Origin of the sequence: Ensifer sp. Root278 (assembly GCF_001429285.1) — a bacterium.
Classification (GTDB): domain Bacteria; phylum Pseudomonadota; class Alphaproteobacteria; order Rhizobiales; family Rhizobiaceae; genus Ensifer.
Window position 1 is genome coordinate 57,672 of record NZ_LMJJ01000013.1, and the last position, 45,751, is coordinate 103,422.

Annotated in this window: 28 protein-coding genes and 6 pseudogenes (1 of these 34 running past the window's edge); 14 read left to right on the forward strand and 20 right to left on the reverse strand. The window is 59.6% G+C overall.

Annotation, left to right across the window (positions count from 1 at the left end; genetic code table 11):
* Both ASE60_RS13905 and ASE60_RS13910 read left to right on the forward strand, forming a co-directional pair.
* Positions 1–587: the 3' portion of a LacI family DNA-binding transcriptional regulator gene (locus tag ASE60_RS13905; protein ID WP_057251155.1), read on the forward strand. The gene continues 454 nt to the left of window position 1, outside the view; the window shows 587 of its 1,041 coding nt (coding positions 455–1,041); its start codon lies beyond the left edge, outside the window; the stop codon is at positions 585–587.
* A 107-nt stretch (positions 588–694) separates the two neighbouring features.
* Positions 695–1,441, forward strand: a complete 747-nt coding sequence (locus ASE60_RS13910) for an SDR family oxidoreductase (RefSeq protein WP_244495607.1) — start codon at positions 695–697, stop codon at positions 1,439–1,441.
* A 329-nt stretch (positions 1,442–1,770) separates the two neighbouring features.
* On the opposite strand, the gene ASE60_RS13915 is transcribed toward ASE60_RS13910, so the two are convergent.
* Positions 1,771–2,328, reverse strand: coding sequence for an aldehyde dehydrogenase family protein (locus ASE60_RS13915; protein WP_057251157.1), 558 nt, complete (start codon positions 2,326–2,328; stop codon positions 1,771–1,773).
* 291 nt (positions 2,329–2,619) lie between these two features.
* Here ASE60_RS13915 and ASE60_RS33735 point away from each other — a divergent pair.
* A pseudogene (locus tag ASE60_RS33735) lies at positions 2,620–3,153 on the forward strand (amidohydrolase family protein); the annotation flags it as partial.
* Here the strand turns inward: ASE60_RS33735 and ASE60_RS13925 are convergent.
* Entirely contained in the window at positions 3,069–3,926 is an 858-nt protein-coding gene (locus tag ASE60_RS13925) for a response regulator transcription factor (RefSeq protein WP_082615845.1), read from the reverse strand. The pseudogene ASE60_RS33735 and the gene ASE60_RS13925 sit on opposite strands and share 85 nt — an antisense overlap.
* Before the next feature lie 423 nt (positions 3,927–4,349).
* On the opposite strand from ASE60_RS13925, the pseudogene ASE60_RS33740 reads away from it, so the two are divergent.
* Positions 4,350–4,749 (forward strand): annotated as a pseudogene (locus tag ASE60_RS33740) (IS1595 family transposase); the annotation flags it as partial.
* Between the two features lie 590 nt (positions 4,750–5,339).
* Here the strand turns inward: ASE60_RS33740 and ASE60_RS13930 are convergent.
* Together ASE60_RS13930 and ASE60_RS13935 are read right to left on the reverse strand one after the other, a co-directional pair.
* Complete coding sequence (locus tag ASE60_RS13930; protein ID WP_244495608.1) at positions 5,340–6,839, reverse strand: lipopolysaccharide biosynthesis protein; 1,500 nt, start codon at positions 6,837–6,839, stop codon at positions 5,340–5,342.
* Positions 6,829–8,124 carry a hypothetical protein gene (locus ASE60_RS13935; protein WP_192496008.1) on the reverse strand — a complete coding sequence of 432 codons (1,296 nt, stop codon included), beginning with the start codon at positions 8,122–8,124 and terminating at the stop codon, positions 6,829–6,831. Before ASE60_RS13935 ends, ASE60_RS13930 begins: the two co-directional genes overlap by 11 nt.
* A gap of 250 nt (positions 8,125–8,374) precedes the next feature.
* Between ASE60_RS13935 and ASE60_RS13940 the strand changes: the two genes are divergently transcribed.
* From ASE60_RS13940 to ASE60_RS13955, 4 genes are all read left to right on the forward strand, one after another.
* Entirely contained in the window at positions 8,375–9,637 is a 1,263-nt protein-coding gene (locus ASE60_RS13940; RefSeq protein ID WP_057251158.1) for an O-antigen ligase family protein, read from the forward strand.
* 605 nt (positions 9,638–10,242) lie between these two features.
* Entirely contained in the window at positions 10,243–11,784 is a 1,542-nt protein-coding gene (locus ASE60_RS13945; protein ID WP_156414640.1) for a hypothetical protein, read from the forward strand.
* Between the two features lie 24 nt (positions 11,785–11,808).
* Complete coding sequence (locus ASE60_RS13950; RefSeq protein ID WP_057251160.1) at positions 11,809–12,966, forward strand: glycosyltransferase family 4 protein; 1,158 nt, start codon at positions 11,809–11,811, stop codon at positions 12,964–12,966.
* Between the two features lie 110 nt (positions 12,967–13,076).
* Positions 13,077–14,099, forward strand: a complete 1,023-nt coding sequence (locus tag ASE60_RS13955; RefSeq protein WP_057251161.1) for an SDR family NAD(P)-dependent oxidoreductase — start codon at positions 13,077–13,079, stop codon at positions 14,097–14,099.
* Between the two features lie 406 nt (positions 14,100–14,505).
* Here the strand turns inward: ASE60_RS13955 and ASE60_RS13965 are convergent, their stop codons facing one another.
* The 5 genes from ASE60_RS13965 to ASE60_RS13985 all read right to left on the reverse strand — a co-directional run bounded on the left by ASE60_RS13965 (position 14,506) and on the right by ASE60_RS13985 (position 20,708).
* A complete protein-coding gene (locus ASE60_RS13965) occupies positions 14,506–16,851 on the reverse strand; it encodes a Calx-beta domain-containing protein (RefSeq protein WP_057251163.1) in 2,346 nt (781 codons plus the stop codon).
* 199 nt (positions 16,852–17,050) lie between these two features.
* On the reverse strand, positions 17,051–17,617 hold the full coding sequence (locus ASE60_RS36200) for a hypothetical protein (protein ID WP_057251164.1): 567 nt from the start codon (positions 17,615–17,617) through the stop codon (positions 17,051–17,053).
* A 392-nt stretch (positions 17,618–18,009) separates the two neighbouring features.
* Positions 18,010–18,762: a sugar transferase gene (locus tag ASE60_RS13975; protein WP_082615848.1), complete on the reverse strand. Its 753-nt coding sequence runs from the start codon at positions 18,760–18,762 to the stop codon at positions 18,010–18,012.
* Between the two features lie 34 nt (positions 18,763–18,796).
* A complete protein-coding gene (locus tag ASE60_RS13980; RefSeq protein ID WP_082615849.1) occupies positions 18,797–20,029 on the reverse strand; it encodes a DegT/DnrJ/EryC1/StrS aminotransferase family protein in 1,233 nt (410 codons plus the stop codon).
* Entirely contained in the window at positions 19,989–20,708 is a 720-nt protein-coding gene (locus ASE60_RS13985; protein ID WP_057251165.1) for a sugar phosphate nucleotidyltransferase, read from the reverse strand. Before ASE60_RS13985 ends, ASE60_RS13980 begins: the two co-directional genes overlap by 41 nt.
* Positions 20,709–20,992: 284 nt before the next feature.
* On the opposite strand from ASE60_RS13985, the pseudogene ASE60_RS13995 reads away from it, so the two are divergent.
* A pseudogene (locus ASE60_RS13995) lies at positions 20,993–21,663 on the forward strand (IS5 family transposase).
* 26 nt (positions 21,664–21,689) lie between these two features.
* Here the strand turns inward: ASE60_RS13995 and ASE60_RS14000 are convergent.
* Positions 21,690–22,400: a response regulator transcription factor gene (locus tag ASE60_RS14000; RefSeq protein WP_057251166.1), complete on the reverse strand. Its 711-nt coding sequence runs from the start codon at positions 22,398–22,400 to the stop codon at positions 21,690–21,692.
* A gap of 583 nt (positions 22,401–22,983) precedes the next feature.
* Entirely contained in the window at positions 22,984–24,315 is a 1,332-nt protein-coding gene (locus tag ASE60_RS14010) for a polysaccharide biosynthesis/export family protein (RefSeq protein ID WP_057251168.1), read from the reverse strand.
* A 537-nt stretch (positions 24,316–24,852) separates the two neighbouring features.
* On the opposite strand from ASE60_RS14010, the gene ASE60_RS14015 reads away from it, so the two are divergent.
* Positions 24,853–27,018 carry a Wzz/FepE/Etk N-terminal domain-containing protein gene (locus ASE60_RS14015; protein ID WP_057251169.1) on the forward strand — a complete coding sequence of 722 codons (2,166 nt, stop codon included), beginning with the start codon at positions 24,853–24,855 and terminating at the stop codon, positions 27,016–27,018.
* A 251-nt stretch (positions 27,019–27,269) separates the two neighbouring features.
* Here the strand turns inward: ASE60_RS14015 and ASE60_RS33750 are convergent.
* Positions 27,270–27,691: pseudogene (locus ASE60_RS33750) on the reverse strand (IS110 family transposase); the annotation flags it as partial.
* A gap of 24 nt (positions 27,692–27,715) precedes the next feature.
* Here ASE60_RS33750 and ASE60_RS14020 point away from each other — a divergent pair.
* Positions 27,716–27,886 (forward strand): annotated as a pseudogene (locus tag ASE60_RS14020) (IS3 family transposase); the annotation flags it as partial.
* 271 nt (positions 27,887–28,157) lie between these two features.
* Here the strand turns inward: ASE60_RS14020 and ASE60_RS14025 are convergent.
* The 3 genes from ASE60_RS14025 to ASE60_RS14035 all read right to left on the reverse strand — a co-directional run bounded on the left by ASE60_RS14025 (position 28,158) and on the right by ASE60_RS14035 (position 33,042).
* Positions 28,158–29,597: an HlyD family type I secretion periplasmic adaptor subunit gene (locus ASE60_RS14025; protein WP_082615852.1), complete on the reverse strand. Its 1,440-nt coding sequence runs from the start codon at positions 29,595–29,597 to the stop codon at positions 28,158–28,160.
* Positions 29,597–31,336 (reverse strand): type I secretion system permease/ATPase, encoded by a 1,740-nt coding sequence (locus ASE60_RS14030; RefSeq protein WP_057251170.1) that lies wholly within the window; start codon positions 31,334–31,336, stop codon positions 29,597–29,599. Before ASE60_RS14030 ends, ASE60_RS14025 begins: the two co-directional genes overlap by 1 nt.
* Positions 31,337–31,605: 269 nt before the next feature.
* Positions 31,606–33,042 carry a right-handed parallel beta-helix repeat-containing protein gene (locus ASE60_RS14035; RefSeq protein ID WP_156414641.1) on the reverse strand — a complete coding sequence of 479 codons (1,437 nt, stop codon included), beginning with the start codon at positions 33,040–33,042 and terminating at the stop codon, positions 31,606–31,608.
* Between the two features lie 902 nt (positions 33,043–33,944).
* On the opposite strand from ASE60_RS14035, the gene glmS reads away from it, so the two are divergent.
* Positions 33,945–35,768, forward strand: a complete 1,824-nt coding sequence (gene glmS, locus ASE60_RS14045; protein WP_057251173.1) for a glutamine--fructose-6-phosphate transaminase (isomerizing) — start codon at positions 33,945–33,947, stop codon at positions 35,766–35,768.
* A 144-nt stretch (positions 35,769–35,912) separates the two neighbouring features.
* On the opposite strand, the pseudogene ASE60_RS33755 reads toward glmS, so the two are convergent.
* The 5 genes and pseudogenes from ASE60_RS33755 to ASE60_RS33760 all read right to left on the reverse strand — a co-directional run.
* Positions 35,913–36,201: pseudogene (locus tag ASE60_RS33755) on the reverse strand (transposase); the annotation flags it as partial.
* 100 nt (positions 36,202–36,301) lie between these two features.
* A complete protein-coding gene (locus ASE60_RS14055; RefSeq protein ID WP_057251175.1) occupies positions 36,302–37,615 on the reverse strand; it encodes an HlyD family type I secretion periplasmic adaptor subunit in 1,314 nt (437 codons plus the stop codon).
* Positions 37,616–37,643: 28 nt separating this feature from the next.
* Positions 37,644–39,395 carry a type I secretion system permease/ATPase gene (locus ASE60_RS14060; protein ID WP_057251192.1) on the reverse strand — a complete coding sequence of 584 codons (1,752 nt, stop codon included), beginning with the start codon at positions 39,393–39,395 and terminating at the stop codon, positions 37,644–37,646.
* A 1,065-nt stretch (positions 39,396–40,460) separates the two neighbouring features.
* Positions 40,461–42,071 (reverse strand): hypothetical protein, encoded by a 1,611-nt coding sequence (locus ASE60_RS14065; protein WP_057251176.1) that lies wholly within the window; start codon positions 42,069–42,071, stop codon positions 40,461–40,463.
* A 243-nt stretch (positions 42,072–42,314) separates the two neighbouring features.
* Positions 42,315–42,977 (reverse strand): transcription termination/antitermination NusG family protein, encoded by a 663-nt coding sequence (locus ASE60_RS33760; protein ID WP_244495610.1) that lies wholly within the window; start codon positions 42,975–42,977, stop codon positions 42,315–42,317.
* A 371-nt stretch (positions 42,978–43,348) separates the two neighbouring features.
* On the opposite strand from ASE60_RS33760, the gene ASE60_RS14070 reads away from it, so the two are divergent.
* Positions 43,349–44,509, forward strand: a complete 1,161-nt coding sequence (locus tag ASE60_RS14070) for a PqqD family peptide modification chaperone (protein WP_057251193.1) — start codon at positions 43,349–43,351, stop codon at positions 44,507–44,509.
* Positions 44,509–45,507 (forward strand): nucleotidyltransferase family protein, encoded by a 999-nt coding sequence (locus ASE60_RS14075; RefSeq protein WP_057251177.1) that lies wholly within the window; start codon positions 44,509–44,511, stop codon positions 45,505–45,507. Before ASE60_RS14070 ends, ASE60_RS14075 begins: the two co-directional genes overlap by 1 nt.
* Positions 45,508–45,751 lie beyond the last annotated feature (244 nt).

The following is a 45,751-nucleotide window of genomic DNA, read 5'->3' on the forward strand; positions in this document are numbered from 1 at the left end:
GACGCGTGGAACGTTCGAACATCCCCTACGTCATCAATGACGAGGACATGGGCATCTGCGAGATGCTGCGCCACCTGACGAAGCTCGGCCACCGGCGGATCGCGCATCTTGCCGGACCGCAGGATCTCTCGACCGGCCAGCTGCGCCTCGCGGCGTTTCGCAGCGCCGCCGAGAGAATGTCGATTGACTTCGATCCGGAACTCATCGTTACCGCCATACGCTTCGACGAAGACGAAGGCGCCCGCTGCACGCGCGACCTGCTTGCTTCCGGGCACGATTTCACGGCCGTGCTCTGCGCAAACGACCGCCTGGCGCTCGGCTGCATCGACGTTCTGCGAGAGAATGGCCTCGATTGCCCGTCGGACATTTCCGTCAGTGGTTTCAACGACATGCCATTCCTCCATCTGGCGCGTCCACGGCTGACAACTGTCAGGATCCAGCAATACGATGCCGGCATCACCGCCGCGTCGATCTTGCTGCGCCTGATGAATTCCGGCGCAGACGACGATATCCCCTTGGAGACCGTGTTGCCGGTGGAACTCATGGAGCGCGACAGCACAGGGCCGGTAGCTGCGCGAAGTCGCTGACAATCGTTCCCTGCCGAACGGTCGCGCGCTGGTTGTCAACAGTGTCGGATTTCATTGGAGAGCCCCTCTCCTCTCCAGGCTCAAGCCTTATGGCGTATCCGCGGTCCTTGGTTGGAAAGACAGTTCTCCTTATCGGCGGAAACGGTGCGATCGGCGCCGCGACAGGGCGCCTGTTTGCGGAGGCAGGCGCAACGGTTCTCATCACCCATACGCCGAGCGAACAGAGCGTCTTGAGCGCGGATGCGGCGCATTTTTCCTTTGCAAACGCGGAACGTCACGCGCGCTACGCCGCCGACATCACGGATTCCAGCGCCCTTAGCGGCCTCGCCAGCACCATCGAACAGAAATTCGGCCGGCTCGATATCCTCGTCAATGCGGCCGGTTTCACCAAGCCAATCGCCCCCCGGGATCTCGATGCACTGACCGACGAACTGATCGACGACATTTTCAAGGTAAATTGGCGAAGCCAGTTCGCAGCCATCCGGGCCTTCGCCCCTCTGTTGAAAAAGTCCGGCGATGGGCTCGTCGTCTCCATCTCGTCGATCGCAGCCTTCACCGGCATAGGGTCGAATATCGCCTATTGCGCAGCCAAGGCTGGTATCGACGTCATGACCGAGCCCCTCGCCCGCGTGCTGGCGCCGGAGGTCAGGGTGCTTGCCGTTTCTCCCGGCGTCGTCGACACGCAATTCGTTTCTGGGCGGGGTTCGGGCTTCAATGAGAAGGTCGCGGCCTCGACCCCGCTCGCCCGCATCGGCGAGGTCGACGATATTGCTGCGGCCATCCTGGCCTGTGCGACGTTGCTCGGTTTTTCCACCGGTCATATCATCCAGGTGGATGGCGGTCGCGCGCTCTGACGCAGCAGCAATATCCGCGCGATGGAGCGACGGGGCCCGAAAGCCCGGCTCCGTCACCGTGTTCAATGTCTGGTTCAGGGAGAGCTCAGTCCCTCGGCGGCCAGATCGGAATGGTGCCTCTGCCCGAGGGGAACCGCACATTCTTGGAGCGCGTAAACTCCCGCAGAGTTTCCGCGGCGTTTTCCCTTCCAAAGCCGCTTCCCTTCTGACCGCCGAAGGGGGAGCCGAGGAAGGCGCGGCCATGTAGTTGTTGACGAAGATCATGCCGGCTTCGAGCCTGGCCGCACTCTTGCCGGCGTGGGCTTCGTCGGTCGTGCAGATTGCCGCCGTCAGGCCGTACTCGCTGTCATTGGCGATGCGGATTGCTTCTTCCTCGGTAGAAAACCGCATGATGCTGGCGATCGGGCCGAACATCTCTTCGCGCGCAGGTCGGGCGTCACATCGGCAAGGACCGTGGGGGCGACCCAGTAGCCGCCTTTCAGGCGTTCCTCGGTCGGAAGTTTACCCTGGGTGACTAGGCGGGCTCCTTCCTTCAGCGCGATATCGAGATAGGCCAGCACCTTGTCGCGGTGCTTCGCATCGACCATGGCCCCAATATCTGTCGCGGGGTCAAGGCCGTCACCGACGACCAGCTTCTCGGTCGCACGTGCAAAACGCTCGAGGAACTCGTCATGCAGCGCATCGTGCACGAGTATGCGTGACGTCGACGTGCATGCCTCGCCCTGGTAGAGCGCGACATCGATCGTGCGGATGCCGATCGTTTCGGCTCCCTCGAGGATCGAGCGCGGCAGTCGCTCGCCCGGGCTCATGTCCCATTCGCGCTGCCAGTTCGATCGAATGAAAGGCGTCACTGCGTCGTCGACGAACGCGCGGCAACTGTCGCGCATCAATCGCTGCTCCTGGGACAGGTGAGCCGTCATCGGCGTGAATCATTTCTCGCTCCCTTGGTTCTTCTGGCGGGTTCCTCTTCCTGCCCTCAGATTCGTAGCGTGCTGCCTCGGTGCCAGTGAGGTTCTCACCGTGCTCTTTTGGTGAACTATCGTCCAATTCGACGTGGATTTTCTGCGCGGCATCGGAAGCATTTGAGCGATGGGCTCCGTCTCAATCGCTCCACTCCCTCAGATTGCCCCGACGCCCGCGGATAACGACGGCGTGCAGATGGGGCCGGGCTACCAAAGGAGGCGCGCGAAGAACTCATGAAAGTCGCGCTTTTCGCCGCAGAACGGCGCATCCCCATCGAGATCCATGCCTATACCGATGACGCCGCAAACGCGATCCTCGACGTCTTCGAAGCGGTGCACAAGACGCATCCGTTCAACGACTTGCGCTGGTCGATCGCCCAACACCGGATCGGAACGGACGCTCGACCGGATGCAGAGGATGGGTCTCGCCTATACCGTGCAGATGGGCCCTATTTCGAGGCCCCTGCCATCAGGGAAGCGAACGGTGCCGCGGTGGCCGCGGTCTCGCCACCGACGCGGCTCGCAATCGACAAGGGAATCATGGTTGCCGGCGGCACGGTCTGGTACGACGAGAGTGTTGGACATATGCCAACCAGCCTGATCCATGATGAGGACGGCATACGCATCGTCGGCGACATGACGGGCAATTTCGGCCAAATGCTGTGTCATGGCGTAGGTGTCGCACCATGGCATGACCAGCGCTGCCGCTTTCCCAAGCTTCGGGCAGATGGCGCCGAAGATGTAGGCTGATCGGGTTCGCTGGTCGTGCGGTGCTGCGGATCGCGTTCCACGCTTCGATCGTTGGGCAACAGATCGTTTAACTTGTAGGCGACTTCGGTCCTGTTTGTCGCCTTGACCTTCTTCATAATGTTGCGGATATGAACCTTGACGGTGCTTTCGCGCAGGTTGAGTTCATAGGCAATGATCTTATTGGCCTTGCCGCGCCGCAGCGCCTCGACCACTTCGGCTTGGCGGGAAGTGAACATACCCGCCAGCGGGTGTGGGACCGTGTTGCTCGACTCGAACAGCTGGTGCATTGCGAACAGACAGCTGGCGGGAACGAAGACCCCGCCAACGAGAGCAAGATAGATCGCTTCGATGCAGACATCTATCGTGACCGAGGAAGGGATATAGCCCTTCGCGCCGCATTCGAGGGCTTTCATGATCTGCGCGAGTTCGTCCGTATCGGCCAGCACGATGACCGGCGTCGACGCGAATTCGGACGAGAGCCGGCGGATCTCCTCGGCCACATCCCGCTCGGCAATATTTCTGCCCCCGATATTCAAGAGAATCGCCGACAATGGCGGGTATTGCCCGCGATTCTGCCTCCATTCCTCAATTGATCCAAAGGCCAACACGAGCAGGTCCGTCTTGTGAGCAACAATGCTCTGCGCGAGGCATTGTCGATCGAGCGCACGGGTGTCGATTATCACAAGCAGGCGCTCCCGTTGAGGTTCCGCACGCACGCTGACAGCGCCGATAAGCTCATTGAATGGGGGATAGTCAATATCATTTTCTTTCATACGCCTTGCTCCCGGGATCTTGGAGATAGTGGTTATACTGCCCTCCGCCTTAAATATTATCGTCGCCGCGCAACAGTACTGCCAATCGCCCTCGGCTTGTACTAACGGATTAAAGGAATACTCGGCGAATACGCCAAGCCAAACTACCGCAGAAATTCTCGGCGGTACTCTACTGCCTAAAGAATAGCGTACTACAAAGGCTGGCGACAGAACACATACAAATTGGGGCGCTGCGAGTGAAAAAAGAAGTAGATTACACGATACTGCGGTGAAATTAGTATTATATATGCTACTTGCGTAGTAGAGGTCGGAACAAGAATTGTTTCCCTCAAACACGCGGCCTTTATCAACCAAAAATAGCAATAACCTTGATAGCCAACGACTTCCATGCGATTCTTCGGGCATGATCCGAAGGAGATGAGAATGTCGGAAACGATGCTTGCAGCGCTTACCAACATTCGGACGGCGGAAGATATGATCGTGGCCTTTCGCGATGAGGCGCAGTGTCGGCGATTGCTGGAAAGCATGGTGTGGCCGGCCGGAAGAGTTTGCCCTGCCTGTGGCTACAAGCGCTCGATCGCGATCGCCGGGCGCGATATGGGCAAGCGGCGTGCGCATCCGGGTCTCTATCAATGTTCCAGCGGCGGATGTCGGTTCCAGTTTACGGTGACGACACACACACCGCTGCATTCCACAAAGCTTCCTCTGCGTGTCTGGCTGAAGGGCATGTGGCTGATGCTGCGAGGCCGAAAAAGGTCTACCGAATACCCAGAAGACGCCTGTCATGGTGATCGTGCAGCGACCAGATGACGTCACAACCGGCGCCAATGTGCGCGAGTGGCTCTATGTCGACGACTCCGTCGAATAGGCCGTTCGGACCCGGATCGAGTTCGTACAAGGCCCTCGTGCCGGCGTCATCGGAGAAGTAGAGGTGTTTGTTGATCGGGTTGTAGGCGACACCGGTCGGGTCATCGGAAAAGGCGAAGGCGGTAAGCGGGCTCAGCAGCGCCCCATGATCAGCAGTGGGTTGGCGATGTAGGTAACGCCTGAAGAGTCGGTGCTGCGCGTCGACTAGGTCGAGGTTTCGGTGGTCCTCACCAAGGTCGTGGATGTCGGCAACTGACGAGGCGAGTCGCTCGTGACGTCTAAACTGAAGGATTCCACATCGCTGAATCTAGTCACTTGAAATCTCTCTTGGCAGGCCCGATCGCCACATCGCTAATGTGTCCGAGGGGACTGTTGTCATGCTGGTCGGGCCCGTCAAAGCGGCCAAGCATTTAAAGCGCCGCAGGCCAGCCGAGTGGGGACCCAGGCATGATAGGAAATGAGGCAAAGCGGCCCCATTTCAAATCAGGACTAGTCCTGAAGGGTGACAGGCATGGGGGGCCTCCTACCCGCCTTGCCGCCCCGCCGCTATGTTGGGCGGCGCTGGAGCCAAGCTGGGGCAAGGCTCATGAGGACTTGCAATGCCGACCTGCCATCGTGACCAAGGAACAACGCTGGTGCGCACCAGCACAACAGCGCGCTGGCAGGGGCCGTGGTAAGCACGATCATTCCCAGCAGGGAGAGCGGCGGCGTGTGAAGTTCTCGCAATAAATTCGCAAACATCCAGGCGCCGCCTCCTACCGTGACCGCTAGCGCCACGCCGGGTAGGTGCGCGACGGCAAAGTCCGACCACTTAAGTCCCGTAAGGCGGAGGCTGAGCTGCGCCATGAGAAGGAAGTTGCTCGCCACCGCTATGACGGCCCCAAGCGCCACTCCTGTCACACCCCAATGTTGCCCGATGAATGAGCCGGCCCCGACTGCGAAGGCGAAAACGGCTTGCCGCCACGCGCGGGCGTATACGGCCCCGGTTGCCCGGGTAATCGAATCACTGAGCTTGTAACTGGTGCGGAATAGCATTCCCGCCGCCAGGATCTGAAGCGGGAGTACCGCGTTCTCCCATCCCGGGCCGAGCAGCACCTGTACCAGTTCCGGCAGGACAGCCATTACCACCACGCTGGCGGGAAGCACAAGCAATGCACAGGACGCGACTGCGCCGCGAAATGCGCGTGCCAATCGCGCCGGCTCCTGCTGGATCAGCGCCATCGTCGGAAACAAGACCATATCGAGGGTCTGGCCAACAATGACTGCGGGTGCTGTCATCAGCTGCGATGCGAGCGCATACAGCCCCAGCGACTCAGCTCCTAGCCAACGCCCTACGACCGCTTTGTCGGCCTGACCGGCCAGGTAATTGAATATGCGAGCGATGGTAAAGCCACCTCCAAAATAGAGCAGGTGTCCGATCGCGCGTCGTTCCAGCAGAAGCCGTTTCGGGTGCGGCTGTCCGATGAGCAGCGCAAGCATGCGCACGAAATGCTGGCACACCAGGGCGCCAATAAGGGCCCAGATCCCAAGCCCCCGCCAGGCTAATAGGGGACCGACGAGAACGAACCCGATCGCAAAGGCGCCCGCCTCGATACCCGCGAGCCACCGAAACCGCAACGCGCGCTGGGCCGAGGCCTGCGCCACCATCGATATTCCACGACACAGGAATACGGCGCAGGCCGCGCGCACCACGGGAGCAAGTTCGGTTAAGCGGAACAGGTCCGCGATAGTTGGCGCTGCCCACCAGACGAGCCCAGCCATGGAAAGGCTGAAAATGAGCGACATTGTGAACCCAACACGTAGATGGGATTCTTCCACAACAGGTCGCTGCACAATCGCCTGAGCGACGCCCAGACCTTCGAATATTGCGGAAAAATTAATGACGACCAGCGCTGCGGCATAGAGCCCAAACTCACTCGGAGCAAGCAATCTGGCCAAAACGATGAGGGCGACGAGTTCCGCAACGGCTAGCCCGCCCATAGAAAGGCCAGTCCACATCAGGCCAATCGCGCTGCGCGCTGCCAAGCCTCGCCGGTCACTCGTCAAGACGCGTTTCCTTCTTGGGAACAGGGGGGGACAAGTGATCTGCCGTGATCGTTTCTGGCCAGGTAAGCCGGGCAACGTAAGCCGCAACAGGTCCACCGGGTTGCCCCCAATTGCTCGCCCAAATGATCTGCGAGCCATCAGGTGAAGGCGATGCATGCGCCTCGCTCAGATAGTCGTGTTTCACACTTCGATGATGGACGATACGCCGGATTTCGCCCCTTCCGTCAATTTTTAATGCGACGATTTCCCCATACAAGGGCGTCGTTCCGCTTCGCCCTGCCCGCTCGTGTGAGCCGCTGTATGTCAGGAATACCCAGCCCGGCCGGTTGATGCTGCGGGCTGATGCGTGCTGCGCAAAGCCGGGCGGTGTCAGGACCGTCACCTTACCGTCTGAGAGGCGCCTCTTGATGACTTGATATTTGTCCGGCTCGCTCTTGCTTATTCCGACATAGACATCGCTGCCGTCGCTGTCGATCGTCATGTCGCCGTGGCCAGGTCGATGATGCTCAGGCCAGTGCTGGATCGGATGGCCGTCAAAACTGAAGATGTCGGCGATGTCACTGCCGTCAGGCATGTCTTCATGGCAGAAGATGTACTGGCCCGAAGGCGAAATGGTGCAGTAGTTGTTGGTGCCCTCATGATCAAGCTGGATATCGGGGTATTTTGTCGCCGATCGTATGTCGTATGCAAAGGCGACCCGTTCGCCAGACGGTTTGACAGCCCGGATCACCAGTCGATCACCATTGCGCGAAAGGTTGTTCTTCCCGGGGCCGAATTCCAGTTTTCGGTACTCTGTGGGAGCATAGATCGTCATCCGCTCATCGCTGCGCACTATCCAGCGAAATATCTCAGTATTGCTGACGCAGATCATTTGCTCAGGATCTGTCGGGTGCCATTCGCACACACCGGACGGGCGGCGCTGGAACAGCGGCCGATAGTTCTGCCCGTCCAGAAAGCACAGCCCCGGACAGCCTTTTTGGACAACCAGCAGACTCTGATCGGCATTCCATGCCTGCGCGCTGGAATAGCGATGCCTGCAAAAGGCCGGATCACACGCGATGCCCGTCATGAGCTCCTTGCCCGGATCCGTCACTCGAACGAAAGGAGTACCAAATACTGGATCGGTGCTCCGCTCGAGATAGCCAGGGGCAGCCATCTCTGGCACCGCGACCACCCGTGTGTCCGCCAGATTGTCGAAGGCAAGCACCTTGCCGCTGACCGACAGCGCCAAGATCGAGCCCGTCAACAAAATCAATCCCAGCAATCTGGGCTTGCCTGGGTTCATTGTGGCCTCCGGCGGTCTTTAGGGGTTGCTGCAACACTCCCATTAAAATGCTGGCGCAGCGTTGTGGATGTAAATACCCCCTTAGTGGGTAAGCAGCGTTGCGGCCTAGCCCTTTTTGGGCGTCGTCAGTATCCAATTTGCACATTCCAGACCGAGGCGAATGTGAGAAGATCGGGCCGTCGGCTCGTGCGCCCGCAGGTCAAAGGGCGGGCACTTGCTGCTTTGGGTTTGGTCTAATCAGGTCGTGTCAATGATTAATGATAGACTGCTCGCATTTGGACTGTTGTTGTCGACTGCGACGCAGCTCCGTCTGCCCGGCACGCCTTGGGGAGCCGGCGAAGCGCTGCTCACGATATGGATTATTGGAGCGCTGGCTGACCTCGCCTATCGGGGCGCTCCGGCGCTTACAAGGCCCCTTTCCCATATGCTGCTATTCTGGGCGGTGTTCACCTTCGCCCAGAGCATAGGTTTGCTTTTGGGATTGGCCACAGACAATATCTATCCATCGGGCGTCCTGCACACCGGACAAGCTTACGCCTTCGTGGCTATTTTGTCGCTTCTCTTAGTCATTCTCCCTGCTTGGCGGCTTCACCGCGTGGCGTGGACATTCTCGGTCGGCGGCGCCGTCGCGGTCATTCTGTTAATCGCCGGCGGCTATGGCATGGTTCCCATGCCAGGCCTTGGCTTTTGGGAGTGGAACCGGTTCATTGGCTGGTCAATGAATCCAAACCAATTTGGTCTTCTATGCACTGTCCTTGTGCTGCTGTCGCTTCAAAGGGCAGAAGCGGCGGCTCGCCCGCACACCAAAATTTTCGCGCTTAGCTGCATGGTCCCTCCTTTCATTGCCGGAATTCTGACCCGAAGTGACTCGTTTACCGTGGCCATTGGCTTTGCGGTACCGCTTTTCGTGGGGAGCAAGTTTCTAATCAGGTTCATGCGCGCCGAGCGTCACCCGTCTCTGGTCATGACCGTCGCCTGTCTGATGATCCTGTCACTTCCATTGCTGCTTGCGTCCGTAACCCCGTTCACTCCGAAGATCGCGGAGAATGCGCGCCAAGCGATCGTCGAGACCATGTCAGAAAATGATCAAGCTGAAGATCGATTTCGACTCTGGAGTGAAGCGGTGGATATTGGCCTGAAATCAGGAATGTTGGGCCTCGGACCAGGCCCGCATCTTCTCGGAAAGCGGACGAAACTACCGCCCCCTGAAAAAGCAGAAGCGCATAACACTGCCCTCGACTTGATCACTCAGGGCGGCATCCTAGCTATGCTGATCTTTTTCTGGATCATTACGGTGGCACTCATCGCTGCCTACCGGGCTGGGCTCACAGCGGTGGCAAGTCTGATTTTCTCGCTGTTCGTATATTCCAACTTTCACCTGGTTGTTCGTCACCCGATTTTCTGGTTCTCGGTCGTGCTCGGTCTCGCGGCCATGCACTCAGTCGCACCGCGAAAGTTGACGAGTGCGCGACCGCTCGACATCAGCCCCAGCGCCCCTCGCACCCGAGCCTAAATCAACTGACGAATATTCGCTCGCAGCGCTGCCAACGACGATTTACGGCCCCAGACGCCCGTCCCGTCTGCTTCCCCGGCGCCATCCACCAAATTGCACTCGTGGTGCCACTACAGCGCCGTGCATCTACAGCGACCTTTTGCGCGTTTGATAAGACGCGCGGCGCTGTAGGCGGTGTACGGGATCGTGTCGAGTGCGTCTTGCCTGCTCCGCCAATACTTCATGCTTACATTCGGGCTTAGTGAGCGGCACTCTTCTTGGGTATTCAGGTTTGCCAAAGCCAGCTTCCTGCCGGAAAAACCTTCTCACCCTTATTAGCATTAAGTTGATCGTTAGCCGGCGCGCTAGATTGGAAACGGCAAGGGGTCAAACTCGCCTCAGAGGCGGGTTTCGGAGCTGTGGCATCGGCCTGTTGAGCGGAGGGAGTCCATTGATGAAAGCCGTAATGCGATGTGGCGGTCAGGGAACTCGCCTGCGCCCGTATACCATGGTCCTCCCGATGCCGCTGGTGCCGGTTCAATCACAGCCGGTGCTCGAGTTGCTGCCGTCTGGCTCGAATTTGGCCGGATAGACGATTTCCACACCGCCCAGGAGCTCGATTGAGGATGTTCAGTCGCCGTCATTTGACGTCCATGCAGCCTAAAGCCTATCTCGCTGGAGCAGCCGGCCCCGAAACAACGTCGGCCCTCCCCCCACCGAAGGAGCCGATACGTCGCCTGCTCGCCTCGCTGGACCGTATGGGGCTGCGGTACTGCCACTGGAAGAGCAATCTGCGGCTTGGCGAGAGCCTTGCGGGCGAAGGGGATCTCGACCTGCTCATCGACCGCCAGGACGCCGCCGGCTTCCAAACCGCGCTGGTCGAAAGCGGGTTCAAGCTCGCGGTCTCAGCGAACGGGGCCGGACATCCCGGTGTCTTCCACGCCTTTGCTCTGGACCCCGATGCGCCGCAGCTGCTCCACGTGCACGCCTATTTCCAGATCGTCACCGGTGACAGTCTGGTCAAGGCCTACCATCTCCCGGTGGAATCGGCGCTACTGGCCAATACGCGTCGCTTGCACGGCGTTCCTGTCCCCACGGTCGAGGCCGAACTGGTGCTCTTTGCGCTCCGAATTGCGCTCAAGCATACCAGTCTTGCGGAGCTGTTTTTGCTTCAGCGCCACTACGACCTCGTGCTGCAGGAGCTGAAATGGCTCTGTGCAAGCGCGAACAGTGACAAGGCCGAGGAGCTCTGGACGGCCTGGTTTCCGGGTGCGCCTGTTTCGCTTCTTCATGACCTGATCGAAGCCATCGCCGAGCCGCGGGCCATGGTTCGCCGAATCCTGCTTGGTCGTCAGGTAGCGGGCCAGCTCCGTGGCTGGCGACGGCTCAACACACTCTCGGAAGCGCTGTCACGCATGCAACGTGTCCTACTGTTGCTGCTGAGGCGTCGCCGCAGGCTTATCCCTACGGCGGCAGGGCTCGTAATCGCTTTTGTCGGTCCCATGGGCACGGGAAAATCCACCTTGAGTCTGGCCTCCGCCCGCATTCTGGGCCATCATTTCGATGTCCGCGCCGTCCATGTCGGCAAACCTCCCGCGACGTTCGTTTCGCTCCTCCCGCGCCTCATCCTTCCTTTGGCCCGGCGGATCCTGCCCGGTCACCGATCCAGCGCGCGTGCGGAACGTGAGCAGAAGCAAAACGTGCCGCCTTCTTTGCTGAATACTCTGTGGCTCACTGTTCTGGCCCACGACCGCCGCGCGCTTCTGAGCCGTTGCTGGCGCTATGCCGCCGCGGGGTCGATTGTGATTGCCGATCGTTACCCTTCCGCAACCCTTGGCGCGGTCGACAGCAGTCGGTTCGATGATGAGGCGCTTGCGCGGTGCGGACGTGGCCCGAAGCAGTGGCTGATGAGGCGCGAGCGGGCGCTCTACACCGGGCTCCCGCAGCCGACGCTTGTCATCCGTTTAACTGCGCCGATCGAGACGTCGCTGAGAAGGGACGCGGTTCGCATTAAGAAAGAAGGACCCGATCCCGCAGCCGTAAAGAGGCGCAGAAAGATCGAGATGGAGACTGAGTTCCCCAATTCGCGCGTGATTTCCGTCGATACGGACCAGCCGCTCGAGGATACGGTGAAAGCCGTGATGCAGGCTCTGTGGAGTAGTGTCTAACTGTAGCTGTGGCCGGGGGTGCCGATGTCTATTCTAACGTCACACGAACAGCGGACGACCGAGCAGGTCGACCATCGTCTACGGATCGTTTTCGTGATTTCGCGCGGAGACGAAATCGGGGGGGCACACATTCACGTGCGCGATCTATCCACTGCGCTTCGTTCCAGAGGTGCGGAGGTGACGATTTTGGCTGGTCGCGACGGTCGGTTTGCCAATCACCTCAGAGAGTGTGGAATTCCCATTCATTGCATACAAAACCTGCATCGCAGCGTGGGGCCCTTCCAGGCCGTGAAAGCTGTACTTGAGATCCGAGAACTATTACGTCAGCTTCGCCCCGACATCGTATCGACGCACTCTACCACTGCGGGCCTGCTTGGTCGGATTGCCGCATACAGTCTTGGTATTCCGGCTCTGTTTACCGCCCACGGCTGGGGTTTCACGAAGGGGCATCCATGGATCCAGCGTGTTATTTTTTGGCTGGTCGAATGGGCCGCAGCCCCGCTTGCGTCTCGTATCATCACGGTATGTGAATCTGACTTCAGTGCCGCCGAACGGAGCTTCCTGACTCGCAAAGATCGGCTCGTGGCAATTCCGAATGCCATGCCCGACGTCAAGGAATCGCTTCGCGCCCGACCGGAAAGATCGCCACCCAAGATTGTAATGGTGGCACGCATGGCCTGGCAAAAAGACCATGCGACGCTCTTGCGCGCTCTTGCGCAGTTAACGGACCTCGATTGGCAGCTGGAGCTGGTTGGTGACGGGCCCTTGCTCTCCTCTGTCGAGGGGCTTGCCGCCTCGCTGGGGATCGCGTCGCGCGTTCGCTTTGCGGGTTATCGGCAGGATGTGGCAGAGCGTTTGGCGGATGGGCAGATATTTGTGCTCGCTTCCAATTGGGAGGGATTCCCGCGCTCGATCCTCGAGGCTATGCGAGCGGGGCTGCCCGTGATTGCGTCAGACGTTGGAGGAGTGCGCGAGTCGGTTCGCGAGAGCGAGACCGGATTCGTTGTACCGCGGGGAAATATTGATGTCCTCCGCGACCGTCTGCGCTTGCTTATTGCGGCTCCACTGTATCGTCGCCAGATGGGAGAGGCCGGACGGGCTTGGTACGAGAAGCGCTTCTCCCTCGACCGCCTGGTGGCGGAGACAACTGCTGTTTATGATTCTGTGCTTTCGGATTCGTGAATGGAAGTGGGGGCCTCGGTGGCAATCCCCTGTCGCCTCCGTGGGTACGCCGCCATCTTGAACTTCGCGGGTTCAAGCAGAAATAACGCAACGATGGGGAACTGAGTGCCATGGCTATCGATACGCGCTACGACGGACTAAAGACGGTGATCACTGGAGCCGATGGATTCATTGGTTCGCATCTGGCGGAGAGCTTGGTACGTCAGGGTGCAAAGGTCACCGCGCTCAGTCTCTACAACTCTTTCGGGCAAAGGGGGTGGCTAGATGATACCCCCGCCGAGCTTCGCCAAGCCATGAATCTCGTGGCTGGCGATGTCCGCGACTCCCATTTCGTGCGCAAGCTGGTCGACGGCGCAGATGTCGTATTTCACCTCGCCGCGTTGATCGCGATCCCGTACAGCTATAGTGCGCCGCAATCCTATGTGGACACCAACATAACGGGCACGGTGAACGTGCTCGAAGCTTGTCGCGCAGGCGGGGTCGGCCGGATAGTCCACACGTCCACCTCCGAAGTCTACGGCACCGCGCTGTTCACACCAATCACCGAAGAACACCCACTTCAAGGTCAGTCACCCTATTCCGCCAGCAAGATTGGTGCGGACAAGATGGTAGAGGCCTATGCCCGATCATTCGAGACGCCCGCCGTCATCATGCGCCCCTTCAACACTTACGGGCCGCGTCAAAGCGAGCGCGCCGTCATCCCGACAATCATCCGGCAGGCCCTCCAGCCGGAATCGAAAGAGATCCGGATTGGTGACCTTAGCCCGATACGAGATTTCAATTTCGTTGACGATACTGTCAGTGCGTTTCTAGCCATCGGCCGAGCGGAACAGCTGGAATGGGGTGCCGCTTATAATGCAGGCTCGGGGTTTGCAGTTACCATTTCTGAGACCGTCGAACGCATTCGCGAACTAGTGGCTGGGCCCGCCAAACCGATAATCGCGGAAGACGTTCGCAAGCGGCCGGCTGCATCGGAAGTGATGGCCCTAATCGCCGACTCGGATCGTTTGCGAGAGTTGACGGGCTGGGCGCCTCGCGAAACGCTCGACAGCGGCCTCGAAAAGACGATCGAGTGGTGGCGCTACCGAATCGCAGCCGGGCGGGTTCGCCCCGAGTTGAGCTATCTGACGTGATAGGCTTGGCCCTCGCCGCTTTACGAGGGCAATGGCTTCCAGCGCCATTGCTTCGCCATTGCGCAGATGCGGCGTGGCCTTCGTGACCTGACGGGCGATGCGGTTGGACCTGGCATTGCGCAGCTCGTGCGGTGCGACGAGGAGACTAAGGAACGCAGGTCGCTCACTTGTCTCACCGCCACGCATGCCCTGCCGGGGTTTGCCACCGCCGCCATGCCGCTGGCTGCCGTGGTCGCCTGGCCCGCCTATTGCATGTCTCCTTAAATCGCTCTCGATTTAAGGAGACAGACATTGCGCCAATTCAAAGTGCTACCGCGAATTTTGCGCGTTTGATAAGACGCGCGGCGCTGCAGTGCCGAGCGCACCAGGCAATGGCGCAAAGCTCACGACAGCCGCAACTGAAGTGCTAAGCGACAATGAGCCAATCATTGCCCAAGTCGATTTCGATCACGCGCCCGTCATTCACATGGCTGTTCCCGTAGTCGGCGACATAGAGATTCATCTTACCCGGATCGTCATTGGGATCACTGCTCGGCGCGAATTCCAGGTCCTTGATCTTGGCGCTGGTGTCGCCAATCGGGTTACGGTAATCCTTAAGAAGGTCGATGGTCTGCAGGATGTTGCCGCCGTGATCGACAACCCAGATATTCTTGCTGAAGCCGCCGCCCACGAAGAACACGTTGTGCTGGGCGTCATAGGCCAGCGCCTCCGGATCCTTGATTTCCACGGGAAGAGTGATCCTGGAGAGAACCTGGCTGAATGCCTTGTCGATCTCGACGATCGTATGGGAAGTCCCGTTGACAATGAACACGTTGCCATTGTTCGGGTTGACGGCGACGTCCTCCGGATCGTCACAGTTGAGGGACTTTGCCGAGGCGGTCCCGAGCCTCGCTGTCGGGTTCTTCGGATCGACCCAGTAGATCGAGTACTTGTCATCGTCCGTGATGAGCAAATGACCGGTGACCGGGTTGAATGCCAGCCCCGTCGGCTCCTTCGTGAAGGCTGCAAGGCTGAGGGAGTTCTCCAGGACACCACTCGTGCTGATCTGGAACAGATTGTTCGCGCGGAAAAATGGACTCTCATCCACTTCCGAATCGGAAAGGAAGAGGCCCTGGCCCGGCACATAGGCCAGCCCTGACGGATCCGAACTGTTGATCCCGCCTGCCTTGATGCTGGTATCGATGATGTTGACCACGGTCGGATTCGAAGGCGGGCTGACATCATTGTCGGCGATACTGCCCGTTCCCGAGGAATCGGCAAGGGTGAGCGCCGTGCCGCTCGTGACGAGCTTTGCCGAGTTGATCAGAACCTTGAAGGTCTCGGTATTCTCCACGATGGTGTCGTCGCGCAGATTGATGGTGACTTCGACGCTTGTCTGCCCGGCCGGGATGTCGACCACGCCACCGCTCACACCCACGAAGTCCTCACCGGCTGTCGCCGTGCCGTCTTGCGTACTGTAGGTGATGCGCACCGCCTCGGACGCCGCCTCCGACAGCGTGATCATGAATTTGATCGTGGCCGTGCTGCCTTCCGTCTGCGGGTTGGGCGCTCCGTCCGTGATGTTGACCACGGTCGGATTCGGAGGCGGGCTGGCATCATTGTCGGCGATACTGCCCGTTCCCGAGGAATCGGCAAGGGTGAGCGCCGTGCCGCTCGTGACGAGCTTTGCCGAGTTGATCAGGACCTTGAAGGACTCGGCATTCTCCACGATGGTGTCGTCGCGCAGATTGATGGTGACTTCGACGCTTGTCTGCCCGGCCGGGATCTCGACCACGCCACCACTCACGCCCACGAAGTCCTCACTGGCTGTCGCCGTGCCGTCTTGCGTACTGTAGACGATGCGCACCGCCTCGGACGCCGCCTCCGACAGCGTGATCATGAACTTGATCGTGGCCGTGCTGCCTTCCGTCTGCGGGTTGGGCGCTCCGTCCGTGATCGATATCTGCGGCGGTGGTGCTGAACCGCCAGACCCGGAAATCGTGAAGCGGTCGGCGCTCAGGAGGCTTGCAATATCCGTATCGAAGGTGGCGATCGCGATCCCGGCGGCGCCGCCGGCACCATCTCCGTCCCACATCAAAGTCCGAGTCCCACTCGAGTAGATGAACTGCCCGTGAGACGTGCTCGCCTGATTGCCGGAACTCACAATGGTAAAGTAGTCGCTCGACAGTTTCCCATTGGTCAGACCGCTGCCCTCGCTCAGGCCGTAATCGGCGGCGAAGAATCCAAGTCGGTCGTCCGCGTCGAAGTCCACCACCCGGTCCGTGCTACTGACCGCAGCTGGACCGAATAGGAACGTGTCGGCGCCGCCACCGCCAGTAAGTATATCTTTTCCCCCGTCTCCAGTCAGGACGTTCGCAGCGGCATTTCCCTTGATCTTGTTGTTGAGTTCATTGCCTGTTGCGTTGACGGCGTCCGTTCCCGTCAGCGTCAGGTTTTCAAAGAACTTGGGAAGGGTGAACGTGACGGAACTCTCGACCAGGTCGATTCCGCCATCATCGATGCCGTCGTTGTTTTCATCCTCGCTGATCACATCGCCGACATTATCGATCCTGTAGCGGTCGTTGCCTGCTCCGCCGTACATGGCGTCCGCGCCGGCCATGCCGTCGAGCAGGTCATCCCCACTCCGGCCATAAAGGATGTCATTGCCATCCTTGCCGTAAAGCCTGTCGTTTCCCCCCTTGCCATCGAGCAGATCGTTTTCAGCGCCGCCAGTGAGGTCCTCGCCAGCATCCGTGCCGATCTTATCTACCATAGCTGGTTCTCCTTTCTGCAACCGGCTCCGAAAGCCGCTATGGCGGGGCAGCTCTTGCATCACCCGCGGCAATTGTTTCCGCAGTGAGCGTTGCGCTCGGTCAAGCGGTGCCGGAAGCGACCGATGAAAACGGCCCTGTTTGCTCCGTCAATTCTCAATTCAGCGTCGCGGGTACAAGGCGATTTCGCGCTAAGTCAGGTCATCGCGATCCGTGTCCCTTCTTCAAGATGATTTCGTCCGCGATCGTCTCAACGGCCATTGCGAGGGTGTCTTGGTCCCGCCAACTCACACGCATCGAATGCCGGCCGACCGCTTTCAGCAAATCATCAATCATCGAGGAGATCTCGATCTGCCGAAGCGATCTTTGGATGTCGCTCTCGAACAGTCGCTCAAACACCCCTTGACGACGCAGCCGCTTTTCAAGGCGCGCCTGAAGCACTTCGCGCGGCGTCTCCACGCGAATGAGCAAATCGGGCGCCGGCACAAGCGATAGTCCTCGCGACAGGGCATGCTGGCTTAGCGCACCGGAAAAGAGAGCGAGCGAGCAGAGTGAATTCATAAAACCCTGATCGAAGATGACGACGCTGTCCGAGGTCAGCGCCGCGCTCCAGGAGCCGCAGATATTCCGCAGATAACGTCGAGCCCGGATGGCTCTAGTCCAGCTCTTTGGCGGCAGGATCTCCATCAATTGCCCGACGAGCGGGTCGATGGAGACGCCTGGCACCAGCGCGTCCAGAGCGGTGAAGACTTTCGAGGCGCGGGCCAAGGCTGCGGGCAGTGCGGAGGACGGCCTAGCTCCTGCTCCTGGTGGCTCAGAACCTTTTTCTGCGGGACGCGAGCTCCCGACGAGCTGCACCGCGATGCCCCTAGCATCGAGCGCCGCCTCGAGGGCTCGGGCAAGGGTCGTCTTCCCGGAAGCAGCTGGCCCGAAAAGCTCGATGATGATGGTGTTGCGCCTTGGCGCCGTCGGTGTCCTTGCCCACAGCGATGGAATCGCGCCGGGATTGCATGCTCGCGAGGGGATCGGGCTTTCCGCACCGAGGAGCGCGCCCGAACACCACTTTTCACGAGGCACTGGCGTTGCTGCTGTCCGGTGGGACGATCCCTGCGTCGCGTCCGCGGGACCCTGCTCAAAGGGCCTCTGCGGAGTTACCCAGCTCATAGTTGCATCCTCCTCGCGCGGCTCCAGCTCGAAGGTGGCGATAGAGCGCCTTCCGTCACAGGCGCCTGGCTGGTCCGCAGCGTGGGCAGCTGCGTCGGAAGCTTGGTCAATGTTGGATGGAGGCCAGCCACCGCCATGACTCCGCGAACAATCCACACTAGGTCCTTGAGCATGGTCTTACGCGGGTAATATTCGAGATCGAGACAGGCCTTCAGCGGGAAGATCACCTCTCGATAAACCTTAATCAGGTCGGTATTCACCGGGTACAGGCTCGCCTCATTGCGAAACGCTGCCTGGCTGGGACCGAATATTCCAGGCCTATAGTCCAAGATTGCCCGGTGCTTGTCGTCGAAGCAGTCGGCAAAAGCGAGGCTCTCTGGCCGCGGGCCGACAAAGGCCATATCTCCCCGGAGGATGTTATAGAGTTGCGGGAGCTCGTCGAACTTCGTTTTTGCGAGTAATCGTCCAATTCTGGACGTTCGACCGTCATTATTGACCGTCAATGGAAGGCCGAAGGGGCTGCAGTCCGCACGAAATTTGCGAAACTTGTAAATCTGAAAGTGCCTGCCGCCCTGTCCAAGGCGCACCTGCGAGAAGAACACCGGACGGCCGCTCTCCGCGATGATCGCCACGGCAATCAGCAGCATCACGGGGCTTAGAACCGCCAAGCAGACGGCGGCGAACAGAACGTCGAGGGAGCGGGCAATCCAGCCGATAAGACGTGCTGGCGGACGGTCGTCATGGCTCATTACGTATCTCCTCACATTTGTTTCGTGACGTCCTTCATGCCTGCGCAGCAGCGGCCAGAGCGGCGACTACGCGCTCGACGTGACCGTCATCCATGCCGGGATGCAGCGGGAGCGTCAGCTCGCGACGAGAGAATTCCTCCGTCTTCGGGAGCCGAAGGTCGGGTAGCTGAGATCTGTAGAAAGAAAAGTCGTGAACAGGCGGGTAATGGATGCTCGTTTGGATGCCATCGCTTCTCATGGAAGCGATGATCCGATCGCGGTCGGCTTCGGCCGGCAAGACGACCGGCATGATGTGATGAGCCGAATCGCAACCCTGCAGGCTGGGGACGAGGATGGTCGGGCAATCGGCTGCCAGAACTTCTGCATATCTGGCCGTCAGGACGCGCCGGCGTTCATTCCACGCTGTCAGGCGACCGAGTTGAACCAGACCCATGGCAGCCCGGAGTTCGTCCATTCGGTAATTGTAGCCGAGCATGGTCACGTCGTAGCGCGGCGCGCCACTATGGTGGCGCTGGAATGTGCCGCTTGTCATCCCATGACTGCGCATTTGTCGGACTCGCTCCAGAAGGTCGGATTGAGTCGACACCACCATGCCGCCTTCTGCGGTCGTCATGTTCTTGTTGCCGTAGAAGCTGAAGGCAGCTGCGTCGCCGAAGGTTGCGGCGTCCTCGAGGCCCACTGCATGCGCCGCGTCCCCAATGAGGAACAGGCCCCGCCGGGAGGCGAACTCGCGCCATGCGCTGCGCTGCGCGACACAGCCAGCATAGTGCACGACAATGACAGCCTTCGTTCTCGGGGAGCACTTTTGCGCAGCGTCCTCCAGGGACATCAGCGGCATGGCGAGCGACTCGATGTCGACGAAGACAGGCGACGCTCCAGTATACAAGACGCTGTTGGCCGTCGCCACGAATGTGAGCGAGGGCACGAGGACTTCGTCGCCTGGCCCTATCCCCAGTGCATGGAGGATAAGATGAAGTGCGGCGGTGCAAGAGCTGACTGCCACGGCATCGTCCGTGCGATGCCGCTCGGCGAAGGCTAGCTCGAAATCGCGTACACGCGAGCCCATCGTGACCCAGCCGTCGTCCAAGACTTCGGAAACGGCGACCTGCTCCTGACGCCCCAAGATTGGTCGCGCGACGTAAATCTCTGAGCGATCGTCGGCCCCGCTGCCGGCACGCGCCGTTGCGGCACCTCCGCCCGGGGCGGCCGCATTCAGCAGAACAGCCTCAGGCTGCGTGGACGCGTTCAAACGGTGGTGACTGGACATCCCAATCAAGCTCCTGAGCGGTTTGGAAATCTTCGATCCGGCCAATGTCGAGCCACATGCCCTCGTGAATGTAGCTGTGGGTCGGAACGCCTCGCCGAAGGAGGCACAGGATCAAATCATCGAAGCCGAATGGGACGCCAGCAGGAATGTATTGAAGCACCGAGGGCTCCATGCAGTAGACACCCATGCTCACAAGGTTCGAGAGTATCGGTTTTTCCTTGAAGCTGGTGATCCGCCCGTCATGTGCCTCGATGACGCCGAAATCCATTCGAGTCTGCCGGTGCATGGTAGCCACCGTGAGTATTCCGCCCGTGCTGTGATGGTACTGCGCGAACGCACCGAGGCTCAGATCGGTAATGACATCCCCATTGATCACCAGGAAGCTGGTGTCGAGTTCATCGCGCAGCAAGCCGAGTGGCCCGATCGTCCCCAGGGGTGCCGCTTCATCCGTATAGCGGATCCGGATGTCCCACCGCCGCCCGTCGCCACAGAAGCTCTTGATCAGCTGGCCGAGATAACCGGTGGTGATATAGACCTCTGTCAGGTCGTTTCGTCGAAGCCATTTCAGCAGAAGCTCAAGTACCGGCTGAGAGCGGACTGGCATCAGCGGCTTGGGTAGCACCATAGTGTATGGTCTCAGGCGCGTTCCCTGACCGCCACACTGGATTACGGCTTTCATCGAATCTCTCCCTGAAGTTGACTCGGTACTGCCTCAAAATCCGCGTTTGCAGAGATGTGACAGATCGATGACAGGAATCTAACAGTCGATCAGTCCTCGGCAATTGCGCATAAGGATAGAAGGCAGTCGAACGGCAAAGCCATACTTTGTGGAGCATCCTTTTGTGGAGCCGCTACCCAAGCGGGGTGACCGCTCCAAAAGGGGTATTACTTGGACGTAAACTCTTAAAATCACTTGGTGTTTTTCGCCGTCGTGATTCAAGATTTCCGAATGAGGGAGCCTCTATGACGCGTCGCCGCTACGAACTCACCGATCACGAATGGTCGATCCTGTCGCCGCTGTTGCCCAACAAGCCCGCGGGGTTCCTCGGGTCGATGATCGGCGAGTGCTGAATGGCATCCTCTGGCGGTTCCGAACGGGCTCGCCCAGGGCGGAAATCCCGAGCGCTACGACCTGTGTCCGCGTTCACCAGCATGCGGCCACGGGAAAAAGGGGATGGAGATGATGGCGGCATGAGACGTTCCCGCGGCGGGCTTACGAGCAAAATCCACGCGCTCGTCGGTGCCGAAGGTCGCCCCGTTACCCTGCGCCAGACCGGCGGACAGATCGCCGACTGCACCGAGGCCGCCGCGCTGACGAACGAACTCGGCAAGGAAGACATCCTCCTGGCCGACAAGGGGTATGACAGCAACGCCATTCGGGCCAAGGCCGCCGCGCGAAAGGCCTGGGCCAACATCCCGCCGAAGACAAACCGCAAGGCTCCTTCGTATTCTCGCGCTGGGTCTATCGGCAGAGGAACATCGTCGAGCGATTCTTCAACAGGATCAAACAATTCCGCGGCATCGCAACCCGATATGACAAGCGTCCCGAAACCCTCGCCGCCGTAAAGCTCGTCGCCACGAGAATATGGTGTCGACGGCTTTTAGATAGCCCTTATTTTTCTAAGGCTTGCTGAGGCGGCTTGATCAGGACGGATATCAATCACTGCTGGTACGGTGAGGTCTGCTGCCCTGCACTCGTTGCCCACAAGGCCGCCTCGGTCCGGTTCTTTATCCGAAGCTTCCGCAAGATTGCCTTCACATGTACCTTCACGGTGGCATCCGAGATCTCGAGCTTCCTGGCAATCTCCTTATTGGAGTTTCCCCGACTAAGTGACATCAATACTTCAATTTCTCGCGACGAAAGATTAGGCGCCAGGGAAATTATATGAGTTGAATCCCCGTTGTGACCATTGTTTTGGTTGTGCTTCGGCAAGACATACTCCTTTGTGATAAGCGATGTCTTGACCGGAGCGGGGGGAGGGAAAACAGGTTCGCCGAGCAGGACCAATTCCAGCGATTTCACCATGGCTTCGACGCGCATGCCCTTGTCAATCAAACCATGAACACCCGCTTGGACGGCCTGGGTGACTACAGCTTCCTCAACAGAGTCCGCCATTAGAACAACAAATGACTTTGGAAATTGCGTTTTGAGCTTCTCGACGTCCGCTTTAAATCGGCAGATATTTTGCCCCACGTCTATCAAAAACAAATCGACTTCCTGACCCTTTTCTATCAACTCCCACAACTGGGCCATATTGGCGCATTCGATTTGTTCTTTGAATGCCGTTCGTGCAAATATTCGTGCCAGCCCTGCGCATACAATGTAGTTCGGCTCGACGATTGCAAAATTCCACGTTTTCTTCTTGTTCACGTTGCACCCCCTTCCGGAGAGAATTTTTCAAATAATTCCTCATGTCAAAAAAGAAATGGTACCACATACGCGCAGCGGGGCAATCAACCGGGATAGCCCCAAAAAGTCAACGATGACGTTTCAATGGTCATCTCTAGGGTTGTATACATAGCACAATGGATTTACACTTATTCGCCAATGCCCTTATACTGTTACCGCTTTTGACGTAGATATTGCCCAATGCCGGAAAGCAGGCTCTTGCTCGACGAGCGAGTTGTCGATGCGGCCACCGATGGCAAATAAAGCGACCGCGAGATGGGCACGGGGGTTGGAAGAGCTCTCGGTCCGACCGCAAACTTTGGCGAAGCGCTGCGTCTCGCCGTCGGCGGCCATCGCAAAGCCTTAAGGTCCTGCCGCAAGCGCTTCGACCACGGAAATGGACAGCGGTCCGGCCAACACCAGCAGGTTGACGAACTCACTCAAGTTGGCGGCAGAGATGAAATGACAGCGGCCATCGCCGAGCGAAGACTCGGCCTCTTCGTCTATCCGCGCCCCGCTCGAGCATCGATCCGGAAGACCAAGTAGAACTTGAGGGATTGAGAGGTTATTTCGCGCTCTGGGCATATTGAGGCCGGTCAATGCCAAGTGCGCCGACATCAGTGCCCGTCGATAAGGACCCTTGGCGTAACGCGACTTCCACGATATCGCCCGGCTCGACCTCTTCATCATACCCCGCTTCAAAAGCGACGGGCTTCATTTCGATCCTGCGAAAAATGGTAACCGCCGGGCTGGCCTCCTGGCTGGCCTCCTGGCCGCGCGGGACGGCGATGCCAGCGAGGTCCAATTTCGCCCGCAGACTCTTTAGGCGGGCATGTTCGTCGGCCAGTTTCAGATCTATGGACCGCAGTTCTTCATGGATGCCGAGCCGGCGCTGGTCCTCGAGCTTTTCCAACGACCGGCGCGCCTCGTCCAGCCGTCTGCGCATCTGCATGAGCTCGCTTTCCGTTTGCAGCCGGCGCGTGGATGAGAAAAGCACCGAGCGTCGGGCATCCACTACCCGCAAATTGGTGAGTTTGCCTTGCCGTAGAAGTTCTTTCGCGGTCTCGTAGACTTGAGTGTCCTCGCGTTCGCCTTGAGTCTCGAGTTCGACGCGTTGGGATAGCGACTTGATCTGCTCCTCAGCAAGAGCCGCGCTCCGGTCCAAAAAGGCCCGCTCGCGATCGAAATCCACCTGCCGAAGCTCACGAATCTGCTTCTCGGTCGCCAGAATGCGCGTCAACGCGTCTTCAGGCACCGGTGCGGCTGGAATTGATGTCTTGTCGAATTCGGCCGTCTCGCCGAGCTCGGTGCGGAACCTCCAGGCGCGGACGGCATGGCCAGCCAATGTGAGCCAGCTGGCAATGTAGTCGCTCTGCAGCGGGATCGGATCGTATTGCGGCAGCGTGCCGGTAGTCATAATCGGTGGACGGAGCCCGCCCGCAGACGCGATCGCCTGGCGTACCGTCATCCGTGGCTGGAAACGATGCTCGCCGGTCTGAACAACATCTCCGGATACCCATATCGGCGCATATTGCACGATTGCTGCCGATACATCCTCGCGTTCAACCGTACGCGTCAACTCCCGACCATCGGAGGCATAGAGGGTCAGGAGCCGGCTGGTGTAGGCAGCCTGAATAAGTTCGCGAACATTGGCCAACGTGACGCCCTCGACGTCGAGCGTGCCGATGGTCGGAATTGTGATGCTGCCATCGAGCTGAACCGGCGCGCGTTGGCCGAACTGCGGAAGCCCAGCGAGCGAGACCTCGATCACATCGCCCGCATGCAGCCGGTACTCGGAGGCCTCCAACCACGACAGCCCCAGGGCCAGAGCTACTGCGGTGCGGGCCGCCAGACCCAACAACTTGAAAAACGTGCGCGGTCGGGGACGAATGACCATCGGCGTACTCCAATCTGAAGATTTGCTGGAGTCAGTGCATCTGGCCGGCAGACTGGCCCGGCGCGCTTCACCAACATCATCTAAATGATCGCAAAAGCCCCAATATCAATAAATGGAGAATAGGTATGCTCATTCAGGCAGAGCGACATAAGGGGGTACGCCACAAGCACCATGATTAGGTAATCCCCGCCGGATCCTTACTCAATTTGCATCAATTTACGCGTTGTACAAATGATGAAATTCTATACGCAGGAAATGTTGTGAATGGGGGATGAGCACTCGCATTCCCATCATCGCATTTGCCGCCGGCTAGTCAAGCAGCCGAGAACCGGGTGGATGGAATGGTTGAGGAGTGGCACGACACAGGCTACCAAGGTCCCCTCGCCGACCAACGGCGTTGACCGTGGTGTTGCCCACCCGCTCACGGGCCCACTCTTCCGTGGCATCCAATGTCTACTCAAAACGCTTTGATCATGCCGACGAACCGCAAAATTAACAAGAGCGACGCCTTCGCGCCCTTTATCTCCAGGACGAGCAATGACCTACGAAGAAGACCGTACACTCCATCTCTTCGATCTTGTTGCACTGTTGGGACGGCGATGGAAGCTAGTCGCCGTTTGCGCCGCGAGTGGTGCGTTGATGGCCATGCTGATTGGCACCAGCATCCCGGCCCGCTATACGGCGAAAGCGCAGTTGCTCGTGGCGCGCTCGGAGTCCGGGCCGGAGGGCTCTTTCGATGAGGCTGTCGTCGACACCCACGTGGAACTCATCCTGTCGCCCAGCCATCTGCGTGCGGTGCAGAAAAGCCTCGCCGAGGATCCCGGCACCAGCGGTCCCGCAACCGTTGCGTCCCCGCCCCCGTTTAGTGATCGGGCGCAGCGGCCATGGAGCAAGATGCTTTCAGACGCCATCTTTGGTGCAAACGACGAGCCGCCCTCCGCCCCAACGACGGGTTCATCGGGAGAAGCCGTGCCCGAAGAGTCGGAGCCCATCGATTTCGAGGACCTCCAGCAAAACCTCAATGTTTATAAGGAACAGCACTCACGTGTAGTTGCCGTAACCTTCACTTCAGAGAATCCGCAGATGGCCGCAGTCATTGCGAACCGAGTGGCCGAGATGTACGTAAATAGAGGTCGCGACCGCCTTCAGGCGCGGCGTGAGCGGCTGGAGAAGGAACTGGCCGAACGCATTCCTTCCGCGCGGGCCGCTGTCGAGCGTGCGGAAGCAGCCGTTCGTGACCATCGAATGGCCTCAGGACTTATTGACCAGAAGAGCGTCGAATCGATGGATCAGCAGATTGCCGAACTGAGGCGACAGCTCGCAATTGATCTGGCCAGACTTGGAGAACGGGGAGTGCGTCTCTCAGCCTTGCTGACCCAACAGGATCAGGAAGGGCCTCGCGTCGACGTTTTGAGTGACGGCCAGTCCGCAAATGCCTTCCCACTCGCTACGGAGGCCGAAACAGACGCAGCCGATACCCGTCACCAAGCAGTTTCGTTACAGCGTGAAGAGTTGAGTCGGCTCCTCGATGAGGTCCTTGCCGAACTGCCCTTCGATCGTAGGGCGCTTGGGGAGCGCCTCCACCGCACTCGGGAACGCCTCGATTCACTCGACCAATCTCGGGAAACACTCCGCGAAGCTGAGGCAAAGCTGCGCGAATTGGAGCGTGAGGCCACTGCATCGGCGCAGCTATACGAGAGCCTTCTGCGGCGACAAACCGAAATCTTTGCCCAAGACCGAATTCAAGAGGAAGCACATATTGTCTCTGCTGCATTGCCACCCGCATTTCCGAGCTCGCCTTCGGCGGCCCTGTTCGTGCTGCCGGCATTCGTTGCCTTTGGCATCGGCGGCGGATTGACGGCTGTGCTGTTGGAGCGTTTCCACCGTCGCGTGCGCAGCGAGCGCGATGTCGAAGAATCGGTTGGAGTACCGTGCATCGGGCTCGTGCCCAACCGCTTCCGGATGAGCAGCGCGCGACGCGCGTTGATTGACGATCCGTTCAACAGCTATGGCGAGGCGGTTCGCTCAGTCGTGGCGACGGCCCTGTCGCGACGGCGTATTTTCCCGCATCAGGGCCGAGTCCGTGATTCTGCCGTCTTCGCCATCACATCGAGTGACAAGGACGACGGAAAGACCGCGCTTGCTCTTAGCTTTGCCCTGAGTGCGGGCACGATTGGGCGGAAGGTCCTGCTCATCGATCTTGATTTTCGCAACCCCAGCATCGCGCATAGTCTTGAGGGATTCGGAAAGGACAGGGCGACGTATTTCCGCGAGGAAACGGTACCCGCTGAGGAAATTGTCAAGACGATCGCCGAGTTCGGAATCGACTTTCTCCCGCTTTCCTGCAGGCGGGAATATGCTCTTTCGTTCCTTTCAACAAACCAGCTTACAATCATGCTGGACAACTTCAAGGACCAGTATGATTGCATTGTGATCGTAAGCCCACCGCTCCTTGGTGCAACGGAAGCACGCGTCATTGCTTCCGTTGTAGATAACGTCATCCTTGCACTGGAGTGGAGCGCTACGGAGGTCGACGTCGCCCGCCGCGCGATAAGTCAGCTCGGACATGTCGGGATCAAAGATGCACACGAGCGGGTGTTTGGCGTACTGACGCAAGTTAACATGCGAAAGCACCATTTCGGATTCTCTATTCGGCGTGGTGAGGTCAAGCACCTTCTGACTACCCGTACCTCTGGTGATTGATGTCTTCGCAGTATCGCGCTTCTCTCCGGGCTCGGCCTGTGTGGCCCTCCCATTATGCGACCAGAAGAATGGGGCGGAACAATCCAATCGGCGACCTGATCGCGATGAGCGAATATAACAGACAACCACGCGAGCTTACCCCATCCATCGTACTGCGGAGGACATCTTTCCACTGGCGGCGGAATCTTCTTGTCTCCTCTGGCGCTCTCGTCACTCTGGTTGCTAATTAAGCAGCAATAGGCAAGCTCTCCCTCTTCGAATTTGACCTTACCGACCAATCCGACTTTCAGGCCGAAGTTTCGCAACAATCCGCGAATGTCATACTCGATGGCGATGGCTTTTTCCTGCAAGAGTTTGCGCGCGGTCAGCAATGCCCGGTGCTTCTGGCTCGTCAGTGTCTTCACATGCACAGGCCAATAGAGATTGACGCGCATCATCTGGGCGATTCCACGCGCATCATTGCGGTCCGTCATATTTGATTGAGCTTCAAAAATGCCTTGGCATGCCTGGTCTCAATGCAGATCACGGGTAATTCTGCCTTAGCCAGTCCTTCATAAAACCATTGCGACAGTGGTCGGGCTTCAAGACCGACCCGCTCAATCTGCCACTTCGGATCCTTCATCACCAAGATCAAATCTTCGGGGTGAGTAGCAACCTTTGTCTCCCGGCAAATCTTGCCTGTTTCATCAGGGAGCTCTCAGCCTGCGAGGGCTTCTTTGGACGGTTAAAAAACGAGATGTACTACCACCGGATCAATACGACGCTTGACGACTTCATGCAGCAAGTGGATTCCTATATCTGGTGGCACAATCAGCATCGCACAAAAATCTCACTCGGTGGCCTTAGCCCCGCGGAATACCGCCGGAACCATGCTGCGACGGCGATGGAAGTTGATCGCAGGTTCCGCGCTGTGCGGCGCGCCGATGTTGGAAAATCTGAAAGAAGCTACGCTTGCATAGTGATCGACAGTCCATCCTTGCTTGAGGCAACTGAAGCCCGCGCCTTAAAGATGTACCACAGCGCGTGCTCGGCGTAATAACGCAGGTTGAGGTGCGAGAGCACGCCTTCTATCACCGATAAACTTCACCATCGATGCGGTCCGTTGATTTCTGGTCCCGGGGAGCGGAGCGGATAATTTCCTATTCCCGGAAAGCGCGCTCAATCTGATCTGTGAGTGGTTTCACTAAGTAGGAGATGACCGTGCGATCACCAGTAAGCAAGAACGCTTCTACTGGCATGCCGGGCTTGAGGCTTTCCGGTTTGAAGGAGCCACGCTGACCTTTATCGAGCTTGATTCTCACGCTGTAGAAGGACAACCCATTTCGCTCGTCTTCGACGAGGTCCGGTGAAACGGTTAGTACATGTCCCCCGATTTCGGGCGTGATCTGCTGATTGAAGGCCGACAGACGCAGGTGGACTGGCTGGCCGGGCTGGACTTGGTCGATGTCTTGAGGCGCGATGCGCGCTTCCACCGCCAACTTGTCGGCAATGGGGACGATTTTCATGATCGGCTCGCCCGCGGCAACAACGCCTCCTACCGTGTGGATCGCAAGTTGATGTACGCGTCCGGCCTGAGGCGCACGAATGTCGGTTTGCCTCAGAAGCTGATCTGCGGCGATCTTTCGTTCTTCCAACCCCGCGATTTGGGCCTCCGTATCGCGAAGTTCTTTTGCGACGTCGCTGCGCCAATTCTCCTGAATCTGAATGACGGCTATTTCGGTTTCGCTAATCTTGCCCTTGGCCTCGGCGATCGCAGCGATCAGCTGGCCGCGGCCTCCCAGGAGCTGCGCTTCCTGGCGCTCCAACTCCAGCAGTCGTGAGTGCTGGACAAGCTTTTTCTCCCACAGGACTTTCACGCTGCTGAGTTCGTCGCGGACCAGACCAAGCTCCCGCTCCTTAGCCTCCCGTTGAGACTCGAGTCCCGCTATCTCCTTTGTGAGCTGGCCAATCCGCTCCCTGCGTTGCTCGATCTCTGCTTGATAGGCCGCGCGGCGCAGTGCGAACAATTTCCGTTCCCCTTGGAGGACCTGCGCCACGTGGGCGGCGGAGGAGCGCCTCACAATATCCTGGGGAAAGAGGATCGCTTCAGCACCTTCGCGCTCTGCAGTCAGGCGCGCTTGTCGGGCCGAGAGTTCGTCCAGGCTCTTAGTAATGACGGCAAGGTTAGCGCGAGTGACCGTGTCATCGAGGCGAACCAAGATATCACCTGCCTTAACCTCGTCGCCATCACGCACGTTGATTGCGCCCACAACGCCGCCGCTTAGATGTTGCACCGCCTTCACGTTGGATTCAACCGCGATATGTCCCGGGGCGATCACGGCACCTGACAACCCCGTCGTCGCGGCCCATGCGCCAAGCCCGCCAAACAGCAGTGCCACGATCGCCGCGCCGAGGACGATGTGCCTGCGCAGGGAGATATCGTTCTGCGTGGGCGCGGATACACCCTTCGCAGGAGCGTAGGCCGCAGGCAATGTCGGCCGATCAATTCTGCCCTTAGCACTTGCTGTCAAATGGCTTTTGTCCTTAGTCAACAGATTAGCGACGCCATGCGCGCGCTGAGCCCAGTCGCGAATACTCATCATCCGGACGCCCTTTCCCCCGCTGGAATCGCTCGAATTGATCTCTCGGGCGCAAGCCGCGTCTGCTCCCGCAAAATCATATCCCGGGATCCGAAAGCTTTCTGGCGGCCGGACTGAAGAACGAGCAAGAAATCGACACCCGCCAGCGCGCTCGGGCGATGGGCAATTATGATGACCACGCCTTTGCGGCGTTTCACGGCAAGGATCGCCTGGTTCAGTGCATGCTCCCCATTGGCATCGAGGTTCGAGTTGGGTTCGTCCAGAACCACGAGGAAGGGATCACCATACAGCGCGCGAGCCAGTCCGATGCGCTGCCGCTGGCCTGCTGAGAGCGATGCTCCGCCTTCGCCGATCTCGGTCTGATATCCGCCAGGCAAGAGCAGGATCGTCTCGTGCATGCCCGCGGCCTTGGCGGCCGCGATGATGGCCGCTGGATCCGGCGCGGGATCAAAGCGAGCGATGTTTTGAGCGATCGTGCCTCCAAATAGCTCGACATCTTGTGGTAGATACCCGACATGCCGCCCCAGCGCGTCAACCGGCCACTGCCCGATCGCGGCCCCGTCCAGGCGGATCTTGCCATACGCTGTCTGCCAGACGCCGACGATCGCCCGCGCCAAGGACGACTTACCCGAAGCACTCGGACCGATGATGCCGAGCGCGGAGCCCGCGGTGAGCGAAAATGCAATATCCTGAGCGACAAAACGGCGCTCGCCCGGAGGAATGACGCCGACACCTTCCACCGAGAGTTCCGATTGCGGCGGCGGCAGCTGCAGTGCATCCCCGGCGGGAGGAACCAGCGCAAAAAGCTCATCCAGCCGGCGCCAGCTTTGTCTGGCGGCAAGAAATCTTTTCGAATGCGCGATAGCCTGTTCGACAGGCGCCAGGGCCCGCGCCGTAAGAATTGAACTCGCGATGATGATACCGCCAGTGGCCTCCTGGCGGATCACCAAGAACGCGCCGGTCGCTAGCACGAGCGACTGCAGCATCATCCTGAGGCCCCGCGAAAGCGCCCCGAAGGAGCCGGTGATATCGCTGGCCCGTATCTGCGCCTGCCTGTAGTTCGTGCTTGCATTGTTCCACAGCGCGGCAAGATTGGATCGCATCCCCATCGCTTCAATGACTTCGGCGTTGCGCATGCTTGCCAGTGCAACGTTGTTGCGTGCCTGAGCATAGCCCGACATTTCAGTTGCCGGACGGCGGACCGTTTTTTCCGTGACGACGGTTACCGCCAAAAGCAGGATCGCACCGATCAACGCTGCCGCGCCCAGCCAAGGATGGAAAGCGAAGCAAAGCCCGAGATAGAGCGGCATCCACGGCAGATCGAAGAGAGCGGCGGGACCGCCGCTCGACAGGAATCCGGAAATTTGGTCGAGGTCTCGCACTGGCTGTAGGCCTTCGCCCGAGTTGCCCCTCATCAGGGGCAACTTCGACATCACACGATAGGTCGCTTCGTTCAGGCGCTCATCGAGTCCGCTGCCAATACGTGCCAGCACGCGGCCGCGTATGGCGTCGAGCGCGCCCTGAGAAACGTAAAGTATTAAAATCAGGAAGATCAGTGCGACGAGTGTCGGCACGCTGCGGCTGGGCAGAACTCTGTCATAGACCTGCAGCATAAAGATCGAGCCGGATAGCGTCAGCACGTTGAGAAGACCGCTGAAGGCCGCCACCACGAGAAAAGCCCGTCGAAATCGCCGCAGACAGGCAGCTAACTCGGACTTCGCCCCTGACGTGCGGAGCATTCCTAAACCGGATTGTGACATTTCCGTCCCCTCAAACAACTGCATGTGTGAGCCCGCGATGCGGGCCTTCAACACTACTGGCGCTTGGTTAGTTTTCTGATCGGCCAGCGGCACGCATAATCCCCTGCCTGACCTTCGCCGCCCGTGCGAATGTCAGCCACAGATACTCGAGCGTTTAGCCGTGGAGTCACTCACAGCAACGGCGTATTCTCCTCCAGAAACCAAATGAATCTGGAGGAGAAGTTCCACCGTCCCCATTGGCTGGGAGTCTAGAGCACGAGGTCACCCGAGGTCAGGTTGACCTCGCCGTGAAGCCAGAGCGTGAACTCAGCCTGAACGTCGGTGTCTACGTTCCCGCTCACAACGGTTGTGTCGGAACCGGCATCGTAGGACACCTTAAGCTGGCCGGGAGCGTCGCTGAAGTCGCCCTGGATCAGATGGAAGGCCTGGTCGCCCGTCAGGTCCCTGTTTGCGTCGATTGCTGACAGTTTGATCTTGTCGCCGGCGGCGAAATCCATGATCGTGTCGACGCCGCCGTTCTCGCGCGAGTCGCCGAGGCGCTCCAGGAGGAAGGTGTCGTTCCCGCTGCCGCCCCACAGCTTGTCGACGCCATCATTGCCCCTGATGACATCGTTTCCGGCGGACCCTTTCACGACATCGTTCCCATTGGCTCCGTCGATGATGTTGTCCAGCCCGTTGCCGATGATGGTCTCACCGTCGCTGGACCCCTTAAAGCTCACGCCGTTGAACGAAGCAGGCTCGGCAGCGAGCGGGGGCTGTTCGGCTACCGGCGGCTGTTCGGCTATCGGCTGCTCGGTGGCAGGTGAATCGGGGGTAATGCCTTCTTCACCGCTGTGTCGCTCGATCCACTCGGTTTTGGCCTCCTGCCAATAGTCGCGCGCCGCCTGGCCCTGCAGGACCGTCCACCCTTCGGGAGGCATCGGGTAATCGTCCGGGAGCGGTGTGTCCGACAGATTCAGGAAGACGTTGCCTCTGGACTCGACGGTGTTGTTCCAAGCGTCTTGCATGCTGCGGTAGCTGTGGTGCTCAACGTCCTCGATGGCAAAGACCGTGTTAATGAAGCGCAGGTTCGGTGTGAGCTCGCCGTCCGTGGCAGAGTCGGTCTTGATCATCGAGGAGTGCGTCATCTCACCCTCGTAAAGGAAAGATTGCATCCGCATCAGCACGCCGTCCAGCGTGACAGTGTTGTTATGGCCGTCGACAGGGCTTGACGACGATGGGTCTACGCTGATGCCACCGAACACCCCGTCGAAAAGGCTGTCACGGATAGTGCCCGTCTGGAGGCGGTCGTTCTCGACCGCGTCGTCGCGGGCGTTGGTGACCCAGACGTCCTCGATGAGGAAGTTAGGGCTGTCCCAAGATACGCGGACAGCGTCCCACGTATTCGTGATATGCCAGTCGCGGATCACGACGCCTGGCGTGCCCTCTGTCCTGATGCCAGCCGAGTTGCCGTCGTTGTAGACGTCACGCCAATCACCGGTCATGTCGACTTTGCCGTTGATCGTGCCGCCATCAAGTATCGCACCCGGTGAGTCGTAGACCATAAAGGGGTACGGACTGCCGTCGCTCCCATCGTTGTCTTGTGTCCAGGATGCATTTTCGGCATCGATCAGAGTTCCCGCGGCAAGGCCGGAAGCCTTGTAAGGTTTGGAGCCGTAGTCTCCGGTCAGCGTAATTGTAGTCACTATGAAAGTTCTCCAGTTTCCCTCTTTCCCCAGGAGTGAGTGGGGAGGCAATACACGGCTGTGATTTGCAGCCGCCCAATTCGTATATTAGCGGAGTATGGCAAACCTGCGGCGTTTCCGATCACCTTGGTCGCACTCGCGGGATCATGACGCACGACGCACCTCCCGGGTCCGGCGCAAAGGCATGATAGTGCACGACGTTCGCCTTCGGTTCGTTGGCCAGCGGTGCATCCACGACCGGCGCAGCGGCCGGCAATTCGGCGAAGCGCTCGCCGTCGCTGTTTGGGCACGAGCCCCAATCAGGCCACAAATCTCGACCTTTGCGGAATGTCGCCATAGGGAAAGCCTCGATCACCATCGCCGTGATCGGTCACATTCCAGGCATGGACATCAATTGGGTTGCGTTCTCGGAGTGCTTCCCACTCCGACTTGAGCGCCTTTTCCAAGCTGGCAATCCGGGAAGAGAGCGCCTCGATCGGTTCAAGGTAAATGCGTCGGTCTCCACGGCGTCGTCATCCTCGATGATCTGCTTCAGCGAAGCCAGGTTCGTCAGCGCCACTTCCAGTTTTGCACCGACCGATAGAGACACAACAGGCCCGCCAAGGCCGTGCCACTTGCTTCGGACCGCGGTCAGAAAGTCAAGTAACCCATGTGGCTGCGGCAATAGCCCTAACAGGCAAATTGAAGCGTGCCGGCCAGGAGAACACAATGCCATAGGCTTGAGTTGATGTTGCTCGCACTGGTCATCGGGGTCGGAATGACAGCTCTGGTGGATGCCCTGCTGGTGCAGTTTTGGATCCTGCTACCGGACAGCGGTCCGCGGATGACCGCTGCCCCTCGTATGTCGGTCGCAGCTTCCGAGTTCGTCGAAAACTAGCAATGGAAGGCTTAAGGCAAGTAAAATGTGCGGGATCGTCGGGATTGTCGGGCACTCGCCCGTTGCGCCACTTATCGTGGACGCTCTCAAGCGGCTGGAATATCGCGGCTACGATTCTGCCGGTGTCGCCACTGTTGAGGGCGGGCAGCTCGCCCGCCGACGTGCGGAAGGCAAACTGGTCAACCTCGAGCGCCGGTTGCAGGCCGAACCACTGGGCGGCACGATCGGCATCGGGCACACGCGCTGGGCCACGCACGGCGTCCCGAACGAGACCAATGCCCATCCGCATTTTTCCAGGGATGTGGCGATTGTACACAATGGCATCATCGAGAATTTCGCGGAACTGCGCGCGGAACTGATCGCAGATGGTTTCGAATTCGCTTCGGAAACCGATACCGAAGTTGTCGCCCATCTGATCTCGCGCGAACTGGCGCGCGGCACGAAACCGGTCGGGGCCGCACACAATGCATTGAAGCGGCTCGAGGGCGCCTTCGCGCTGGCAATCATGTTCCGTGGAGACGAGGATCTGATCATCGGGGCGCGCAACGGGCCCCCGCTTGCGGTGGGCCACGGCGAAGGCGAGATGTATCTGGGCTCCGACGCCATCGCGCTCGCGCCCTTCACCGATTCTATCACCTATCTGGAGGATGGAGACTGGGCTGTCGTGCAGCGTGGCGGCTTGCAGATATTCGACATCAGCGGCACGCCGGTCGAACGTAAGCGGCAGCGGTCGATCGGCTCCTCCTTCCTGGTCGACAAGGGCAATTACCGGCATTTCATGGAGAAGGAAATCCATGAACAGCCGGAGGTGATCTCGCATACCCTTGCGCATTATCTCGACTTCGCCCAGGGAAAGGCCAAGCCGGTCGATCTGCCATTCGATTTCGCGAAGCTCGACCGTATGGCGGTTTCGGCCTGCGGCACCGCTTATCTTGCCGGCCTGATCGGGAAATACTGGTTCGAACGCCTGGGGCGGTTGCCGATCGATATCGATATCGCATCCGAGTTCCGCTATCGGGAAATGCCGCTGTCGAAGTCGAGTGCAGCCCTGTTCATCTCGCAGTCCGGCGAGACTGCCGACACGTTGGCATCGCTACGCTATTGCCGCAGCGCCGGCATTCCGATCAGCGCAATCGTCAATGTCCGTGAATCGACGATCGCGCGCGAATCTGACTGCATTTTCCCGACGCTTGCCGGGCCGGAGATCGGCGTCGCCTCGACCAAGGCCTTTACCTGCCAGCTTTCGGTGCTTGCAGCGCTCGCGGTACGTGCGGCCGCAGTGCGGGGGACCATCGGCGGGGAAAACGAAAAGCGGCTCATCCGCCAGTTGTCGGAAGCGCCGCGTTTCGCCAGCCAGGTGCTCAAGCTCGGAGAGCAGATCGAGAAGGTCGCGCGCGAACTCACGCAGGTGCGGCATGTGCTGTATCTGGGGCGCGACACCAATTATCCGCTCGCCATGGAAGGCGCGCTCAAGCTCAAGGAGATCTCATATATCCATGGCGAAGGCTATGCCGCGGGCGAACTGAAACACGGCCCCATCGCGTTGGTCGATGAAACCATGCCTGTCATCGTCATCGCGCCGCATGACCGGATTTTCGAGAAGACTGTCTCCAACATGCAGGAGGTCGCAGCCCGCGGCGGCAGGATCATTCTGATCACCGACCGGAAGGGGGCCACGCAGGCAAGCCTGAAGACGATGGAAACGATCATCCTGCCCGACATGCCGGAGATCATAGCGCCGATCATCTACGCCCTGCCGATCCAAATGCTGGCCTATCATACCGCCGTGCACATGGGCACCGACGTTGATCAGCCGCGCAATCTGGCAAAATCCGTCACAGTGGAATAGCTCTCGCGCAGGACCGAGAGCCGGTGGGCGGGGCTGCTTATCGGACGCGCTCATATGGAATACGATGCCACCAGGCACGCAGTGCAATGCGTATCCAGCCGCTCCAAGATAGACCTGCCCGATGGGATTGAGGTCCGGGCTCTAGGGCGGCAGGAAGAAGAGGCGTGCCTCCTTGACGGCGCGGCGCACGGCTTATCCCTTGTGGCTGCCGAGATTGTCGAGGATTACGATGTCGCCCTTGGCGAAACTCGCCGTTGATCGGCCCGTCGACGACCCAAGGCGCATCGATACGGTCGCATCGCAAAGCAGCGATGAAGGTCATGGTTTTCCAGTGGCCGTGCGGGACCGGTGCAGCGAGCCGCCGGCCGCGCGGCGCCCAGCCCCGCAGTGGCGCCATATTCGTCTTGATGGTTTCATCGAGAAAGACCAGCCGACAGGCTTCGGAGCCCAGGGGATAGCTTCGTTGGCATCATTGGCAAAATCCTCCTTCAAATGACTTCTGAAACAGGATCCGGCGCGACAAACCGCTCAATCTACTGGTCCCGGAAAGCCCGCATCATCTGATCCGTCAACGGCTTCATCAGATACGAGAGCACCTTGCGCTCACCGGTCTGGATGAAAACCTCGACCGGCATGCCGGGAACGAGCGCTAGCTGGCCGAGTCTCTGCAATCCCTCCGGAACCGGGGTGATGCGCACCACGTAATAACTCTCGTTGGTGCGCTGATCCCGCGTGATGTCGGCGGCGACCCTGGAGACCACTCCGATAAGCTCAGGCGTGCTGCGCAGATTGAAGGCGGTGAACCGAAGCAGGGCTGCTTGGCCAACCAGAAGCTGGTCGATGTCTTGCGGAGCCACCTTTGCCTCGACCGTGAGGGCGTCAGCATCAGGGACAATCAGCATGATCGGTTCCCCGGCACCAATGACACCGCCGACGGTGTGCACAATCGACTGATGAACGGTACCGCTCGCAGGAGCACGAATATTGATGCGCGCCAGCTGATCTTCGGCCGTGACGTTTCGCTCCTCGAACTCGGCTATCTTGGCGTCGACCTCGCGCAATTCGCGTCCCGTCTCGCTCGAGAATTCCTTATCCAGTTGCAGGACCTGGAGCTCCACTTCCGCGATCGCTCCCTTTGTCTGCGCAATGCTCGAAACAAGCTGGGCCCGTTCGCCTTCGATCCGCGTAGCTTCGCGTTCATAAGCCGTCAGCTTGGATATCGGCACCAGCTTCTGTTCAAAGAGGCTGCGAACCCCGTCGAGCTCATTGTTGACCAGCTCGATCTCCCTAGCCTTGGCCACTTCCTGGGCCGAATGGCCTTCGATCTGCTTGCGGTACTGTTCCATCCTTTCGTGAAGTCGTGCCTTGTTGCCGGATCGCGCGATCCGGCGAAGTTCGAACAGTCGCTTTTCGCCGGCAACCAGCGCCGCCACCTCGGGGACGCCCATCCGGCTCGCAAGCAATGGAGCGAGCGTCATCTCTTCGCCGCCATCGCGCTCGGCCTCGAGACGGGATTTGCGGGCGTAAAGCTCGTCCAGGCTCTTGGTCACGAACGCGAGATTGGCACGGGGAACAACGTCGCTAAGCCGGACCACAACATCGCCGGCATTTACGTGGTTGCCGTCACGCACGAAGATCTCGCCGACGATACCTCCGGTGGAGTGTTGCACCTTCTTCTCATTATCCTCGACGACCACCGCGCCATGCGCGATGACCGCGCCCGAAATGTCCACGGTTGCGGCCCAGCCGCCGACGATGCCGGCGAGCAGGGTGATGAACGTCACCCCTCCCATGAGATTGCGTCGAATGGACCGCCGGTTGCAGTGCGTCGACCGAGTATCTGCCATCTTTGCGCCTGCCTCTTCTCGAGCGCTGTCAATTCGGCCGTTTCGGCGAGATCGAAACGGGCTTCGGGTTGGCGTTGTTGGCCGGCTGCAATGGCAAGAGTTTTGCCAGGACCCGTTCTCGCGGCCCGATCATGTGCATCTGTCCTTCCTTCATCGCCAGAACGAAGTCCAACTCAGAGAGGATGTTCGGTCGATGCGTCACGATCACGACAATCCCGGCGCGGGCCTTGACCCCCCGGATCGCCTCGGCAAGCGCCATTTCGCCTTCAACGTCGAGATTGGAATTCGGCTCGTCGAGGACAACGAGGAACGGGTTCCCGTGGAGCGCGCGCGCGAGCGCCACACGCTGACGCTGTCCCGCCGACAAAGCGGCGCCGCCTTCCCCGATCTGGGTCTCGTAACCGTTGGGCAGGCTGACGATCAGATCATGGACGCCCGCCGCTCGGGCGGCGGCAACGACGACGCCAGGGTCCGGGTACGGGTCGAAGCGGGCAATATTGTCCGCCACCGTCCCCGCAAAAAGCTCGACATCCTGGGGCAGATAGCCCACGTGTCTGCCGAGTTGTTCCGATGGCCACTGATCGAGCGCCGCGCCATCCAGCTTTACCCGCCCCGCCAGGGGCCGCCATGCGCCGACCAGCGCGCGAACGAGGCTCGACTTGCCGGAGCCGCTTGGTCCTATGACGCCGATCCCCGAGCCGGCATCCAGATTGAACTCGATGCCCTGGACAACAACCCGCTGCGTCCCTGGCGCGCCGATCACGAGCCGGTCCACGGTCAAGCTCGATCTCGGTGCCGGAAGCGCCATTGGCTGCACGTCCTGGGGCAGGCGGGCGAGCAGTTGCCCGAGCCTGCGCCAGCTCTGGCGTGCACCCACGAAATTGCGCCAATGGGTGATGGCAAGGTCGATAGGGGCAAGCGCCCTGCCGACCAGGATCGAACCTGCAATGATGATCCCGGCGGTCGCCTCGCCATGGATCACGAGCCAGGCACCTACGCCTAGCATTGCGGACTGCAGCATCAGCCGCAATGCGCGCGAAGCGCTACCCAGGCCGCCCGTGACATCGCTGACACGCTGCTGCTGGGCGAGGCACTGGCGACTTGCGTCCCGCCATTGGTCATGGAGGCGCCTCCCCATCCCCATCGCCGCGAGGACCTCCGCATTGCGGCGACTCGCCTCGGCGAGGATATTGCGGCGGGCGCCCGTCAAGACCGCCGCGCTCGCTGGCCTGCGCGTGAGTATCTCGGTGGTCGCTGTGAGGAGAACCAGTATGATTGCGCCGCAAATGGCGGTTATCCCGAGAACCGGATGGAAACTCCAGATGATTGCCAGATAGAAGGGGAGCCACGGCAGTTCGAAGAACGCATTGGGTCCCGGCCCCGAAAGAAAGGAGCGGATGCTGTCGATATCGCGCTGCGGCTGCAGCCCGTCGCCCTGATAGCCGACCAAGAGGGGCAGCCTGGTTATCGCGGTGAAAACACGTCCGGAGACCGCCTCGTCCAGTTCGGTGCCGATGCGGGCCATGATGCGACCACGCACGAGGTCGATGATGGCCTGCCCGACGAAGAGAATGCCGGCCAGTATTGCCAGGCCGACCAGCGTCGGAACGCTGCGGCTCGGCAACACGCGGTCATAAACCTGCAGCATAAAAAGCGCACCGTTCAGCATGAGGATGTTGCTCACGCCACTGAACGCCGCAACACCGGCGAGCGCTCCCTTGCAGGAGCCAAGCGCGCTGGCCAGTTCCGAGCCCGCTGCCGGATTACCGGCAAGGGAAATGGGCCGCGCAGCCGCCGATGGCTGTGGCGAGGGTCCCGTCCGCTTCCGCCGTGCCGGCCCGAATAACAGCAACAGGCCGAGACTTCCGATCATCAGCCAGAACGGGAGCCCGTCCGCTGCGCTCTGCAGGTCTTGAAACAACAAAGGATCGGGCAGGTACCCCGTCAGGGCCGCAAGCGCGCTACCGCCGGGATCGCCGATTTGATGAGGCAACAGCAGAGCCAAAGGTCCGACCTGCGCGAGAGCGATGAAGATCAGAACCATACCGGCAGTCTGCCACTTTGTGAGGCTGCGTCGACGACGGCTATAGCGCGGCCTTTTCCGGCGCCATCCGGCTCGCAACAGCGCCGATCCACCGGGCTCTGCGAGGCGAGGCTCCGCGCGCAGATGGCCCGCCAGAACCACCAGTGCGGTTCCGACAAACATCGTCAAAGCCGGAGGGATGAGATCCAAGATGCCGAGCTCCGCGCCCCCGGGTTCGACACCGTCGGGAAGATAGATCCCCAAGGGCTCCGACAGCGCCTTGACTGCAACGAGAAGATCAAGAAACCGCGATTGGACGAACCAGGCAAATCCAAACAGCAGCAAGACAAAGCCCACGCCCGTGCCGAGCCGGGCGATTCGCCGCACCTGTTTATCTCCCTTGTCTTTTGCGGGCATCGCGCATGAAAATTTGGACCGGATCGGTGGCATCGAAATGATCGCCCATCAAAGCAGCAAGTATTTCGACAAAGAGCGCGAAGAGGACGTTCGAATAGACCTCAGACCTGCTGCATGGCCGCGCCTTACCTGCGCGCTGCAACACGCCAAAGTATTCTCCTCGGAACCGCCGCGAAGCAGTCGGGTCAACACATGCACGATCTTCATTTGCGAATACCTCCACTAACCTGTGTGCCTGAGACGACGCCTCGACCGGGAGCCCGCGGGTCGAAAAAGGAAGGTCCGGATTTCAAGAATGCGCTGCAGCCCGGCTTTGCAGGGGATCATTTTCGTCCCTGAAAAGGCTAGATCGATGAGCGCGCGCGCTGCATCTCATGAGGCGTCTTTGCGAAGCGGCGAAGCCTTCTACAAGGACAACCAGATCTCCTTGAAAAGCTCCCGCTTGACACTCTCAGCGCTAGCGCTGGCGTCGATGGTCCTGATGTCGTTGTCCAAGGCCCGCAGTTCGGCCATGAGTGCCAGCCGCGCGTCGAACCCCTCCCTGGTAATTTCTCCGGGCTTTCGCGCCTCGGAAACCGAATAATCGGAGACGAGATGCAGCGTCAGATGCGGCCTGCAAGAATCCATCCGCTCGTATAGCTTCTTTTCAAGCCGCGCCAGCATGCCCACGCCAGGCGCGGATGAGAGATTTGGCGGTATCATCGGCCCGTCCAGATATCCGTGCCGAAGCTTCTGTGGCCAGCGGTCGCTGATAACGATCATGCCGCGCATTGCCCATCGATGCGCACGGTTCACAACGGCGTACCGTTCGATTGCGATCAGAACTCCCCAGAGCGCCAAACCGACCGATAGTATCCTTCCCATTGCGCGGCTTTCCCGGCCCTCGGTCCGGATCATCGCCTTGAGCTCGCGCCGGCGGTAAAAAGCCAGGCGCTGCAGCCCCTTGCGCAACCGCCATCCTCTTCCCTCGCCGGTGCCGACATAAACCTGGGCGCAGCCGAACTTCCATCGAAATATCCGTGTCAGCAGGCTGACCTGCGTGCTCTTTCCCAGTCCGTCCGGAGCGACGAGCGCCACCACGACCCCACCGGCCCAGGGCCACCGTTTTGGCGGTACGGCGCCGGGCATGACGCGACCTGCGAGCCTCAGGGCGAGATAGGAGGCCTTGCGCACGAAATGAACCGCAGCATCCGCGATACCGCTGGCTCTCGAGAAGCCGCATCTCTGCCGGAGCGAAAGCCTCAGTCTTGCAAGGTCGCCGCTGTGCACCAGAATACCGTCCTCGCTCGGCCGAATCCTGCAGCTGACGCTTCTGCCACGGCCAAATTTGTATTCAATGATGTAGGAATTCGGTTCGCCGGGGGCGGGGGACAGGCGCGCAAGTTGCTCCTTGCGACTGCCACGTATCGCCACCCAACGTTTCCACGGAAGTGTCCACAGACGGAACGCGAAGCGGGCGATCGATATCCGAACCTCGTCCTCAGGGGAGACGACGGGGATGGAAATCCCCCCAACGAATACATGCTCCCACCGCCCGACCGCCGCATGATCGAAAGCCAGGTAGCGCTTGCGAAACTCCCAGCCGACACGAATTCCGACGTGGAGGTCGAGATGGAGATAGGCACCGCATGAAAAATCGGCAACGAACCAATCCTCTCTGCCGGCGCAAACATTGTCGTAGCAAGAGAGGCTTACCCCGCGGCGACCATGCAACTCAGCCATTATCGAACAGAACATCGGGTAGTCCTGCTTATCGAGGAGCACATCCAGATCGTCGCAGCCGGCGACCGCCTCAGGCAGGCTCGCGAGATCCTGGATAATCCCGTATCTCACCCCTGCCTCATCCAGGGCGCGAAACAAGGTTGCCGCCACTGGAAACGCGGCAGCCGTATCGGCAGCGTGCAACGGCGCGATTGCGTCCGAGCCAGCTAGGTCCATGCCTGGTACGTCATTCTGCTTGTCCGCCGCATCCACGGTCAGATTCCGGCGCCCAGCGATTACCTGATGTGGGTTCATATCGTGCTCCCGGGCCGCTTGCCGACCATGGCGCGCGCCGTGTTCGAAGGAGTGACGGTAATGTGCTTGTCCGGGCGGGCTTCGCTTCGCGATCTCTGCATGAAGCGCATGTGTGGCCATTTTGCCAAGGGGACGTCTACTGCGGATTTCTTCGCAAGCTGCCGCACTTAGGGTGAGTCGTGTGACTGCGCCCCCACACCAATAGAAACTATACCAAACAAGAACAATACTCTACATTAACATTCATGTTATAAGCAATTGATCCCTATCAATATACATAGGAACGGATCTATTCATAACATCAATAAGTATTCTTACTGCTCCAGACCGTCCAACATAATCCAAAGTACCAAGCTGGTCCGCAAATGGCCCATTCGTGACCCGTATCTTCTGCCCTGGCTCCAAAAGACTCTTCGGGTGCAGGAACCCCTCGTCATCGGTTGCTGACAGGAGGGTCTCAATGACGCCGAATGGAACCGGAATCGGCGCGCAATCTGTCATGACGAGCTTGCGAACGCCCACGGTGGAATTGATTGGCGACCACCTTTGCTCGCGAATATCGAATGATACGAACAGGTAACCTTCAAAATATGCGGAACAAACCGGTCTGATTTTGCGCGCATGCCGGACAGTTCGCCGTCTTTTCGGCAAATAGGTTCGGAAGTTTTGAGACGACAGGTGTCGTTCGGCCAGGACTTCGCAGTGCTGGTGCGTCTGAACCACATACCAACGTGCACTACGCGCATCCTGGCTGTCCAGCGGTTCCGCTACCGAACTTTCCATTTTTAGCATACTCAACCCTCTGAATGCAGATGGGCCGCCACAAGCAAATAAAATCAACAATTTTGCATGGCCGCGCTCATGCCCGTGAACCATCCATGTTCCGCCACCCGTTGTCGCGAACATCCATGAACATTGCACACCGAGGCGCCAGCCACCCGAGAATGTATCAGGTTCGCGGACCTGCGTGCCATCAGCACTAGAGCGTAACAGGCTGGGAGCAAGTGATTAGCAGATAGATACTTTTTGCCGATCAACCCTGCAAAAAGGCGCAGGCGCATACCACCGTAGTGGAGCGAGCTTACGACGGATTAGACGGATCGGCCCGCTGATTACAGACTTTCAAATGTGCTATTTCTCAAGCGGATTACCGGCTTTGTGAGGCCGAGTTGGGGTGCACCATGATTTTTGCCCCTCTGGCGCGGCTGCCGGCAGAGTGAAGACACGGGGTGCGGTCGGCAATTATGACGCGGGAAGGCACGGAGGAGGCCACGACGATGACCTTACTAGAAGCGAATGAAGGAGCTGTCGTGCAAGTTTCCCCTGATGGCGTGGCGGCGGGCCTCGTGACCCAGGCCCGGCTCGTGCGCATCCGTGGGCAGAACATCCTGTTCAGCCCAACCCAGCGCGCCATCTTCGCCCTTAACGACACGGCCGCCGACATCTGGCGCTCGTTGCAGGAAGGCGCTTCACCGGATGCTATCCCGCGCAGGATCATGCGCGGTCACGTTGATGCCCTCGATGCGAAAGAATACGTTCAAACCGCGCTAAGGGATTGGGAGCGCCTGGGCCTGATCCGGCCACACGCACCATCGGCCTCCGCTTCGCTTCACAAGCATGTGGTCCAAACGCTGGCCGTGGCGGACCGTCGCATCCGGATTGTCTATCCAGCGACCCATGCCTTTCCGGCAATCACCGTCTTCAGGCACCTCGAAGTCCAGCCGGAGGCCACCGACACTCTCCTGGAACTGGTCGAGCACGGGGATCGGATCCACGTGTTCCGGAATAGTGACTGGCTTCGGACCTGCTCCCCCGAGGAGATCCCCACCGTGCTGAAGGGGGAGTTGCTGTCCGAAGCGCTCGAGCATGGCATCTATGAACTTGCACTCCACGCAGCCGCCCTCTCCTCAGGCGAACGCCTGATCCTGCTCTGCGGCGATCCCGGTGCAGGCAAGACGACGCTGACATTGGCCCTGGCCCAATCGGGCTTCGGCTTCGTCTCGGATGATGTGACCCTTTTGAACTGCGGCGGGCTTGGCATCGGACTTCCCTTCGCCGCCGGCGTCAAGCCCGGCGCATGGCCTCTTCTTGCCGGATACTATCCCGAGCTCGCTGCAGCACCGATCTTCAGGCGCCCCGATGGCAAGCGAGTGCGCTACATCGTGCCGAAACACTTTTCGCCGGTGTCGCAGGCCCCCCGAGCCATAGGCTGGGTGATCCTGCTTAACCGCGACCGCGGCTCCCGTCCCAGTCTGGATCCGGTCGATGCGGTCGGTGCGTTGCGCGGCTTGCTCAACGGTGCGTTTGCGCCCGGCCGAGATCTCGGCAGCACCGCCTTCGAAATGCTGACACAGGTTATTGGATCGGCCAGGACCTGCTCCCTCACCTATTCCTCGCTGGAAGATGCGTTGGAATTGATCCGGGGAGCTTGCCGGTGATGCGTGCCGACACCGCTCTTGACGCCCTGGTCTCCGGCCTTCAGGGGCACCTCGTCGCCGATGTCGACTGGCAAGCCTTGATCGCACTGGCGAACCACACGCTGCTCACGCCCGCCCTATTCTCCTCGCTCGCCCAATCGGGCCAGATCGAGCGGCTGCCAGGCGACGTGCGCGATTATCTTGCCTTTATCGATGACTGCAATCGGAACCGGAACCTGAGCTTGAGGGCACAGTTGATCGAGACCGTCGCCGCGTTCAACAGCCGAGGGATCGTTCCGATTCTGCTCAAGGGAGCCGTTCCGCTCTTTGTTTCCCCGCCCGGCCGGTTGCCCAGCAGGATGACGAGCGATCTCGATATCGCCGTGGAAGCGGGCGAGGAGGCTGCCGCCAAGGCCTGCCTCGAAGAGCTTGGCTATCGTGAGGTGCCGGACGTTCGTGGCATGGCGCGTCCGCAGGATGCGGGCATCCTGGAACTCCGGCGGTATCGGCCGGACGGATTCGGATGCCCCCAGCCCGTCCAACGGGATGGCCTTCGGGTGAAGATTCCTTCCCTTGAGGCCCGCGCAATGCACTGGATCATGCATGACCTCCTCAAGGAAGGAGATTACTGGCGCGGAAGAATCGATCTGCGGCACCTGCACGATCTGGCACAACTCGCCGAAAGCGAACAGTTGGATTGGGCGACGCTGCGCACGGCAATGCCAAACAAAACCACCCGGAATGCGCTCGACACCCAACTGCTGACCTTGCACCATTTCTTTGGGACGAAGATTCCGGCAGACGCCGCAGGGCGCCCGATGCCCCGCCTCCAGCACTGGAGGCGCATCTATACGGTCAGGCATCCTGTCTCCGGCGCTCCGCTACGCCTCGCCGGCAACCTGGCATGGGGCCTCAGCCGGCTCACACGTTCCCTTGAGCTGGCGCGTCGCAACCCGATCGAACTGGTGCGTCGCGCAGGCCTCATCCTTTCGAATAAGGGGCTACGCTCAAAGATTTAGGGATCAAATCTAAGGTCTGGATGGTTGCTACACGGACAGGATGTATACTGTTCATTTGAGTGTTTCCAAAGGAGCCAGGGCAATGGAGAAGAGAAACGACTCAGAAATGATCCCTGAGGGACTGGAAACTGAAGCGCAGGCTCGAAGAGATTTTCTCAAGAAGGCCGGGCGTTTTGCCGTTGTAACACCTCCGGCGATTACCCTCCTCCTTGGTACGAGCCTGAGTTCGCGCGCCATTGCCAAG

Bases quoted from the DNA above. Each gene is read 5' to 3' on its own strand.
- ASE60_RS14010 (WP_057251168.1), bottom strand. From the start codon at position 24,315: ATGGTCATTCGTCCCCGACCGCGCACGTTTTTCAAGTTGTTGGGTCTG.
- ASE60_RS14015 (WP_057251169.1), top strand. From the start codon at position 24,853: ATGACCTACGAAGAAGACCGTACACTCCATCTCTTCGATCTTGTTGCA.
- ASE60_RS13925 (WP_082615845.1), bottom strand. From the start codon at position 3,926: ATGAAAGAAAATGATATTGACTATCCCCCATTCAATGAGCTTATCGGC.
- ASE60_RS14030 (WP_057251170.1), bottom strand. From the start codon at position 31,336: ATGCTCCGCACGTCAGGGGCGAAGTCCGAGTTAGCTGCCTGTCTGCGG.
- ASE60_RS14075 (WP_057251177.1), top strand. From the start codon at position 44,509: ATGCGTGCCGACACCGCTCTTGACGCCCTGGTCTCCGGCCTTCAGGGG.
- ASE60_RS13985 (WP_057251165.1), bottom strand. From the start codon at position 20,708: ATGAAAGCCGTAATCCAGTGTGGCGGTCAGGGAACGCGCCTGAGACCA.
- ASE60_RS13965 (WP_057251163.1), bottom strand. From the start codon at position 16,851: ATGGTAGATAAGATCGGCACGGATGCTGGCGAGGACCTCACTGGCGGC.
- ASE60_RS14065 (WP_057251176.1), bottom strand. From the start codon at position 42,071: ATGAACCCACATCAGGTAATCGCTGGGCGCCGGAATCTGACCGTGGAT.
- ASE60_RS14055 (WP_057251175.1), bottom strand. From the start codon at position 37,615: ATGGCAGATACTCGGTCGACGCACTGCAACCGGCGGTCCATTCGACGC.
- ASE60_RS14025 (WP_082615852.1), bottom strand. From the start codon at position 29,597: ATGAGTATTCGCGACTGGGCTCAGCGCGCGCATGGCGTCGCTAATCTG.
- ASE60_RS13980 (WP_082615849.1), bottom strand. From the start codon at position 20,029: ATGTCCAGTCACCACCGTTTGAACGCGTCCACGCAGCCTGAGGCTGTT.
- ASE60_RS13915 (WP_057251157.1), bottom strand. From the start codon at position 2,328: ATGCGCGACAGTTGCCGCGCGTTCGTCGACGACGCAGTGACGCCTTTC.
- glmS (WP_057251173.1), top strand. From the start codon at position 33,945: ATGTGCGGGATCGTCGGGATTGTCGGGCACTCGCCCGTTGCGCCACTT.
- ASE60_RS13935 (WP_192496008.1), bottom strand. From the start codon at position 8,124: ATGAACCCAGGCAAGCCCAGATTGCTGGGATTGATTTTGTTGACGGGC.
- ASE60_RS33760 (WP_244495610.1), bottom strand. From the start codon at position 42,977: ATGTTCGCGACAACGGGTGGCGGAACATGGATGGTTCACGGGCATGAG.
- ASE60_RS13950 (WP_057251160.1), top strand. From the start codon at position 11,809: ATGTCTATTCTAACGTCACACGAACAGCGGACGACCGAGCAGGTCGAC.
- ASE60_RS13955 (WP_057251161.1), top strand. From the start codon at position 13,077: ATGGCTATCGATACGCGCTACGACGGACTAAAGACGGTGATCACTGGA.
- ASE60_RS14070 (WP_057251193.1), top strand. From the start codon at position 43,349: ATGACCTTACTAGAAGCGAATGAAGGAGCTGTCGTGCAAGTTTCCCCT.
- ASE60_RS13975 (WP_082615848.1), bottom strand. From the start codon at position 18,762: ATGAGCCATGACGACCGTCCGCCAGCACGTCTTATCGGCTGGATTGCC.
- ASE60_RS13940 (WP_057251158.1), top strand. From the start codon at position 8,375: ATGATTAATGATAGACTGCTCGCATTTGGACTGTTGTTGTCGACTGCG.
- ASE60_RS13945 (WP_156414640.1), top strand. From the start codon at position 10,243: ATGTTCAGTCGCCGTCATTTGACGTCCATGCAGCCTAAAGCCTATCTC.